General features: G+C 58.9%; 45 protein-coding genes and 4 pseudogenes (1 of these 49 only partly in view). 24 read left to right on the top strand and 25 right to left on the bottom strand.

Going from position 1 to position 57,671, the window contains the following annotated elements:
• Positions 1-3,508, bottom strand: the start of a protein-coding gene (locus ACIOMO_RS07950; protein ID WP_401239733.1) for an autotransporter-associated beta strand repeat-containing protein. Its footprint begins 7,016 nt before the window's first position; 3,508 of the gene's 10,524 nt are visible here — the first part of the coding sequence; the start codon lies at positions 3,506-3,508; the stop codon falls past the left edge of the window.
• Positions 3,509-4,057: 549 nt separating this feature from the next.
• On the opposite strand from ACIOMO_RS07950, the gene ACIOMO_RS07945 reads away from it, so the two are divergent.
• The 3 genes from ACIOMO_RS07945 (at position 4,058) to ACIOMO_RS07935 (ending at position 8,296) form a co-directional block, all read left to right on the top strand.
• Positions 4,058-5,026 carry a nucleoside-specific channel-forming protein Tsx gene (locus ACIOMO_RS07945; protein ID WP_159815628.1) on the top strand — a complete coding sequence of 323 codons (969 nt, stop codon included), beginning with the start codon at positions 4,058-4,060 and terminating at the stop codon, positions 5,024-5,026.
• 228 nt (positions 5,027-5,254) lie between these two features.
• A complete protein-coding gene (locus tag ACIOMO_RS07940) occupies positions 5,255-7,516 on the top strand; it encodes a hypothetical protein (protein ID WP_401239731.1) in 2,262 nt (753 codons plus the stop codon).
• 420 nt (positions 7,517-7,936) lie between these two features.
• Positions 7,937-8,296, top strand: a complete 360-nt coding sequence (locus tag ACIOMO_RS07935) for a DUF6124 family protein (RefSeq protein WP_053121904.1) — start codon at positions 7,937-7,939, stop codon at positions 8,294-8,296.
• A gap of 143 nt (positions 8,297-8,439) precedes the next feature.
• Here ACIOMO_RS07935 and ACIOMO_RS07930 read toward each other — a convergent pair whose 3' ends face one another.
• The 3 genes from ACIOMO_RS07930 to ACIOMO_RS07920 all read right to left on the bottom strand — a co-directional run bounded on the left by ACIOMO_RS07930 (position 8,440) and on the right by ACIOMO_RS07920 (position 10,604).
• Positions 8,440-9,396, bottom strand: a complete 957-nt coding sequence (locus ACIOMO_RS07930; RefSeq protein ID WP_401239729.1) for a zinc-binding alcohol dehydrogenase family protein — start codon at positions 9,394-9,396, stop codon at positions 8,440-8,442.
• A gap of 30 nt (positions 9,397-9,426) precedes the next feature.
• Entirely contained in the window at positions 9,427-9,600 is a 174-nt protein-coding gene (locus ACIOMO_RS07925) for a DUF1427 family protein (RefSeq protein ID WP_082341460.1), read from the bottom strand.
• A gap of 221 nt (positions 9,601-9,821) precedes the next feature.
• The gene (locus ACIOMO_RS07920) at positions 9,822-10,604 is read right to left on the bottom strand and encodes an AraC family transcriptional regulator (RefSeq protein WP_401239727.1); all 783 of its coding nucleotides are present in this window, start codon (positions 10,602-10,604) and stop codon (positions 9,822-9,824) included.
• Positions 10,605-10,740: 136 nt separating this feature from the next.
• Here ACIOMO_RS07920 and ACIOMO_RS07915 point away from each other — a divergent pair, with 136 nt between their 5' ends.
• A complete protein-coding gene (locus ACIOMO_RS07915; protein ID WP_053121910.1) occupies positions 10,741-10,968 on the top strand; it encodes a DUF6555 family protein in 228 nt (75 codons plus the stop codon).
• 37 nt (positions 10,969-11,005) lie between these two features.
• Positions 11,006-11,281: a hypothetical protein gene (locus ACIOMO_RS07910; RefSeq protein WP_053121912.1), complete on the top strand. Its 276-nt coding sequence runs from the start codon at positions 11,006-11,008 to the stop codon at positions 11,279-11,281.
• Between the two features lie 23 nt (positions 11,282-11,304).
• Here the strand turns inward: ACIOMO_RS07910 and ACIOMO_RS07905 are convergent, their stop codons facing one another.
• From ACIOMO_RS07905 to ACIOMO_RS07895, 3 genes are all read right to left on the bottom strand, one after another.
• On the bottom strand, positions 11,305-11,472 hold the full coding sequence (locus ACIOMO_RS07905) for a metallothionein (protein ID WP_081730276.1): 168 nt from the start codon (positions 11,470-11,472) through the stop codon (positions 11,305-11,307).
• 967 nt (positions 11,473-12,439) lie between these two features.
• Positions 12,440-12,898, bottom strand: a complete 459-nt coding sequence (locus ACIOMO_RS07900) for a DMT family transporter (RefSeq protein ID WP_159815784.1) — start codon at positions 12,896-12,898, stop codon at positions 12,440-12,442.
• Positions 12,898-13,383 (bottom strand): DMT family transporter, encoded by a 486-nt coding sequence (locus tag ACIOMO_RS07895; RefSeq protein WP_053121916.1) that lies wholly within the window; start codon positions 13,381-13,383, stop codon positions 12,898-12,900. The genes ACIOMO_RS07900 and ACIOMO_RS07895 overlap by 1 nt, the downstream gene beginning before the upstream one ends.
• Before the next feature lie 112 nt (positions 13,384-13,495).
• Here ACIOMO_RS07895 and ACIOMO_RS07890 point away from each other — a divergent pair, with 112 nt between their 5' ends.
• The gene (locus ACIOMO_RS07890; protein ID WP_401239722.1) at positions 13,496-14,431 is read left to right on the top strand and encodes a LysR family transcriptional regulator; all 936 of its coding nucleotides are present in this window, start codon (positions 13,496-13,498) and stop codon (positions 14,429-14,431) included.
• 106 nt (positions 14,432-14,537) lie between these two features.
• Here ACIOMO_RS07890 and ACIOMO_RS07885 read toward each other — a convergent pair.
• The 3 genes and pseudogenes from ACIOMO_RS07885 to ACIOMO_RS07875 all read right to left on the bottom strand — a co-directional run.
• Positions 14,538-15,131 (bottom strand): annotated as a pseudogene (locus tag ACIOMO_RS07885) (methyl-accepting chemotaxis protein); the annotation flags it as partial.
• 312 nt (positions 15,132-15,443) lie between these two features.
• Positions 15,444-16,220 (bottom strand): annotated as a pseudogene (locus ACIOMO_RS07880) (cache domain-containing protein); the annotation flags it as partial.
• 163 nt (positions 16,221-16,383) lie between these two features.
• The gene (locus ACIOMO_RS07875) at positions 16,384-17,703 is read right to left on the bottom strand and encodes a Na+/H+ antiporter family protein (protein ID WP_212545675.1); all 1,320 of its coding nucleotides are present in this window, start codon (positions 17,701-17,703) and stop codon (positions 16,384-16,386) included.
• Between the two features lie 341 nt (positions 17,704-18,044).
• Between ACIOMO_RS07875 and ACIOMO_RS07870 the strand changes: the two are divergent.
• Together ACIOMO_RS07870 and ACIOMO_RS07865 are read left to right on the top strand one after the other, a co-directional pair.
• Positions 18,045-19,571: pseudogene (locus tag ACIOMO_RS07870) on the top strand (HAMP domain-containing protein); the annotation flags it as partial.
• A 102-nt stretch (positions 19,572-19,673) separates the two neighbouring features.
• Positions 19,674-20,429, top strand: a complete 756-nt coding sequence (locus ACIOMO_RS07865; protein ID WP_371926052.1) for a methyl-accepting chemotaxis protein — start codon at positions 19,674-19,676, stop codon at positions 20,427-20,429.
• A 114-nt stretch (positions 20,430-20,543) separates the two neighbouring features.
• On the opposite strand, the gene ACIOMO_RS07860 is transcribed toward ACIOMO_RS07865, so the two are convergent.
• From ACIOMO_RS07860 to ACIOMO_RS07845, 4 genes are read right to left on the bottom strand one after another with little or no spacing between them, the layout of a single operon-like run.
• A complete protein-coding gene (locus ACIOMO_RS07860; RefSeq protein ID WP_401239718.1) occupies positions 20,544-21,857 on the bottom strand; it encodes a sensor histidine kinase in 1,314 nt (437 codons plus the stop codon).
• Positions 21,854-22,522, bottom strand: coding sequence for a response regulator transcription factor (locus ACIOMO_RS07855; protein ID WP_053121928.1), 669 nt, complete (start codon positions 22,520-22,522; stop codon positions 21,854-21,856). Before ACIOMO_RS07855 ends, ACIOMO_RS07860 begins: the two co-directional genes overlap by 4 nt.
• A 3-nt stretch (positions 22,523-22,525) precedes the next feature.
• Positions 22,526-22,837, bottom strand: coding sequence for a PepSY domain-containing protein (locus tag ACIOMO_RS07850; protein ID WP_053121930.1), 312 nt, complete (start codon positions 22,835-22,837; stop codon positions 22,526-22,528).
• Positions 22,837-23,145 (bottom strand): PepSY domain-containing protein, encoded by a 309-nt coding sequence (locus ACIOMO_RS07845; protein ID WP_401239713.1) that lies wholly within the window; start codon positions 23,143-23,145, stop codon positions 22,837-22,839. Before ACIOMO_RS07845 ends, ACIOMO_RS07850 begins: the two co-directional genes overlap by 1 nt.
• Positions 23,146-23,389: 244 nt before the next feature.
• Between ACIOMO_RS07845 and ACIOMO_RS07840 the strand changes: the two genes are divergently transcribed.
• Both ACIOMO_RS07840 and queD read left to right on the top strand, forming a co-directional pair.
• Entirely contained in the window at positions 23,390-24,469 is a 1,080-nt protein-coding gene (locus ACIOMO_RS07840) for a patatin-like phospholipase family protein (protein WP_401239710.1), read from the top strand.
• An 85-nt stretch (positions 24,470-24,554) separates the two neighbouring features.
• Positions 24,555-24,911 carry a 6-carboxytetrahydropterin synthase QueD gene (gene queD, locus ACIOMO_RS07835; protein ID WP_007915588.1) on the top strand — a complete coding sequence of 119 codons (357 nt, stop codon included), beginning with the start codon at positions 24,555-24,557 and terminating at the stop codon, positions 24,909-24,911.
• A 51-nt stretch (positions 24,912-24,962) separates the two neighbouring features.
• Here the strand turns inward: queD and ACIOMO_RS07830 are convergent, their stop codons facing one another.
• On the bottom strand, positions 24,963-32,006 hold the full coding sequence (locus ACIOMO_RS07830; protein ID WP_401239707.1) for a TcdA/TcdB pore-forming domain-containing protein: 7,044 nt from the start codon (positions 32,004-32,006) through the stop codon (positions 24,963-24,965).
• Between the two features lie 358 nt (positions 32,007-32,364).
• On the opposite strand from ACIOMO_RS07830, the gene ACIOMO_RS07825 reads away from it, so the two are divergent.
• The 4 genes from ACIOMO_RS07825 to ACIOMO_RS07810 all read left to right on the top strand — a co-directional run bounded on the left by ACIOMO_RS07825 (position 32,365) and on the right by ACIOMO_RS07810 (position 36,700).
• Positions 32,365-33,177 (top strand): alpha/beta fold hydrolase, encoded by an 813-nt coding sequence (locus tag ACIOMO_RS07825; RefSeq protein WP_401239704.1) that lies wholly within the window; start codon positions 32,365-32,367, stop codon positions 33,175-33,177.
• Positions 33,178-33,414: 237 nt separating this feature from the next.
• Positions 33,415-34,686, top strand: coding sequence for a cytosine permease (gene codB / locus ACIOMO_RS07820; protein ID WP_401239701.1), 1,272 nt, complete (start codon positions 33,415-33,417; stop codon positions 34,684-34,686).
• A gap of 15 nt (positions 34,687-34,701) precedes the next feature.
• The gene (codA, locus tag ACIOMO_RS07815; RefSeq protein ID WP_401239698.1) at positions 34,702-35,937 is read left to right on the top strand and encodes a cytosine deaminase; all 1,236 of its coding nucleotides are present in this window, start codon (positions 34,702-34,704) and stop codon (positions 35,935-35,937) included.
• 115 nt (positions 35,938-36,052) lie between these two features.
• Positions 36,053-36,700, top strand: coding sequence for a carboxymuconolactone decarboxylase family protein (locus ACIOMO_RS07810; protein WP_401239695.1), 648 nt, complete (start codon positions 36,053-36,055; stop codon positions 36,698-36,700).
• Positions 36,701-37,075: 375 nt separating this feature from the next.
• Here the strand turns inward: ACIOMO_RS07810 and ACIOMO_RS07805 are convergent.
• Positions 37,076-38,056: pseudogene (locus tag ACIOMO_RS07805) on the bottom strand (diaminopimelate epimerase).
• Between the two features lie 239 nt (positions 38,057-38,295).
• On the opposite strand from ACIOMO_RS07805, the gene ACIOMO_RS07800 reads away from it, so the two are divergent.
• Complete coding sequence (locus ACIOMO_RS07800; protein WP_053121948.1) at positions 38,296-39,447, top strand: MFS transporter; 1,152 nt, start codon at positions 38,296-38,298, stop codon at positions 39,445-39,447.
• A 156-nt stretch (positions 39,448-39,603) separates the two neighbouring features.
• On the opposite strand, the gene ACIOMO_RS07795 is transcribed toward ACIOMO_RS07800, so the two are convergent.
• The 4 genes from ACIOMO_RS07795 to ACIOMO_RS07780 form a co-directional block, all read right to left on the bottom strand.
• Positions 39,604-42,030: a TonB-dependent siderophore receptor gene (locus ACIOMO_RS07795; RefSeq protein ID WP_401239692.1), complete on the bottom strand. Its 2,427-nt coding sequence runs from the start codon at positions 42,028-42,030 to the stop codon at positions 39,604-39,606.
• 98 nt (positions 42,031-42,128) lie between these two features.
• Positions 42,129-43,112 (bottom strand): FecR family protein, encoded by a 984-nt coding sequence (locus ACIOMO_RS07790; RefSeq protein ID WP_401239689.1) that lies wholly within the window; start codon positions 43,110-43,112, stop codon positions 42,129-42,131.
• An 88-nt stretch (positions 43,113-43,200) separates the two neighbouring features.
• Positions 43,201-43,692, bottom strand: a complete 492-nt coding sequence (locus tag ACIOMO_RS07785; RefSeq protein ID WP_212545666.1) for a sigma-70 family RNA polymerase sigma factor — start codon at positions 43,690-43,692, stop codon at positions 43,201-43,203.
• A 186-nt stretch (positions 43,693-43,878) separates the two neighbouring features.
• Positions 43,879-45,006: an MFS transporter gene (locus ACIOMO_RS07780; protein ID WP_401239685.1), complete on the bottom strand. Its 1,128-nt coding sequence runs from the start codon at positions 45,004-45,006 to the stop codon at positions 43,879-43,881.
• Positions 45,007-45,104: 98 nt separating this feature from the next.
• Between ACIOMO_RS07780 and ACIOMO_RS07775 the strand changes: the two genes are divergently transcribed.
• From ACIOMO_RS07775 to ACIOMO_RS07765, 3 genes are all read left to right on the top strand, one after another.
• The gene (locus tag ACIOMO_RS07775) at positions 45,105-45,872 is read left to right on the top strand and encodes an AraC family transcriptional regulator (RefSeq protein ID WP_401239682.1); all 768 of its coding nucleotides are present in this window, start codon (positions 45,105-45,107) and stop codon (positions 45,870-45,872) included.
• 96 nt (positions 45,873-45,968) lie between these two features.
• Positions 45,969-47,078, top strand: a complete 1,110-nt coding sequence (locus ACIOMO_RS07770; RefSeq protein ID WP_053121960.1) for an HlyD family secretion protein — start codon at positions 45,969-45,971, stop codon at positions 47,076-47,078.
• Positions 47,075-48,670, top strand: coding sequence for a DHA2 family efflux MFS transporter permease subunit (locus tag ACIOMO_RS07765; protein WP_401239678.1), 1,596 nt, complete (start codon positions 47,075-47,077; stop codon positions 48,668-48,670). The genes ACIOMO_RS07770 and ACIOMO_RS07765 overlap by 4 nt, the downstream gene beginning before the upstream one ends.
• A 123-nt stretch (positions 48,671-48,793) precedes the next feature.
• Here ACIOMO_RS07765 and ACIOMO_RS07760 read toward each other — a convergent pair whose 3' ends face one another.
• The gene (locus ACIOMO_RS07760; protein WP_053121963.1) at positions 48,794-49,234 is read right to left on the bottom strand and encodes a carboxymuconolactone decarboxylase family protein; all 441 of its coding nucleotides are present in this window, start codon (positions 49,232-49,234) and stop codon (positions 48,794-48,796) included.
• Positions 49,235-49,420: 186 nt separating this feature from the next.
• On the opposite strand from ACIOMO_RS07760, the gene ACIOMO_RS07755 reads away from it, so the two are divergent.
• Positions 49,421-49,720, top strand: coding sequence for a hypothetical protein (locus ACIOMO_RS07755; protein WP_159815834.1), 300 nt, complete (start codon positions 49,421-49,423; stop codon positions 49,718-49,720).
• A 155-nt stretch (positions 49,721-49,875) separates the two neighbouring features.
• Here ACIOMO_RS07755 and ACIOMO_RS07750 read toward each other — a convergent pair whose 3' ends face one another.
• Positions 49,876-51,444 (bottom strand): diguanylate cyclase, encoded by a 1,569-nt coding sequence (locus tag ACIOMO_RS07750; RefSeq protein ID WP_401239674.1) that lies wholly within the window; start codon positions 51,442-51,444, stop codon positions 49,876-49,878.
• A gap of 312 nt (positions 51,445-51,756) precedes the next feature.
• Positions 51,757-52,422, bottom strand: a complete 666-nt coding sequence (locus ACIOMO_RS07745; protein ID WP_401239672.1) for a ribonuclease T2 — start codon at positions 52,420-52,422, stop codon at positions 51,757-51,759.
• Between the two features lie 165 nt (positions 52,423-52,587).
• Here ACIOMO_RS07745 and ACIOMO_RS07740 point away from each other — a divergent pair, with 165 nt between their 5' ends.
• Positions 52,588-53,058, top strand: a complete 471-nt coding sequence (locus tag ACIOMO_RS07740; RefSeq protein WP_159815491.1) for a hypothetical protein — start codon at positions 52,588-52,590, stop codon at positions 53,056-53,058.
• Between the two features lie 10 nt (positions 53,059-53,068).
• Positions 53,069-53,854 carry a transporter substrate-binding domain-containing protein gene (locus ACIOMO_RS07735; RefSeq protein WP_401239669.1) on the top strand — a complete coding sequence of 262 codons (786 nt, stop codon included), beginning with the start codon at positions 53,069-53,071 and terminating at the stop codon, positions 53,852-53,854.
• Positions 53,855-54,117: 263 nt separating this feature from the next.
• Here ACIOMO_RS07735 and ACIOMO_RS07730 read toward each other — a convergent pair whose 3' ends face one another.
• On the bottom strand, positions 54,118-54,333 hold the full coding sequence (locus ACIOMO_RS07730) for a hypothetical protein (protein WP_159815496.1): 216 nt from the start codon (positions 54,331-54,333) through the stop codon (positions 54,118-54,120).
• A gap of 136 nt (positions 54,334-54,469) precedes the next feature.
• Between ACIOMO_RS07730 and pseH the strand changes: the two genes are divergently transcribed.
• Together pseH and ACIOMO_RS07720 are read left to right on the top strand one after the other, a co-directional pair.
• Positions 54,470-55,021, top strand: a complete 552-nt coding sequence (gene pseH, locus ACIOMO_RS07725; protein WP_212545655.1) for a UDP-4-amino-4,6-dideoxy-N-acetyl-beta-L-altrosamine N-acetyltransferase — start codon at positions 54,470-54,472, stop codon at positions 55,019-55,021.
• Between the two features lie 16 nt (positions 55,022-55,037).
• Positions 55,038-55,406, top strand: a complete 369-nt coding sequence (locus ACIOMO_RS07720) for a hypothetical protein (RefSeq protein ID WP_401239665.1) — start codon at positions 55,038-55,040, stop codon at positions 55,404-55,406.
• A 45-nt stretch (positions 55,407-55,451) separates the two neighbouring features.
• Here the strand turns inward: ACIOMO_RS07720 and ACIOMO_RS07715 are convergent, their stop codons facing one another.
• Entirely contained in the window at positions 55,452-55,814 is a 363-nt protein-coding gene (locus tag ACIOMO_RS07715) for a DUF6124 family protein (protein ID WP_212551139.1), read from the bottom strand.
• Positions 55,815-56,666: 852 nt separating this feature from the next.
• On the opposite strand from ACIOMO_RS07715, the gene ACIOMO_RS07710 reads away from it, so the two are divergent.
• Positions 56,667-57,464, top strand: coding sequence for a hypothetical protein (locus tag ACIOMO_RS07710; protein WP_401239662.1), 798 nt, complete (start codon positions 56,667-56,669; stop codon positions 57,462-57,464).
• The last annotated feature ends 207 nt before the right edge of the window (positions 57,465-57,671 follow it).

Genomic DNA, 57,671 nt, shown 5'->3' with positions numbered 1-57,671 from the left:
GGTTCTGCGTGCCGCCAACCGTCAGCGCAGCATTCAAAGCAACCGCGTTGTTGAGGCTGACCAGCGGGGAGTTGCTGTCCAGCGTTGCCGCGCCAGCGACAGTCAATGCTCCGGAGCCGAGCGCCGAGCTGTTGCCGACGGTCAGGGTGCCGGCATTCAGCGTGGTGCCGCCGAGGTAGTTGTTGGCGGCGTTGAGAATCAGATTGGCCGCACCGTCTTTCACCAGACTGCCGGCACCGCTGACCAGGCCGGTCAGCGTCATATTCGCCGTGCCGCCGATGTTCAAGGCACCGGCGAGCGCCACGGCGTTGTTGAGGCTGACGGCGGTGTTGGCGTCCAGCGAAGTGTTGGCCGCCGCGTTTAATGTGCCGGAGCCCAGCGCGGTGTTACTGCCGACGGTCAGTTTGCCGGTGTTCAGCGCCGTGTTGCCAAAATAAGTGTTGGCGCCGTTGAGGGTCAGGTCGGCAGCGCCGTTCTTGGTCAATCCACCGATACCGGCGACGACACCGCCAAGAGTCAGCGCATTAGTGCCGCCTACAGTCAAAGTGCCGGAGAGGTTGACGTTGTTGGCAAGCGTCGCGGCGGTGCTTGCATCAAGGGTGGTGCCGTTCGAGGCGTTGAGTGTGCCCGTGCCGAGTGCGGTGCTGGAGCCGACGATCAGCGAGCCGGCGTTCAGTGCCGTGGTGCCGGTGTAGGTGTTGCTGCCGTTGAGGGTCAGGCTCGAAGCGCCGGTTTTGATCAGACCGTTGCTGCCACTGATCACCCCGCCGAGGGTCAGCGCATTAGCGCCACCAGCGGTGAGGTTGGCGTTGAGAATCACGTTGTTGTTCAGGGTCGCGGCCGAGCTGCTGTTGAGCGTGCCCGCACCTTCCACCGACAAGGCGCCCGTGCCCAGTGCTGCACCGTTGCCGACGGTCAGGCTGCCAGCATTCAGCGTGGTGCCGCCGCTGTAGGTGTTGCTGCCGTTAAGCGTGAGATTCGCGGCGCCGTTTTTCACCAGTTGGCTGGCGCCGCTGATCACGCCGCCGAGGGTCAACGCGTTGCTGCCACCGATCCCCAGGCTGTTGTTGAGAGTGATCGCATTGTTCAGCGTTACCGCTGCATTGCTGTCGAGCGTAGCCACACCGCCCACGGTGATATTGCCGCTGCCCAGCGCCGCGTTGGCGCCTGCGGTGATCGTGCCGGCGTTCAGCGCAATGGCACCGAGGAAGGTGTTGGCACCGTTGAGAATCAGGTTGGCCGCGCCGTTTTTGGTCAGCCCGCCACTGCCGCTGACGATGCCGCCGAGGGTCAGATTGGCGCTGCCGCCGACGTTCAAATTGCCGCCCAGCGAAACTGCGTTGGTCAGTGCGACCGCCGTGCTGGCATCGAGAGTGGTGCCCGCTGCGGTGGTCAACGCGCCGGTGCCCAGCGCGGTGTTGGAGCCGACAATCAATGTGCCGGCGTTGAGCGCGGTGCCGCCGGAGAAGGTGTTGTTGCCGCTGAGGCTCAGGTTGGCGGTGCCGTTCTTGATCAAGTTGCCGGCGCCGCTGACGATACCGCTCAGGCCCAGTGCCTGCGTGCCGCCAACGGTCAGCGCCCCGGTCACCGCGACGGCGTTGGCCAGGGTCACCGCCGCCGTCGCATCCAGCGTGGTCCCGGCGGCTGTATTCAGCGCACCCGTGCCCAGCGCGGTATTGCTGCCCACCAGCAGGCTGCCGGCATTGAGCAGCGTGTTGCCGCTGTTGGTGTTGTTGCCAGTCAGGGTCAGGCTGGCAGTCCCGGATTTGGTGATGCCGCCGGTTCCGCTCAACACGCCACCGAGGGTCAAGGCATTGCTGCCGAGCACGTTGAGCGCGCCGGTCATGCCGATGTTATTGGCCAGCGTGACGTTGGCGGTGCTGTCGAGACTGGTGCCGGCGGCAGTGTTCAGCGCGCCGCTGCCCAGCGAGTTGTTGTTGGTCACTAGCAGGCTGCCGGCGCTGAGGGTGGTGGCGCCGGTGAAACCGGTGTTGGCGCCGCTGAGGGTAAGGCTGCCGGTGCCGGTTTTGGTCAGGCCACTGCTGCCACTGATCAAGCCACCGAGGGTCAGCGCACCGGTGCCACCGGCGGTCAATGTGCCGCCGAGGCTGATGGCGTTTGCCAGATTGATGGTGCCCGGTGCGCTCAGGGTCGTCGCGCCGGTGACGTTAAGGCTGCCGGTGCTGAATGCCTGATTGTTGCTGACCTGTACCGTGCCGCCATTGAGCGTGGTGTTGCCCAGATAGGTGTTGGCGGCGCCGAGGTTAAGTTGGCCGGTACCGGCCTTGGTGAAACCGCCGCTGCCGGAAATCACCCCGCTCAGGGTGGTGGCATTGCCGCCTTGTACCGTGACGCCGCCAGCACCGAGGGAAATCAGATTGCTGATATTCAACCCGGCATTGCTCGCCTGCAGAATCCCGCCGTTGGAAGTGATCACGCCGCTGCCGAACGTGGCGTTGTTGTTGAAGTTGGCGATACCGCCATTGAGCGTGGTCGCGCCGCTGACCAATGGCCCCTGCAACGTCCAGGTGCCGCTGTTGATCGTCAGATTGTTGAAGTTGACGTAGGTGGCGCTCGATGCCGTGCCAGTCCCGGTGATACCGCCGCCGACGCCGGCCGGGTTTTGCAGGATCAGGCTGTTGGTGCCGCCCGCGCCGCCATCGACCGTGCCGGTTGGCGCGAAGGTAAGGTTGATGCCGATCAAACCGCCGAGGCCGACGCTGATCTGCACACCGTCACCCACCTGCACCGAAGATCCGGTCACTGCCGTGAAGGTGTTGGTGCTCGCCGCGCCCATCGACACACCACCGGTAATCGCGCCGGCGTTAGTGAAGGTGTTGCCCGCCGCCGACGTTTCGAACGCGATCCGGCCGTTGATGACGCCGGTGCTGCTGTTGGTCATGTTGACCTGCGAGCCACCATAGACGCCGATCACCGGGGTATCCGCCAACGTGATGCCGCCGATCGAGAGTCCGGTCGAGGTGATGGTGCCGTTGTTGGTGATGCTGGTGGTGCCGGTTGCCGCGTTGTTAACCGAAAGGGCCAGGCCGTCGATGCTGGTCAGGTTGAGCCCCAGTAACATCCCGGTGCCCCGCATGATCGCGCCAGCGTTGTTGAGCACGCTGACCGTGCTGGTAGCGCCACTGCCGATGAATGCCCCGCCACTCAAAACCGACATCAGCCCGAGGACTGCCGGGTCGATGGTGCCGGAGTTGTTCAGGGAGATGTTCACCCCGGTCAGGTCCATCACGTGGCCGCCGAGGGACGCGTTCATCTGCGCCCCGCTGTTGACGTTGACCGTCAAACCACTAGTGGCACTGGAAAAACTATTCAGAAACAGCGGCAGTGACGGCACACCGGTACAGGTTACGGTCGAACCGGATGTGGAGCACGTAGCCAACGCAGGTGTGCTCACCCCGCCGAACAACAGTCCGGCGACGCTCAAATGCACAGCAAGGGAAAGAGGGGAAAAACGCGAGACGAGGGCGACACCAAACCTTGCTTCCACGGGCTACTCCTTGTATGGCCAGATTCTTCCTTGACGGCGTGGACAAGCAGCGGCTTATTCGACACGCGAATCAAGACTGCGACGGTCATTACAAAACCGTTCTATTCCTGACACACGCTAGTTGATGCCCTGCGATGGGGCATTGGTTAAATGGCATTAATACTTTGGTGCTAGAGCGGTCTGGAATAAGCCTTTTGACCCGTAATCACGGCTCTTGAGGCTGATTTGAAACCTGTGGGATGGCCTCTGTGGTGAGGGGATTTATCCCCGATGGACTGCGCAGCAGGCCTTGGCTTTTTGGGGGCCGCTTCGCGCCCCGTCGGGGATAAATCCCCTCACCACAGGGTTCTTTCCAAGCATGAATTTGTGGCGCGCCCCTCAGTTGACCGATCCATCAAAAAAATCCGCAAAACCTCCAACATTTCAGCCCATTGAAATAATTGGTACGCCTTGTGCAAACGTTTGCGCAGCGTCAATCACGGCATTTTCGTAACAAAACCCTACAGACCCGCAGAACGCCGGGCCTTGATCTGCAAAAAAGGACTTTGAATGCACGCCGCACTCCCCCCTCGCGCTCCGATTGCGCGCACGCTGACTGTTTCCTTGCTACTGACCGGCGTTACCGGACTTCTCAGCCACAGCGCTTTCGCGCAACCCGCTCCGCCCGTTCTGCCAGAAGAATCCGCCCAAGGCGAAGCCCTCAGTCCCGAAGCCAGTCCACCAAAAAAAGGCGCGTACCTGTCGGACTGGTACAACCAGGACTTGATGCTGATCGGCAGCAAAGACATCAGCTTCGGCCCGCAACCCGCTGACGACATTTATCTGGAATACGAGTACTTCGGCCGCAAAGGCCCGTTTGAACTGTACGGCTACGTCGACGTCCCGAAGATCTTCAACATCGGCAACAGCCACGACAAAGGCGTGTGGGATCACGGCTCGCCGCTGTTCATGGAACACGAACCGCGCATCTCCATCGACTACCTCGCCGGCCGCAGCCTGGCCATCGGCCCGTTCAAGGAATGGTACGTCGCGTTCGACTGGATCTACGACCACGGCAGCCGCAAGGAAAACCGCGCCAACACCCTCTACAGCGGCTTCGGCACCGACATCGACACGCACTCGCGGGTCAACCTGTCAGCCAACCTCTACGGCCGTTATCAGTGGGAAAACTACGGCGCGAGCAACGAATATTCCTGGGACGGCTACCGCGCCCAACTCAAATACATCGTGCCCATCGACAAATTCAGCAACGGCGCCTCACTGACCTACATCGGCTTCACCAACTTCGACTTCGGCTCCGACATCCACAAAGACAACCCGGCGCGAACAGCCAATGCGACGGTAGCGACCAACGTGTTGCTGTACTCGTTCACGCATTTGCGCTTCACGCTGGTGGGCCGGTATTTCCACAATGGCGGCAATTGGGAAGACGGCAGCGAGCTGAATTTTGGCGACGGCAACTTCCGTGCGCGTTCGAATGGCTGGGGGTATTACGCGGGCGTGGGCTACCAGTTTTAAGGGACACAGATCAAAAGATCGCAGCCTTCGGCAGCTCCTACACAGAATTCGCGGCCCCCCTGTAGGAGCTGCCGAAGGCTGCGATCTTTTGATGTTAAAAACGCTTGCCAACAACTAGAACCGCCCATCCGAAACCCACCCTACCCTGTCAGATCTGACAGGTGACGCCATCACCCACATCGCATTAGATATCGCCAAGGCAATCCCCCCTGAAATCTGGAGATGGCGATGAATTTCCGCGCAGTCAAAGCTGTAGAACTGACCCTGCCCAAGGCACCAAAAATGGTCGACCTCGTGCCCGCCGATGTTCAAGCCCATGGCGGCGCAACCCTTGCGGACACTAACGTGGCTGACGGATTTCTGGTGATCATGCGGGCCTATCTGCTTCAGGCAGAAAACGACTTACTCAAGCTTTACCTGAACGATGATCTAGTGAGCAGTACAACAATCGCCAAAGGCGCGGAAAACGATGACACGCCATTGCGGATACCTACCGGTGTCTTTCAAAAAGGCTACAACCGAATGAAGTTCGGTATTAAACGCACATCCCAGGAAGAGGAATTCACCTCAGACCTGATATTGCTGCACCGTACCTCCCCGCCGGGCGACACGCCGCCAGTACTAACTATCAGCGTCAGTCACGACAGCATCGGCCCCGATGAGGCGGACGCCGTGAGCGTTAGCATCACCTATAAAAACACCCAGTGGTACGACCGCATTCTCGTCGACTGCAACGGTGTACGTGTTGAACATCGAGTGTTACCCGAGAGTGTCTCTCCCCTTCCTCCGATCCCACAACATTTTGTGATACTGATCCCGAGAGCTGTTCTGGAACAGGGCGGGGATGACTCGGACTTTGAGTTCAAATTCCGAGTACTCGATTACGTGACTAACCCATCAGGACCACCGACTTGGTCGGATGTGGTGACGGCGGATGTGCACTTGAACCGATTGACGCTGCCAATGGCAGTGCTCAGGGAGATACCGACCGAAAACAACGACGATCCTACGGTTGTCGATTTGGAAAAAATGAAAGGCGGGCCGCTCTGGGCCTTGGTGCATTTACCGGATTCGCTCTGGAAAGTGGGTGACTCAATTTACCTGTTATTCAGCGCCGAACTGAATGGTGTTGTGATTGCGCGGCATGAGGAAACACTGCCTATTACACAAGTACCGACTCATTTGGCGTGGGATATCCCTCATGCCAAAGTCGTGAGGGATAGCTCGGTAAACGTGCTTTATCAGTTGATTCGCCATGGCGCAATTATCGGATCGTCAACACCGGCCAATGCGCAAGTCATAGGACGAGACACAAGCAATTTGCAGCCACCGAAGTTGCTACAACCCGCAGTGAATCCTATTGACGCATTGGCGTACCCGCAGGGTGTGACCTTACAGGTTGAATATCCTGATGCTCAAGTAGGAGACCATGCGCGCTTGATTGAGATTGACGCACCCGCAGGCTCACCGCTGTTTCCACTGGTGGCGTTCGACAGTAATAAAAAGGCCAATGTGCAGCTGAAACCGGAGTTTTTAGCTGCACGTCATGGCAAGGATCTGAAATTCAAGTGGAGCTTGCATCAGGGTGACGAACCGATTGGAGAATCACCGGCACTTGAATTGAGGGTTATCAAAATGATTGACGGAGATCCGCGATTTCCGACACCTGAAATCAAGGAAGCGACGGGATCAGTTGGGCAGAAAGTACTCGACCTTCAAACATTTCCTGGAGATGCAACAGTGTTTGTCGCACCTTGGCCAATGATTGCTGAAGGGCAAAAAATCTACCTCTTTGTTCATGCAGTGCTCGAGAGCGGACAGCCCGATGTCATCATTTTGGAGGAAGGACGTGCGATTGATTCTCTCGAACCAACGAACGGTGTCTATATCAACTTCCCACGGAAAATTCTCCAGAGCCTGAAATCAAATACAGCAATAACATCAAATCTAAAAATCTCATTCAATGAAGAAACCGAGGAAGAAAATCTTGTAGGCCTCCCAACACTTACAACAACCCTACTTCGCCCCATCATCACTGAAAACTTCAACAACCATCCAACAATCGAAATTTCATCAGGAGAATCTCTCAAGATCCCAAGAATGACCATCAGCTGCATTAACGGTAGTGGAACGTGCGGAATTAGAGAGCAACATCAATTACCTGGAATGCTGGATGGCCCAGGAATCAATGTCTCAAGAGGAAAAAGTCATCCGTCTCATACCGAAATTGATACCGTGAATTTTTTGTTGGACATTCCATGCACAAAAATAAAATTCTCATGTACCTTTCAAAGCCACTTAGCGCTGATCACTTTTTATGACTCCAGAGACAAACCAATAGAAACACTTCGACTTCCAGGAAGTCCGGATTATTACACCCCACACAACAAATGGATCGAATTCTCAGCACCAGCCGGTGAGTCTATTTCGCGATTCCAAACTGAAACCTCCGATCATTTATATTTTGATTATTTTACATTCATGCTCTAACGCCATTTCCTTCACTATGAAAAGACGTACCTCAGGAGATGAGTCTCTTGCAGAGAACCGTTTTTTAAACACTGATGTTTAACAGACACCTGCAGAAACTCTCCCAGGCTACACAACCTTGCGCCATTGCCTACAGCTACGCCAGAATCCGCCGGCTTGTGCGCCTTGGGGACGGATCTTATCGTTTGTAGGTCGCTGACGAATCAGCGATCGGATTTGACCGTCCGCCCAAAATCAAGGCGCGCCAGCGTCCAGGACAGATTTCAGATTTTCTGAAACTTCATGTCGCGGTAGCTGTGCGTGGGACACCTTCGGGTGTGCCGGATTCCTTGATGTCCGGTCGGTCAACCCGCGTACAGCTGCCACCCTGTTTCGATTGACCGCGAACGGTGGCGGCTCCATGCATCAAGGAGCTTCACCATGTTCAAACCAACACCCAACCCACCCGACATCGACACCACTTCCCCCTACGAATCCCCCCATTCACGCAAACTCCACGACGCCGCTGAACGCGCGCTCGATCACTACCTTTGCCCCGGCGCGACTCACGATGATCCGCGTCTGCCGAGCCTGATGTTCGTCATCGCGCCGAACATCAAAACCGAAGATCTGCTGGCCCACGCTTGTGAGTCGATGGCTTCGGCGAGTGTGATGCTCAGTGATTTTGCCGGGACGCTCGACACGCCGTATCGCCACACGTTGCTGGGGATTCAGCAGGTGGTGATGCTCGGGGAACTGGCGGTGAATCGGGCGCTGGATAATCTGGAAGTGCCCGCGTAACCCCAGACGACACAGTCCCTTGTAGGAGTTGAGCTTGCTCGCGAAAGCGGTGGCTCAGTCGACTGAGAGGTTGGCTGATCCACCGTTTTCGCGAGCAAGCTCGGCTCCTACAGGTTTTGCGTTGTCAGGGGAATTTGGGTGGCTCAGGGAATCAGGATGATTTTGTCGCCGCCGCCCTCGTTGAGTTCGGTGTAGCGCGCCAGGCCTTCGGCCAGTCGTGATTCGACCAGGCCTTGCGGCAACGGCAGCGAGCCTTCGTCGAAGAGTTGGCCGAACTGGTTCAACATCGCTGCGCAGGCTTCGACGCCGTAGAGCAGTGTGTTGACGCCGACCACCGAACCGCCCTTGCGATACAACGCCAGTGCCGGCAATTGCACTTGGCCGTCCACCGGTGCGGCGATGATTGCGATTCGGCCGAAGATTGCCAGCGCCGCCACCGAAGCGGGCAGCCAGAAACCGGTGGTGTCGAAGATCACTTCGGCGCCGCCCTGATACACCGCGTTGACCTGCGCACCGAGGTCTTCGGGTTTATCCAGTTGAATCGTCTGGTAGCCCTGCGCTTGCAACTCCGCCACCTGCTCCGGACGCCGCGCCGCTGCCAGGATTTTTGCACCGCGCACTTTGGCCAAGGCCAGTGCCGCTGTGGCGACCGCACCGCCGCCAATCACCAGCAAACGCGTGTCGGCTTTGACGAGGCTGCGCTCCAACGCATCCCACGCCGTGGTGTACGGCACGCCGAGGCTGGCGGCTTGGGTGAAGCTCAGGCGCGACGGCTTGAGGGCGACACCGTTGGCCGGCAGTTTGACGAATTGCGCGTGGGAACCGTCGGCGAAAAAGCCCAGCTCACGACCCGTGCCCCAGACTTCCTGACCGATCAAGGCTTGCGGGCCTTCGACCACGACACCGGCGAAATCGCGCCCGGGAATCCGTGGCAACGTGGTGTAGGGGAAACGTCCGAGCACATTTTTCACGTCGCTGGGGTTAAGGCCGGCCGCTTTGATCTGCACCAGGACTTCATCGGCGCCGGCCACCGGGGTCGGCACGTCGACGAAGCGCAGGGAGGACAGGTCGCCGGTTTTATCGAATTGCAGTGCTTTCATGGAGTGATTCACCGAAGGAGAAAGGAAGATTCAGGACAACCAAGCGGCGACCCATTGCCGGCCCATTGGCCACAGCTGCTCACCGGCGAGCATGCCGAGCAGACCGACCAGCGCGATGGCCGGCGGCGCGGGAGAACGGAAGTCGAGCGCGCCGTACAACAGGCCAACGCCGAGACCGATGGCCAACGAAATCAGGTAGTTCATGGGGAGAACTCTGCCGTTTGAAAGGAATGGGCAGAGTGTAGGGAGGCTCGGCGAAGGGCACCGGCCAAGGACTTCTGAATTTCGGACAAACCTGCCGAAATCACCACGATCCCTTGTAGGAGTGAGCCTGCTCGCGATAGCGGTGTGTCAGTCACTCGTACGTAAACTGACACACCGCTATCGCGAGCAGGCTCACTCCTACAGGTTTTAGGCAAGGCTGCTCATCCGCATTGGGTGTTGAACTGAGACGGGGCGACGCCCAGTTCGCGGCGGAACATGTCGCTGAAGCTGCTCGGGGAATAGCCGAGTTCGCGGGCAATCACACTCACCGCTACGCCTTGAATCAACTCCGCCACCGCTGTCGCCAGTTGTACCTGTCGCCGCCACTCGGCGAAGCCCATGCCCAGACTGTCCTTGAACAGCCGCGCCAACGTGCGCACGCTGGCCCCGGCGTTTTCCGCGTGCTGCTCGAACGGGATCTCCAGCGACGGCGCGGCCATCACCGCCTGGCAAAGATTCATCAGGCGCCGATCGGAATCATCCGGCATCGGGATTTTCAGCTGCGAACGCCTTGCGCGCTGCAACTCCAGCAGCGCCAAGCCAACCAGCGCCTCGTAATACGCTGGCTCACCGCTGTCGCCCTGCTCCACCAGCCCGACGATCAACTCGCGCAGCAAACCACCGACCTCGATCACCTGCACCGTCTGATCCAGCGTCGCCGCCAGCGCCGGGCGCAGGTAGATATTGCGCATCTGCAAATCCGACACCACGCGAATCCCGTGCGGCACCCCGGGCGGCAACCACACCGCGCGCTGCGGCGGTACCACCAGCGCTTCATGCGGCGTCTCGACCCACATCACCCCGCTCATCGCGTACAGCAACTGCCCCCAGTCATGCTGATGCGGCTCGATAAACAACCCGCGCGGGTACGTGCGCGCCAGCGGTTGCACGGGCACATCGATGTCAGTGAAATCGGGGGGCGTGGCGAGGGCCATGGTGAGCATTCATTGGGGTTGACGGAGCCGCCATGGTAACCAGTCGCCCGAAACCCCGCCAACGATAGATACCGTCGGACAATCCGAATGAATTTTCCCGGTGCTCAACGATCCCTCTATTACCACAGGGAGGAATACCGGCTTTATGAACAACGCAAAACTCTACGTCATCGAGTACACCCTTCACGGCACAGCCAAGTCGTTCATTATCCGCTCGGACAAAATGGACAACACCGAGGCGTGGCATTGGGCGAGTTGCGATGCCGGCGTGGGTCGCATTCCGCGCTTTGGTCGTGAAAAAGTACAGAAGACCAGCAAACCGATGGCGGAAAAATTCGGCGTGGAAAACGTCGTCTGGCGACCGACCAGCTAAGCTCAGCCTGCACGCGAACATTCGGGGGAATGCAACCATGATCGATTTCAGCAGCAGCCCGGCGCATCTGGACTACGGCCTCGACACATTGTTTGGGCGTATCACCAAAAGCGTGGATTGCCGCGTGGGTCTGGAAGCGGTCGACGATGATCCGTATTGCTTCGCCCTGAGAGTGCCAGCGCCGTTACCGGAAGACCTCGACCAGGCGAAAACCGTGGTGGTTCGGGTTGAGGGGCGGCGATTGCAAGGCACGGTTCGGCATACCGAGCGGCTGGATGATGAAAGTCTGAAACTGGAAGTGGAGCCTGATTAGGCTCCACTTTTTTTTGCCTGTGTTTATTTGGGATGTGCGCAGTGGCAGCCTTTGCTTGAGCATTCTTCGCCACCTTTGTGGTGGTGGGCGCAGGCTTCGCAGCAGTAGTGTTTGCCGTGTACGGCGTAGGCGTGATCGCCTTCTTTGATGGTGCATTTGCAGTTTGGGCAATCGCATTTTCTATCGGGCATGGGGGCAGACTCCTTGGGGTGGTGGTTGTCTGGGGCTTTTAGGTAAGCCGTGATATCCAGTGTAGGAGCTGCCGAAGGCTGCGATCTTTTGATTTTGCTTGTTTGGGGTTTTGGGGTTTTGGGGTTTTGGGGGCATATCCGTTGCTGCGGTTGGGGCTTCTGGCGGTTTCGCTCTTACAGCGACTCACTTTTCCAGACGCCGAAAAGTAAGCAAAAGGCTTGGCCCCCGGCGTACGGCACTTCGCCTAGGCTCAGTGTTCCCTCGCTACGGTGCCCATCCGGGGGCATCGCCTACGGTTTGCTTCGCTGCACCTCCTCTCGATGTATGCGGCTACGCCGCACGGCGCTACGCGCCTACCCCGGATGAACACCTACGCTCGGCCTGCCGATGGGGGCCAAAATCAAGAGCCAGATCAAGAGCCAGATCAAGAGCCAGATCAAGAGCCCCTCACCCTAGCCCTCTCCCGGAGGGAGAGGGGACTGACCGAGTGGTTTTGGAGAGGTACGCCGACTTGAGATACCGAGTTGAACGCACATTTTGAAAGGCCCACCATCGGCCCCCTCTCCCTCGGGAGAGGGCTGGGGTGAGGGGCGAATCCAACGCAAATCAAAAAGCCGTGTGCGCCCCGCTCTTCACCACTCAATAGGCCGAGTCTCAGCTCGCCTGCTCTTGATCTTAGAGCCCGTCGGCAGGCTGAGTGGAGGGATCGATCCGGGGGTGGGAGCGCAGCGACCGTTTGGCGCAGCCAAACACAGCGAGAGGAGGTGCAGCGAAGCAAACCGTAGGCGCTGCCCCCCGGATCGATCCCGCAGCGAAGGAACCCCGAGCCCCAGCGAGCGGGCCGAACGTCAGGGCACAGACCTTTTGGTTACTTTTGGGGCGTTTGCCAAAAGTGACCCGCCGTAAGGGCGGAACCATAATCAGCCATCACCGCAGCAACGGATATGCCCACACCCCAAAACAAAATCAATCAGAGCTACGCACACTACTCCGATACATAAACACCAAAGCCCCCGCCAAAAGCACCATCGCCAACACCCGACTCCCCGACAACTCAATCGCCGGATTCCCGAACCAGCCAAAATTATCAATCAACATCCCCATCCCCAACTGCCCGACAATCACCGCCACCGTCGCCACCGCCGTCCCCACCCGAGGCACCGCGCCCACCATGACAATCATATAAACCACCCCAAACAGCGCCCCGCTCAACTGCCACTTCGGCACATCCAACAACCCCACCGCATGCGCCGGTTCAAAAAACAAAATCAACAACCCGGTCACCAACGCACCCACAGCAAACGTCAACAAACTACTGCGCAATACACCAACGGTTTCCCCCAAGCGCCCATTGATCGCCGCCTGAACACTCAACACCGCCCCCGCCGCTACAACCACGGCCAACAAAATAATCAGATTCATCATCAACCCCGCGCAATCAAAACAAGTGCCGCGACAATCAACAGCAGCGCCAACCAACGCTCACCGTTGACCTTCTTGCGCGTTGCCCCGAACCAGCCGAAATGATCGATCAACACACTTTTGCCGACCTGCCCGGAAAGAATCGCGATCATCGTCATGGCGATACCAATGTGCGGCGTGGCCAGGGTCAGCACCACCACATAAATCGGCCCGAGCAAACCACCGATCAACTGCCAGCGCGGCAGCGTGTTCAGCGCCGGCCCTTTCTGTGGCCCCGCAAACAACAGCAGCAAAAACAGAATCGCCGAGCCCACCCCGAAGATGCTCAACGTCGCCCACAAATGCCCGACCTGCGCACCCAACGGCCCGAGCAAACCCGCCTCCACCGACAAACCCATCCCCGCCAGAATCACCAGCGGCAGCAACAACAAGCGCAACCCCGGTTTGGCCACCGGCGGCGCAACACTCACTTCATCCAACGTTTGCATAAACACAATCCAGCCCAGTCAACAATGGCGCGGATTATCGGCTGGCATCGCTGTGCGATAAATGGGAGCATCCGGACAACACTTTTGCGCAACACGCACAGCAGGACAGACCATGCACGGCCTCAACGAACTCGGATTCAAAGCGCTGCGACTGTTTGTGGCCGTGCTCGATCACGGCAGTTTTTCCGAAGTTGCCCGTCGCGAAGGCGTGGCGCCCTCCTCGATCTCGCGGCAGATCCAGTTGATGGAGCAAGCGCTGAATCAGCAATTGCTCTACCGCCACACCCGCGCCGTCACGCCGACCGAAGCCGGGCGCATGCTCGGCCATCACGCACGGCTGGTGTTGGTGCAATTGGAAGAAGCCGAACAGGCGCTGCAGGAACAGCAAAGCGAACCCACCGGCCTGGTGCGCATCAACGCCCCGGTGGTGTTCGGCCAGCGCCATCTGACGCCGTGGCTGGGCAAGTTGTGCGCACGCTATCCGAAGCTGCAACTGGATATTCAGCAGACCGACCATTACGTCAATCCGCTGCAAGAAGGCGCGGATCTGCTGTTCCGCATCGGCCCGCTGCATGACTCCAGCATGCAGGCACGGATTCTGGCGCCGCACCGCTTTCAGGTCGCGGCCAGCCCGGCGTATCTGCAAAAACATGGTATCCCGCGACACCCAGACGATCTCGCCCAACACCAGTGCCTCGCGTACAAAGGCGCGGCCGGGTTGCAGCGCTGGTTTTTCCGTCGCGACGGGCAGGACTGGACGCCGTACTCGGTCAAAGGCCCGATCACCGGCAACCACGCCGACACCCTCACCCAAGCCGCTGAACAGGGCTTGGGGCTGGTGATGTTTCCGTCGTGGCTGATTGGTGAGGCGGTGCGCGAAGGCACGTTGGTGCCGGTGTTGGGCGAGTATCAGGTGTCGAACAGTCTGGAGCCGCAGCAGATTGCGGTGCTGTGGCCGGGGAGTCGGCGCTTGTCGGTGAAGGTGCGCACCGTCATCGACTTCTTCATCGAATGCTTCGGCGAAGTGCCTTATTGGGACAGACCGTAACCCCTGTAGGAGCTGCCAAAGGCTGCGATCTTTTGATCTTGTCTTTTAAAAACACAATCAAAAGATCGCAGCCTTCGGCAGCTCCTACAGTGGGCTGCGTAAAACGTCAGATACGGAACTGGCCTACCAGCTTGCCCAGGCGCTGACCAAGATCCGCCAAACTACGCGAAGTCTGCGCCCCCAACTGCGTCTCATCCGCCACGCTGTCCACCGCCACCGCAATCTGGTGCACGCTGCGATTGATCTCTTCCGCCACCGCCGTCTGCTCTTCTGCCGCGCTGGCAATCTGCGCGTTCATCGAGTTGATCGTCGCAATCAACGACGCCATCGTGTCCAGCGAAGCCCCGGCCTGATTGGCCTGCGCCGACGTGCCGTCGCCCGCTTCACTGGATCGGCGCATCGCTTCCACCGCTGACTGCGTCCCGGCCTGCAAACGATCGATCATCCCCTGAATTTCCTGGGTACTGATTTGCGTGCGACTGGCCAGCGCGCGCACTTCATCCGCCACCACCGCAAACCCACGCCCGGCCTCACCGGCCCGCGCCGCTTCGATTGCCGCGTTCAGTGCGAGCAGGTTGGTCTGCTCGGCAATCGAACGAATCACCCCGAGCACGCCAACAATCGAGCTCACGTCCTGCTGCAAGCTGTCCAGCGACACGCCACTGCTGCGGATGTCATCAACCAACGCATGAATCTGTTTGATGCTGCCGGCCACCACGCGTTTGGCGCTCTGGCCTTCTTCGTCAGTCTGTTGCGCAGCGACAGCGGCATTCTGCGCGCTCTTCGCCACTTCCTGCGCGGCGGCGGACATTTCGTTGATCGCCGTCGCCACCTGATCAGTCTCGTGACGCTGGCGCTCCATCGCCTGATCCGAGCGCTGCGCCTGATCCGAGACTTGCGTCACCAGCCCGGTGAGTTGCGTGGTCATCTCGGTGATCTGCCGCACCAGTCCGTGAATCTTGTCGACGAAGCGGTTAAACGAGCCGGCCAGTTCGCCGAGTTCGTCCTGACTGGTGATGTTCAGACGACGGGTCAGATCGCCCTCGCCCGCCGCGATGTCATCGAGATTCGCCTTCATCAGCGTCAGCGGACGCAAAATGGTATTGGCCAGCAGCATGCCCGCCGCCGCGATCACCAACAGCACCACCACCGCGACGCCAACGATGCTCAGCACCACGCCTTGCATGCGTTCCTGCACTTGCGTTTGAACCAGCGCCACTTGCGCTTCGATGCCGTCAAGATTGACCGAGGTACCGACCGCCATGTCCCACTTCGCCAGGTATTCGGTGTAACCGAGTTTCGGCACCAGCACCTGCGCATTGCCCGGCAGCGGCGAGCTGTATTGCAGATAGTGCGTGCCGTCCTTCGCCACTTTCACCAGGCCCTGGTTGACGTAAACGCCGTTCGGGTCGCGGTTGTCCTTGAAGCTTTTGCCCACGCCCTCCGGATCGTTGGCCTTGAACAGGCGCACGGTCTCGGAGTCGTAGCCGAAGAAGTAGCCGTCCTTGCCGTAGCGAATGCCCGAGAGCAATTTAATCGCCTGCGCGCGCGCCGCGTCATCGCCGGGGGCGGCAGCGTCGTACAGCGGTTTGATCGTGGTCATGGCCACGGCGACGTAACTTTGCAGGGTGGCTTTCGCGTCGCCGAGCAAGCGCTCGCGGGTCTGCTCGACCTCGTTGTGCGCCTGTTGCTGAAGGATGAACAGCGTGGTCAGGCTGATGACCAGCGCAAAGAGCAGCACCGGGAGGACGGCGAGGGACAGGACTTTAGCCTTGAGGCTCAGGCGCATTGGGGGCTCACTCTTTTGGTTTTATTGGCGTGGTTAAAGGCTTTAACGGCACGCACCACCAAAAGTTGAACCCGCAAAAAAAGATCGCAGCCTTCGGCAGCTCCTACATTGATCTCTGTAGGAGCTGCCGAAGGCTGCGATCTTTTGATCTTCAGAGGCTAAATCACAACACCATCGCGGCCACCCAGCCGAACGCCAGCAGCGGCAGGTTGTAGTGCAGGAACGTCGGCACCACGGTGTCCCAGATATGGTGATGCTGGCCGTCAACGTTCAAACCGGAGGTCGGCCCCAGTGTCGAGTCCGACGCTGGCGAGCCGGTATCGCCCAGTGCCCCGGCGGTGCCGACGATGCACACGATCGCCATCGGGCTGAAGCCGAGCTGCACGCACAACGGCACGAAAATCGCCGCCAGAATCGGCACCGTCGAGAACGACGAACCGATCCCGATGGTTACCATCAGGCCCACCAGCAACATCAACAACGCGCCAATCGCCCGACTGTGATTGATCCACGCCGCTGCGCTTTCGACCAGCGTGCGCACTTCGCCGGTGGCTTTGAGCACTTCGGCAAATCCCGAGGCCGAGATCATGATGAAGCCGATCATCGCCATCATCTTCATGCCTTCGGTGAACAGGTCGTCGGTTTCACGCCACTTCACAATGCCCGACGCCGAGAAGATCAGAAAACCGGCGAGCGCGCCGATAATCATCGAGTCGAGCAGCAACTGAATGATGAACGCAGCAGCAATCGCCAGACCGGCAATGCCGATGGTTTTCGGGTTGTAGGCAACGCTGACCTGTTCGACCTGCTCGATTTTTTCCAGATCGTAAACGCGCTTTTTGCGGTAGCTGAAGAACACCGCCACCAACAGACCGAAGACCATGCCCAGCGCCGGAATGGCCATGGCGTGCATGACATTGATCTGGCTGATGTCGACGCCGGCCTTGCTGACGTTGGCCAGCAGGATCTGGTTGAGGAAGATGTTGCCGAAGCCGACCGGGAACACCATGTACGGCGTGATCAGACCGAAGGTCATGACGCAGGCGATCAAGCGGCGGTCGAGTTGCAGCTTGGTCAGTACATATAGAAGTGGCGGCACCAGCAGTGGAATGAACGCGATGTGGATCGGCAGGATGTTCTGCGAGGCAATCGCGACCACCCACAACAGACCGATCAACAGCCATTTGACACTGCCGCCACCGCTCGAATGTTGACGATCGACCATCGCCAGCGCCTTGTCGGCCAATGCGTGGGCCAGGCCCGATTTGGCAATCGCCACGGCGAAAGCACCGAGCAACGCGTAGGACAACGCCACGGTCGCGCCGCCGCCCAGGCCGCTGTTGAACGCCTTGAGCGTGGCGTCGATACCCAAACCACCGGTCAGGCCGCCGACCAGCGCGCCGACGATCAAAGCGATCACCACGTGCACGCGCGACAGGCTGAGAATCAGCATGACGCCGACCGCCGCTATGACTGCATTCATTTCACTACCTCAAAAAACACTGCGGTGGACAACCGACCGCCAGACAGAATGAGTCCGCCAACGCTAAACCGGCGGATTTGCAAAGAGGGTCTTATTAGAAGGGCGCGCACTGTGCCGCAGCGAACTCCCCTTGTCAAAGCCATGCCCTGTAGGAGCTGCCGAAGGCTGCGATCTTTTGATGTTGTTTTTGATCGTCCCCAAGCTCTGCGTGGGAACGCCTCAATGGACGCTCTGCGTCCGCTTTGGGACGCGGAGCGTCCCGGGCTGCATTCCCACGCGGAGCGTGGGAACGATCAATCCGGGGCCAGGCACAAACTTTGTGGTGAGGGGATTTATCCCCGATGGGTGGCGAAGCCGCCCCCTGCATTCTTACAGACACAGCGCATTTGCAGGTTTTGCGACTGCTGCGCAGCCGGTCGGGGATAAATCCCCTCACCACAGGTTTTGTGTTTGCCCCAAAAAGGTGTTTCAGCCATGGCCTGTGGCAATTAGTCATATTGTGTTTCAGGGATAAAGAAAGCCGATTCGCGGCCGTTACAGTGCAAAGTCGCAGATATTTATCGAATAAGGACGTCTCCATGTCGCTCAGACAACTTTCCATCCAATGGAAAATCACCCTGCTCGCCGGCCTTTGCCTGGCCGGTATCGTGACCCTGTTGGTGGGTCTTTCGCTGTATCGCATGGAGCACAGTTCCGCACTGGTGAAAGCTTCGAGCATGGAGATGCTCACCGAGTCGGCGCAGGCGCGCATCGAGTCCCAGGGCGAAGTGCAATCGGCGGGCATTCGCCAACAATTCATGGACGCCTATCAATACGGCCACGGGTTCTCGCGCCAGGTGTTGTTCCTCCGTGAACAGGCCGAGAAGCGTTTCCTCGACGCCTTCGACTTGCGCGAAGACATGACCCGTCAGGTCAAATCCGCGCTGCAAGCCAACCCGGATCTGCTCGGTCTGTCGCTGGTGTTCGAAGCCAATGCGCTGGATGGCAAGGACGAATTGTTCGCCAACCAGGCCGAACTGGGCAGCAACGACAAGGGCCGCTTCGCCCTGTACTGGTCGCAACCGACGCCTGGCAAGGTGACCTCGATGGCGCTGCCGGAAAGCGACATGGCCGACACCAGCACCGGCCCCTCCGGCCAAGCGGCGAACGCCTGGTTTACCTGCCCACGCACCACACTCAAACCCTGCGTGATCGAACCGTACTTCTACGTGATCGACGGCCACAACGTGCTGATGACCAGCATCGTGTTTCCGCTGACAGTCGACGGCAAAGTCATCGCCTCGCTGTCGGTCGACATCAACCTCAACAGCCTGCAAGCCACCAGCCAGAGCGCGAGCAAGAAGCTCTATGACGGCCAGACCGCCGTAAGCATCATCAGCCCCGCCGGCTTGCTCGCCGGTTACAGCCCGGACGCCGGCAAACTCAGCCAGCGTCTGGATGCGGTCGACAAAACCAGCGGCGCTGAGCTGCTGCGGCTTTTGGCCTCGAACAGCAACGTCACCAGCCTGCACAGCAACGGCCAGTTGAAAGTGCTGTCGCCATTCCAACCGATTCCCGGTGGCCCGTCGTGGGGCGTGCTGCTCGATGTGCCGGAAAAAGTCCTCGTCAGCCGCGCCGAAGCGCTCAAGCAACAACTGGACGCGAGCAACACCTCAGGCACGTTGATTGAGCTGAGCCTCGGCGTGCTCGCCGCGCTGATCGGCCTGCTGTTGGTGTGGCTGATGGCGCGCAGCGTGACCAAGCCGATCCTCGGCGTGGCGCACATGCTCGAAGACATCGCCAGCGGTGAAGGCGATCTGACCCGCCGTCTGGCCTACGACAAGAAGGACGAACTCGGTCAATTGGCCGGTTGGTTCAACCGCTTCCTCGACAAGCTGCAGCCGATCATTGCCGACGTCAAACGCTCGGTGCAGGACGCTCGCGACACGGCCGATCAGTCCTCGGCCATCGCCACGCAGACCAGCGCCGGCATGGAGCAGCAATACCGTCAGGTCGATCAGGTCGCCACCGCGTCCCACGAAATGAGCGCCACCGCACAAGACGTCGCGCGCAGTGCTGCGCAAGCCGCCGAAGCCGCCAAGGACGCTGACCGCGCCACCCGTCAGGGCCTCACCGTGATCGACCGCACCACCGCGAGCATCGACACGCTCGCCGCCGACATGAGCGCGGCGATGGTGCAGGTCGAAGGCCTGGCCGCGAACAGCGAGAAGATCGGCGCCGTGCTGGAAACCATCCGCGCCATTGCCGAGCAGACCAACCTGCTGGCCCTCAACGCCGCGATTGAAGCGGCGCGTGCCGGTGAAGCCGGACGTGGTTTTGCCGTGGTCGCCGATGAAGTGCGTAACCTCGCGCGCCGCACACAGGAATCGGTGGAAGAAACCCGTCAGGTGATTGAACAACTGCAGACCGGGACGCAGGAAGTGGTCGGTTCGATGGGCAACAGCCATCGTCAGGCGCAGGGCAGTGTCGAACAGGTTGGCCAAGCGGTGACTGCGCTGCGCCAGATCGGCGACGCGGTGACGGTGATCAGCGACATGAATCTGCAGATCGCCAGTGCGGCGGAAGAACAGAGCGCTGTGGCCGAAGAGATCAACAACAACGTGGCGACGATTCGCGATGTGACGGAATCGTTGTCGGGGCAGGCGAATGAGTCGGCGCGGGTGAGTCAGTCGCTGAACAGCCTGGCGAATCAGCAGCAGAGTTTGATGGATCAGTTTCGCGTCTGAGACCACCACAATCGGTAGGAGCTGCCGCAGGCTGCGATCTTTTGATCTGGCTGTTTAAAGATCAAAAGATCGCAGCCTGCGGCAGCTCCTACCGGTTTTAGGCTCGGATCGGAATCAGCGTTTGGGCAGGTTGATGAGGACTTTCAGCCCGCCCCACTCGCTTTCCATCAACATCAGCGTCCCGCCCCACGTATCAACAATATCGCGCACAATCCCCAGTCCCAAGCCATGCCCGTGCGTCTGCTCATCCAGCCGCGCTCCCCGACTGAATACCTGCGCGCGCTGCTCCTCAGGAATCCCAGGCCCGTCATCTTCCACGCTCAGGGCAAATCCCTCAGCCGTTTCGACCACGCTCAAACGCACCTCGGCATCCGCCCACTTGCAGGCGTTGTCGAGCAGATTGCCCAGCAGCTCCAGCAAATCCTCACGATCCCACGGCAACTGCAATCCCGCCGGCGCGACATAACTTAACGCCAGATGCTCGCCATGAATCATGTTCAGCGTCGCCAGCAACCCCGGCAGTTCGGCATCGCAATCAAACAACGCCCCCGGTAACGCATCGCCAGATAATCGTGCGCGGTTCAGCTCGCGATTGAGCCGTTGCTGCACCTGTTCCAGTTGCTCCTGAAGAATCTTGCGCAGCTCGGGATGGGCATCGAGTTTCTCGCTCGACGCCAGGCTCAGCAGCACCGCCAACGGCGTTTTCAACGCATGCCCGAGGTTGCCCAAGGCATTACGCGAACGCTTGAGACTGTCCTCGGTGTGCGCAAGCAAATGGTTGATCTGCGCCACCAACGGTTCCAGTTCCACCGGCACTTGATCGTCGAGTTGCGAACGCTGGCCCTGCTGCAATTGCGCGATCTGCTCGCGAGCCTTTTCCAACGGATTCAGTGCGCGGCGCACGGTCAGCCGTTGCAAAAACAGAATCAGCAGCAACGCCGCCAACCCCAGACCGAGGCCGATCTGGCGCATGCGCTGAAAGCTGTCGCTGACCGGCGTGTAGTCCTGCGCAACGCTGATCGAAATCGACTGACCCAGACGCCGATAGTCCGAACGCAGCACCAGCAACCGCTGCCCGTCCGGGCCCAGTTGCAAGTTGCTGTGCAGACCGGGCTGATCCAGCAGCGGCAGATCCTGATCCCACAGCGAGCGCGAACGCCAGTGGCTGTCGGCAAAATCGATGCGGAAGTAATGCCCGGAAAACGGTCGCTGATACGCCGGCGACAAGTGCCGCTCATCCAGCTGCAACCCCATGGGGCCGCGCACCAGCGCCACCAACAGGGTTTCGCTGTCGTCGCGCAGGCCGGCTTCGAGGTAGCGCTGCAAACCCACTTCGAACAACCACAAACTGGTTTGCGCCAGCACCAGACCGACGATCACCATCACGCTGATCAAACCCAGGCTCAAGCGGCGCTGGATTGACCTCATGAAGCCTGCCCGCCGAACAGGTAACCCTGGCCGCGACGGGTTTCGATCACGCTTTTGCCGAGCTTGCGGCGCAGGTGATTGACGTGGACTTCGAGGACGTTGGAATCGCGCTCGGTTTCACCGTCGTAGAGGTGTTCGGCGAGGTGGCTTTTCGAGAGGATTTGCTCGGGGTGCAGCATGAAATAGCGCAGCAGACGAAACTCGGCGGCGGTCAGTTGAATGTCGGTGCCGTCGCGCACCACGCACTGACGGCCCTCGTCCAGATGCAGGCCGGCGGCTTGCAACGTCGCCTGATTGGACTGGCCCTTGGAGCGGCGCAGCAGCGACTGTATGCGCAGAAACAGCTCTTCGGGGTGAAACGGTTTGGTCAGGTAATCGTCGGCGCCGGCTTTCAGGCCTTCGATACGCTCGGCCCAGGAATCACGCGCGGTGAGGATCAGCACCGGAATCGCCAGACCGCCCGCGCGCCACTGCGCCAGCACCTCAAGCCCCGGCACACCGGGCAGACCGAGGTCGAGGATGATCAGGTCGTACGGCTCGCTGCTGCCCTGATACAGCGCATCACGGCCGTCCGCCAGCCAATCGACTGCGTAGCCTTGGCGTTGCAGACCGGCGAGCAATTCGTCGGCCAGCGGTACGTGGTCTTCCACCAAAAGCAAACGCATCGATCAATCTTCCTTGTCTTTCACTAATTCACCGGTTTCGGCCTTAAGGTGCAGCTCACGAGCGACACCCTCGACGGTAAGCAACTCGACCTCATAAATGTAGACGTCGTGTTTCTCTTCCAGCTCGACTTCCAGCAGTTTGGCGCCCGGATAACGATCCATTGCCTGCTGCAGCACTTGCTCCAGCGGCAGGATGACGCCCTGGCGACGCAGGTTCAGCGCTTCGTCCTGATCGAGGTCGCGGGCCATCGCCGCCGAGCAAAAAACTACCAGCGCCAGCGCCGTGCGGCTGGTGGCGCGAACATTAAGCTTCATTACGTATCCTGATGATCCTTGAGAACCTGCCCGGTCACCGCGTCTAATTCCAGATCCCAATTGAGACCCTGCGGATCACGCATTTCGACCTGGTAGATGTACTTGCCGTACTCTTCTTCCAGCTCGGTTTCGGTGATCGTCGAGCCCGGATGTTTGGCCAGCGCGGTTGCGTTGAGCTTCTCGAAGGAAACGATAGTACCAGCGTCGCGCAGGCGCAGGGCTTCATCCGGGCCCAGATCGCGGGCGTAGGCGATGCTGGCAGTGAAGCCGATGATCGCGCAAATGGACAGGGCAGTCAGGGTTTTCAAAAGGGTGTCTCCGTATTTTTTATGTATTGCTCACGGTCGGCACCTTAACCAGATGAACTTAACTGAAACTGAATTGCCATCATTCTCCCTCCCTGAAATATCTCCTGTAGGAGCTGCCGAAGGCTGCGATCTCTTGATCTTGTTTTTAAAAAGCCAGGATCAAAAGATCGCAGCCTTCGGCAGCTCCTACAGGATTGTGTAACATGTGCTTATAATTGTTCGCTTGCTAACGATCGAGACCGGTATGACCGCCATCCACATCAAGTTCCCCGCCCTCACCCTCAAGGCCGGCCCACGGGCCATGGCGCGGATTCGCGCGCAGGGCCTGAACGCCGCTGACGTCGGCACCCTGCCCGGTGCGGCCGGTGGGCCGAAGGCGTTGGGGATTCAGGGGCTGGATCTGGCGCTGTTCGGTGAATGGCTGCCGAGTGCGCCGCGTGAGCGTTCACTGATTGGCGCCTCGGTCGGTTCCTGGCGCTTCGCCAGCGCTTGCCTGCCGGACGCCGCCGCAGGCATCCGCCGCCTCGGCGAGCTCTACGCCGAGCAGAATTTCAACAAAGGCGTGACCATGGCCGAGATCAGTCAGAGCTCGCAGCGCATGCTCAATGACCTGCTTGATGGCCGCGACGCGAGCATCCTCGACAACGCGCATTACCGCTTGAACATCATGGTGGTGAAAAGTCAGGGGCGTCTGGCTGATGACCATCGCGGTCGCCTCGGTCTGGCGCTGGGTTCGGTGATCGCCGATAACCTGCGTGGTCGTGCGCGACTGTCGCGGCACTTCGAACGGCTGATCATCCACGATCCGCGCCTCGCCCCACCGGTGAATGCGCTCGACGATTTCCCGTCGCGCTTCGTCGCCCTGAATGCCGGTAACTTGCGTCAGGCCTTGTTGGCCTCGGGTTCGATCCCGATGGTCATGGAAGGCGTGCGCGACCTGCCGGGCGCTGGGGCTGGCACCTTCCGCGACGGCGGTCTGCTCGACTATCACCTCGACCTGCCCTACAGCGGTGACGGCATCGTGCTTTATCCGCACTTCACCGACCGGGTGATTCCGGGCTGGTTCGACAAGACCCTGCCGTGGCGCAAAGCCTCGGTGCAGCGCTTGCAGGACGTGCTGTTGCTCGCGCCGTCGAAGGAATACCTGGCGCGTCTGCCCTACGGCAAACTTCCTGATCGTAACGACTTCAAACGCTTCATGGGTGACGCACCGAGCCGGCAGAAATACTGGCACGCGGCGATGGACGAGAGCCGCCGTCTGGGCGACGAGTTCCTCGAACTGACTGCCAACGGTCGCCTCGCCGAGCGCTTGCTGACCCTTTAGTCAGCACGGCCAAACACAAGCTGGTAAACTCGCCGCCTGCCCGAATCGCTGCGGCGAACACCATCTGAACAGAGCCGAAAATACCGTGGAAATCTTCAAGGAATTTACTTTCGAATCCGCCCACCGCCTGCCGCACGTCCCGGACGGCCACAAGTGCGGACGTCTGCACGGTCACTCGTTCAAAGTGGCGCTTCACCTGAGCGGCGACCTCGATCCGCACACTGGCTGGATCCGTGATTTCTCGGAAATCAAAGCGATCTTCAAGCCGTTGTACGAGCGTCTGGATCACAACTACCTGAATGACATTCCTGGCCTGGAAAACCCGACCAGCGAAGTACTGGCCAAATTCATCTGGAATGAAATGAAGCCGTTGCTGCCAGAACTCAGCGCGATCCGTATTCACGAGACGTGCACCAGCGGCTGCATCTATCGCGGCGAATAAACGCAAAAAAGGGTCGTGAGCATTACTGCTCACGACCCTTTTTTTATTCGCTCAGCGGACTTGGTCGCTGAGTGAGTCGATCAACGTCTTCAACTCGATCACCTCCCCCGCTCTCTGCACTTGCTGCAAAGTGCTCAGCAGTTGCTCGACATTCAGCCGGTGATCGCGCCCCTCAATGGCGACGCTCAAGTAGATCGGCACCCGCAATTGTCCATCCTGTGGCTCGACGTCGCGGATAATCAACGTTTGCGCAGTGTCCGGATCGACCAGCAACAGGCTGCCCCGCGCCTCCGACACCAGCCAGTGCGCACTGCCGAACCGTTCCAGTAGCAGCGTATGCTCGCCCGGCGCAGCGTCTTCGGAGACATGCCGGCGATCGACAACAATACAGTCCAGCCGTCGCCAGGCCTCGTCAGATACCCGGAACGTCTGCGCATTCAAACCGAATGCCAGAACCAACGTCTCGACCCCATCAAGCAACAACGGTTGCAAGTCGTCGACATCGATTGTGCTTTCCAGCGTGAGCACCTCACCGTCACGCGCCGCGTGACTGGCCGCAAGGTTGAATCGGTTATCCGAATCGCGGCGGTAAAACACTTTGTCCAGCGCATCGAACAACAGCGTCTGCCACACGTTTTTCACCCCCAGGAACTGCGCCCACTGACCGTCGGGACGCCCCTTGAGGACAAACAGTTGCTCTTGCTCCACCAGGTAGTAAGCATACTGATCGCCACTGTGCTCAACCGCGAGCACCGGTGCGTGGGCGTGTCCCGCCAGCAGATTGTGCAGACGTGCCTGAAGTGACAAGCCGCTCTGATCGGCATGAGCCCATGCATTTTCCACGCTGACTATCCGCGCTGGCTGCTCATCCACCAGTTCAAGATTGACGCCTTCGCGAGTGCGGCCGCGCAACCGCTGTCCTTCGCTGACGACGTCGGCAAAACACCACTCGGCCCAGACTTTTTGCGCCGCCGGTAACCGCTCCGGATGCAGCAGCCGCGAACCCCCGGCAAATGCCTGGCGAAGTGTTTCGGCGCTGCTGAATTCCTGACGATAGAGCTGACCGGCCTCGGTATCGAAAAACCATACGGCCTGGCCATCCGGGGTCAGACTGAGCAACGCCAGCTCTTTGCCAGGATTGACCTGACTCACACACAGCTTGCCGTCGACACACCACGCGGCCAGCAAGGTATGTTCGCTGAACTGCGACAGGCCAATCACCGGGAAAGGTCGTTTGCCGTGCTCGATGACCAGCGCAGGCAGCGCGGAAATCCAGTCGGGGTGATGGTCGAGCCAACGCTTGCCGACACCGATGAACGTCGGCGCAGCGTCCTTATCGATCTCGAACATCTGCCCATCGCCCCTGGTCAAGATGTAGCGACCATGCGATTGCGTCACTTCAGCCACATCGCTTATCAAGGTTTGATCAAGCGCGCTATCCGGACCTGCGGGATTGGAAAAACCACGTATCAGCGCGCTTTTCGCCACGTCGTAAAAGAGCATTGACTCATTGTCCGACTGATCCCACATCAGCATGATTTTTTGCACCGGCGCCTTATCATCCGCACCGTCATTGGCGTAAAAGCGGTCATCACTCAGACGTATCCAGCCCGACATCACGGGATCGCCCAACAAGGATCCACGCACGCCCACGAATGGAGCGGATGTCCAAGTGCTCAGCGGCACCTCGACCCCGGCCAGCGCTGCGGACTGCTGGTCAGACGCCCTCAACCGACTGAGCCGCCCCGCCCACGTACTCCCTAACCACGCAGTATCGCTCCTGAATGCGTAGTCAGCGTTGATGTGGACGAAGGTGACAGTGTTGTCGGCGATCAGGTACTCCAGCGTGCAGCGCGCGTCTTCATCGTGGATCATTTCCTGAAGAACACGCAGCTTGCCGTCAACGGTTTGCTCACAGCCAATGATCTTCGAGCCCTCGCGCGGACTCAGCAGGCGATAAGCATGATTGACGCGGCCCATGGCGGCATCGACGTGCCATACCGTCGCGTAATCCGGGTGGTAGAACCACGCCTGTTGACCGGAAACGCCGCCCAATGCCATGCCTTCGCGCAATGCGGCCGGCACGTCGCGCACATACAGCACTCGATCCAGTGCCACGTCGTAGTAAGCGGTGGTGTATTGCACATCGGCGTCGTGATTAAACGGCACGACGAAGTGATACAGGGGCACATAGCGGCCAGCCAGTCGATTGGCTTTGGCCAGCGTGCGCAGGCGCGCCAACACCGTGGGCATGTCAGCAGGCTTGGCATCTGGCAACTCGGGGGTACTTTTGCTCAGCGTGATCGACACCAACATCCACGTGTCTTTCTCGCGATCAAACTGAAACAGCTCGCCATCTTTGAGCAGCAGAAAACCGTTGAAGCCGGCGACCCGTACGCCGCCGACGATCAGATCCCCACCGCCAAAACCGACCTGTTTCTCGCTCGCCCAGGGGGCTCTGATCAACCAATTGACTTCATGCAAGCCGCCGGGTTTGCTTAATCGAACCGTGATGACACCAGGCGTCAGTGTCAGTTGATAAAGCCCGGATTGACCGGTGATCTCGTAACTCAGCAGGTTGTGCCATTCCTTCGGCAATTCAGGGATGACCAGGTAACGCGCCTGATCATCCAGAGTCACTGTGATGGTCGTTGGTTTGTTGACGGGCAGGAGCTTGTAAAGAATGTGTGCAAACGGTGCGGTGGAGAAAAACTGGAAGCGCTGCTCGTCATTGTCACTGGCAAATTCCAGGCGTTGTTTCCAACTGTCCAGAATGTTCGGATACAGGGTCATTGAAGAGCTTTCGAAATAGCCTTCGAGGTCGCCATCGTAAGCCTCATGCAAAGCCTTTACGCGCGGGTAAAGATCATCGTCCGGCTTGAATCCCGAAGAACCCAGCTGGTACTCATACCCGTAGTAACACTGGGGCGTACAGGGCAGAACGACGATTTCTATACCCCGATCATCCGTCTTGCCGAATTTGAGCGTGCCTGCGCGAGACATCGCCTCGCGAATATTGATGGCCCGATGCAGATGCTCAGGGGACGAGTTGTAGCCAGGCAAACCCAAGGTGTGCGGCTCCAACGGGAAAAACCGCTGGCTATCGAACCTGACCAGACGTGCCTGCAGATCAAGTTCGGTGATCACCGCTTCCACGGCAAACTTCAGCACACCGTCCTTACGCTCGACCCCTTCAAGCCCGTAGGCGTCGTGAATCATCAACAGATGTCTGCCGACGTTTCGTGCCTTGTCACTGATTTGTCCAAGGTTGCTGGCGATGGCCGTGAAACCGATGCCCAGCCCCAACAGCGGCACCGCCAAAAACGAAGCTGCCGCACCCACGGTTCCGCCCACGGCCAACGCGGTCACATCAAGGCCCAGCGCTGCCAGATTGAACGCCAGTTGCGTGGTCAGCCGCGAACGTTCTTCATCATTGCTTGCCACCGTCAGGCCATGGATGTCGAAGCCGATATTGATCAGTGAAAAACCAATACCGATACCCGCCGAAACACGCCCCAACAGCCGACCCGACACCGAGGTTTGCTGCTTGATAAACGCCTGTTCGCTGAGTGCCACCTGACGCACCAGATTGATCATCTGCACCGTGTCTGTCACCACGCCGTAGGCCAGTTGCGCATAGCTCACATAGACCTGAACCTGCAGGGCGATGGACAGCGTTGGCAGCGAACCGGCATCGAGCTGACGTTCGCGGTCGCGCATTTCCGTCACCAGGGTCTGGATGGCAAAAGCGAAACTCAGCCGACTGCCACCCTCCTCCGCGCCAGGGCCGCCGGTATTGCCGGAGACCGCATCGACCAACTGCTGAACGCCTTTTTGTACTTTCAAGAAGCGCGCATCGGCGGTGTTGATGTGGACGCTGTCGGCCGGATGTCGCGCGTCGATCATGGTGAGCGAAAAGCGCCCGTCGGCGGTGCTTTTGACGCTTTCCAGTAGCGGCATGTATTCGCTGCGCAGCCCATGTTCGTTGCGCAATTGGCGCGTCGCCAGATCGAACTCTTGCGTCAGATAGCGTGCATCCACTTGCGCGAGGCTTTCGCCCAGTCGGGCATTTTCCGACAGCGAGCGTGCCCTCAGCGCTGATTGCTTCTCCCACACACTGATCGACTCAACCCCCGGGAGCGCAGTGTTCTCCAGCAAGCTGCCAACCTGCAGACTCGAGGTCAACACGGTCTCGGCAATGGCGGCAGTGTTCAGCTCAACCACGTTGAAGCGCAGATCGCCGGCATCCGCCAAACCATACAACCTTGCCAACTCACCACCATCGCGAAGCAGGTGTTCTTTGATGCCTTGTTGCATCGCCGATCCATGCTCGAAACCATACACCGCGAAATTCGGCTCAAAGAAGCGATAGGCCGTGCTGTCAGCGGTCACCACTCGGGCCGCCAGCAACACATGATTGCCGGTGTCGAGCAGCAGCACACTGGACGCCGCTTTCGCTTCCAGCGCCGCAATCACTCCCTGCAAATCGTGACTACCCAGTGACGTGCCGACGAGGTTCATGCGCACCTCACGCAGCTCATCGAGCGACAACAGTAACGCCCGGGAGTCAGCGTCCGCTGGTGCCAGACTGGCGTTGGCGACCCTGCCGATCAGCGCGCGTTCGGCGCTCTCACCACGGCTGAATGCCGCCGCCATCAGCAACGCCAGCGGATAACAACGGCGGCCGGGATCACCCGCCGCGTGCACCAGAAAGGCCTGGGGCATTTGCCGCGCAGAGACCGCGCCCGCCTTGAAAAACTGCTCGCGCACGGGCGCTGCCTGCTTGAGGATCCGGGTGCGATATTCCCACTGCGCGGTGGCATTGATTTGCGCAATGGATTGGCCCCAATGACTTAGCGTCAACGACCGCGACAGCGCCAGTACCTTGAGTTCACGGGCCGACTGCTCGCCCCGTTTGACGTTACGCGCCAGCGCCGCTACGAAGGCCGGGGCCTGACGTTCAGACAAGGTTGTCTCGATGGCGGCAAAACGCGCGAATAACCCGCTATCAGCGCTGTCTCTGGCGAGTGCTTGCGCGGCTTGCCACGCGGGTTCAAATCCTGCGCTATCAAGACTTTCAGCAGCAAACAGCCCGCCAAGTACCACGCGATGCACCGGGCTCAGTTGCTCAAGGGGTAGCGAACCACGCCCGAGATGCACCAACAGTTCATTGAGATTTTCCGGGTGCTGTGCGCCGACGGACGCCGGGATGTCGTCGATCCGTTGGCTTCGTATTTGACGACGCTCATCGAAACTCAGGCTGGCGTTGCCCGCAAACACCACATCGCCACTGAGCTTGTCGGTCATGGCCCGAATAAAGGGTTCGCCCAGCTCATCGATCAGCCGTTGCACGATAGCGGTGATCAGTACCGGTTTGCCCTCAACCACTGGCCAGCCACGCTTGAAGGTCAGGGTATTCGCCGGTTTGAGCAGCTCCTGCAGATTGGCGGTGTAACGTGCCTTGAATTTGCCGTCGCGCCAGGCTTGTTGTTCGTTCGCCACCCAGGAAGATTCGCTGTCGTCGCGCTCCTTCCAGCCGCTGATCAACTCCTCTTCAGTGGCCGTGTTGTAGCCGTATTTTACGTGCTGTAACGCTTTGACCTGCAATGCCCCGCGCGACGTGTATCGATGCTCGGCAAAGAGCTCCGTCCCCGCCAGTAACGCACCGGGGCCCGTGAGATCGATCGTTGCACCGGCTCCCGGTACGACACCGTCACGGTGATACGTGACAATCGCGCTGATAATCCGAAACTCATACGCTTTCCAGAGACGTAGCAGCGTTTCATTTCCGGCGAATGGCGAATCAATTTCACCCAACCTGGTTTGCGTCTCGCTCAGTACCTGCGCTTCCTCCCAGGCAAGGCCCTTTTTATCCAGTTCGCGTTCAACCGCTTCGATGACGTCGTAGTAATACCGAACCAGTTTCATCGTAAAAAGCGTCATGTCCGCTTGCGAATGCGCAACGATGTAAGCATTCATCAACTTTGGATTGGGCGAACCGGGATCGGTCGGTGATCCCATGCCAAACATATCAGCGGCGGTGGACTGCGAATTCACCGGTGCAAAAATCTGATCAAGTGTTGGTAAACTTTTCGCCAACGCCTCAAGTTCAGCAAACTGTGCTTGAGGAATATTAACCAACACGTCCTGATATCGACTGCCATCGCGCCCAGGCATTAATTGCGGGTTGTGATTGAGCAGTAACTGCAAGACACCGGCTCGCGCCGACGAGTCCATCTTCGCGATATTGATACCACCGATCTCATCAGCGAGCGGCGGCAAGTAATCAAGGTCACTGTAAACACCCCCCTCCCCATGCACAGCTTGCAGTCGCACCACATCGGAAGCCGCCGCAAAGTTGCCACGCAAGGATATTTCACGGTCATAGGCAGACCACAGAAAGTGTTCCCTGAACGCCTGCCGGGCATTGCGTACCTGCACACGTTCGTCGGCCATGTCCAAGTGACTTTGCAAGTAGCGCTCTCGCGCCGCCTGCAGTTGCGACTTGTCCTGAGCAAATGCTTCGACCAGAAATTCGATGCGCGCTTCATCGGGGCTCAGCCCGCGTACTTGTGCTTGCTGGATGAAATCGAAGGCCTGTCGCCGCAAGACCGCCAACCGCGCTTCGTACAACTGACTCAAGGCAAAACTGGAAATCGGCTGATCGCCCCCTGAAAGCATGGCGTCTGCCTTGGCGGCTTGCACCAGGGTGCGATTGACATCAAACGCCATCAACGCCTCGGGGTCGTACCAGAGACTGAAAGTAAAGTCTGCCGGGGCCCGGGCTTTCCAGATGTTGAAGTAGTCGCGCTGATTGACGCCAAACATTGCGCCGCCCACCCAGACAAAATGCAGGTGTTTCGGCACTTCATGGGCCGTAAGCATGACGGTGTTCTGCAGACGTTGACGATAACTTTCCACTGTACGCACAAGATCAGAAAGGCCCGCAACTTCCTCCTGACTCTGCAACGCCAGCAACGTTTCCCGGAACAGGCTGATGGTCTGGAGCATGCCCTCCGATGTCTCTTGCAACAGCGCCGCCGCCTGATACCTGAGCGCGGCTTCGTAGTGTTCGGCGCCTTTGAAGGCGTTCAAGATGCTCTCAACCTCCGAAGGGGCAGCGATCTTTTGCCATTCTTGATATTCACTGATTACAAAACTTTCTGAAGCCATTCTTAAACATCCTTTTTAGCGATAACTTCGAAAATAAAAGCGACACGCAGCCGTTCACCCAACTTCACAAACACTGAAGTTAAATTTCGATCTGAAATTAAATACGAGAACAAAACTACGCCATGCCCACAAAAAAACCAAAAACAACGCACTACAAGCCATTACGGAAACATGCAACAAACAATCGAAACTTTGAGAAAGACACTTAATAGATGCGGCACAACCTATTGGCCGATTATTGATTATGCTATTGGCTTGAACACGCGAAGAGGACAGCCCCATGACAGACTGGCTGCTGGATCAGGTCTTTGACTTCAACGGTCACTCAGTGCGCCATGCCGTACGTGGCGATGGCCCGCCGCTGGTGTTCGTGCATGGCACACCTTTCTCGTCTTACGTGTGGCATCGGATCGCGCCGCACTTCTTTGCCACGCACCGCGTGTATTACTTCGATTTGCTCGGTTATGGACGCTCCGCGAAACCTGCCGCCGATGTCTCCCTCGGTGTGCAAAACCAGTTGTTGGCGCAGTTGCTCGATCACTGGAACATCCAAAATCCCGACGTGGTCGCCCATGACTTTGGCGGTGCCACGGCGCTGCGCACTCACCTGCTCAATGGCAAGGATTACCGCAGCCTGACGCTGATCGATCCGGTGGCCCTGACGCCATGGGGCTCGCCGTTCGTACAACACGTGCGCCAGCATGAGGCAGCGTTCAGCGGTCTGCCCGATTACATCCAGCGCGCCGTCGTGCCGACCTACATTCGCGGGGCGATTCACCGGGCGATTCCCGACGACGAACTCGCGCCTTACGTAGAGCCGTGGCTCGGCGATCCCGGGCAAGCGGCGTTCTATCGGCAGATTGCGCAGATGGATGAGCGCTATACCCGTGAGGCAGAACCGTTGTATCCGAGCATCCGCTGCCCGGTACAGATTCTCTGGGGAGAAGACGATCAGTGGATTCCCATCGAGCGTGGCCGAGCGTTACATCAAATGATCCCGGGATCACAATTCCACCCTATTCCCAACGCCGGCCACCTCGTCCAGGAAGACGCCCCCGAAGCCATCGTCGCTGCGCTGATGCGCTTCCTCTAACCCACCACAAATCCCCTGTAGGAGCTGCCGAAGGCTGCGATCTTTTGATCTTGCTTCTAAAAAAAAATCAAAAGATCGCAGCCTTCGGCAGCTCCTACATTGGGCTTGGGGTGTTCAGGTGCACTGTTTTCGCGCCGACTGGGGTGTCTCGTCTATACATAACCCGCGCCAACCGGAACATGGCACGACCACTGCAACCTTTTTCCGCGTCTTCTCTTTCTCAGCAAGGACCGCCCCATGACGCAGAACGATCCCGGCAACGATTACCCCCTCAGCGAAGTCCCGATGCACGCGCGCAAAGGCCTGGCCTCTACGGCGATGGTGTTACTGGGCTTCACGTTTTTCACCGCGACCATGTTTGCCGGCGGCAAACTCGGCGTGGCGTTCAGCTTTGGCGAGATGATGGCGGTGATCATCGTCGGCAACTTGCTGCTCGGTTTGTACGCGGCAGGCCTCGGTTACATCGCCTTCAAGAGCGGCCTTAATTCGGTGTTGATGGGGCGCTTCTGCTTCGGCGAAGTCGGCAGCAAACTCAGCGACCTGATCCTCGGTTTCACTCAAATCGGCTGGTACGCCTGGGGCACTGCCACGGCTGCGGTGGTGCTCGGCAAATACTTCGAGCTCGATGAGGGCACGGTGCTCGGGCTGATGGTGCTGTTCGGTCTGGTGTTCTGTGCCACGGCTTACGTCGGTTATCGCGGGCTGGAGATTCTGTCGTACATCGCAGTGCCGGCGATGATGTTGCTGCTGATCTTGTCGATGTGGGTCGCGACGGTAAAAGTTGGCGGTTTCGAAGGATTGCTCAGCGTCGTGCCAAGTGGTTCGCTGGACTGGTCGACGGCGATTACTTTGGTGTTCGGCACCTTCGTCAGCGGCGCGACGCAAGCGACCAACTGGACGCGTTTCTCGCGCTCGGCGCGTGTCGCGGTGCTGGCCAGCCTGATCGGTTTCTTCATCGGCAACGGCTTGATGGTGTTGATCGGCGCGTATGGCGCCATCGTCTATCAACAGCCGGACGTGGTTGAAGTGCTGCTGTTGCAAGGCTTCGCCATGGCCGCGATGGCCATGCTGTTGCTGAACATCTGGAGCACGCAGGACAACACCATCTACAACTTCGCCGTCGCCGGTTGCAACCTGCTGCGCACCGGACGGCGCAAGACCGTGACCCTGGCCGGCGCGGTGATTGGCACCCTGCTCGCCCTGCTCGGTATGTACGACATGCTCGTGCCCTACCTGATTCTGCTCGGCACGGTGATTCCGCCGATTGGCGGGGTGATCATGGCCGACTTTTTCTACCGCTGGCGAGGGCACTATCCACGCCTGGCCGACGCACGGTTGCCGGCGTTCAACTGGCCGGGCCTCGGGGCTTACGCGGTCGGCACCGTCGCCGCGTTCAGCTCGCCATGGGTTGCGCCGCTGGTAGGCATCGCCGCTGCCGCGTTAACGTATGTCATCGTCACCGGCGCGCTCGGCGCTCGCAGCGCAGCCGCGCCACTACAAGACTTATAAAAAAGGATTCGCCTGATGCACATCATCAACGCCCGTTTGCGCAACCAGGAAGGTTTGCACGAATTGCACCTCGAAGACGGCCTGATCAGCAGCATCGCTCGGCAGACCGAAGCGCCGACGCTGGGCCCCGACGACCTCGACGCCGGCGGCAATCTGGTGGTGCCGCCCTTCGTCGAGCCGCACATTCACCTCGACGCTACGCTCACCGCCGGCGAACCGCGCTGGAACATGAGCGGCACGCTGTTCGAAGGCATCGAATGCTGGGGCGAGCGCAAGGTCACCATCACCGAAGAAGACACCAAGACCCGCGCCAAGAAAACCATCCAAACCCTTGCCGCGCACGGTATCCAGCATGTGCGCACCCACGTCGACGTCACCGATCCGCAACTCACCGCACTGAAAGCCATGCTCGAAGTGCGCGAAGAAAGCCGTCACCTGATCGACCTGCAAATCGTCGCGTTCCCGCAGGAGGGCATCGAGTCGTTCCGCAATGGCCGCGAGTTGATGGAAGAGTCGATTCGCATGGGCGCCGACGTGGTTGGCGGCATTCCGCATTTCGAGTACACCCGCGATCAAGGCGTCAGTTCAGTGAAGTTTCTGATGGATCTGGCCGAGCGCACCGGTTGCCTGGTCGACGTGCATTGCGACGAAACCGACGACCCACACTCACGCTTCCTCGAAGTACTCGCCGAAGAAGCACGCAGCCGCGACATGGGCGCCCTCGTCACCGCCAGCCACACCACGGCGATGGGCTCTTACGACAACGCTTACTGCGCGAAACTGTTCCGTCTGCTCGGGCATTCCGGGATCAGTTTTGTCTCCTGCCCAACCGAAAGCATCCACCTGCAAGGGCGCTTCGACAACTTCCCGAAACGCCGTGGCGTGACCCGGGTGAACGAGTTGCTCGAAGCCGGGATGAACGTGTGTTTCGGTCAGGATTCCATCGTCGATCCGTGGTATCCGCTGGGCAACGGCAACATCCTCCGTGTACTTGAGGCCGGTCTGCATATCTGCCACATGCTCGGTTATCGCAATCTGCAAAGTGCGCTGGACTTGGTCACCGACAACAGCGCCAAAGCGATGCATCTGGGCGAGCGTTATGGGCTGGAACAGGGGCGTCCGGCGAACCTGCTGATTCTGTCGGCGGACAGTGATTATGAGGTGATCCGCAGTCAGGGTTTGCCGCTGTATTCGATTCGCGCCGGCAAAGTGCTGATGAAACGGCAGATGCCGGTGGTGGAGTTCGTCTAAGGTGAAGAAACCGGCGTCGCAATGACGCCGGCAACCCCTGCGATGGATGCTCCTTCATGCTGAAGTTCGTGCGTAGTTGATCAGCCGCCATCCTCATTTTCTTGAGGATTTTCCAATGGACCACACACCCTCGCCCATGGCCTCGCTGTACCACGAAGGCCGACAGACGTTTACCGAACTTGTACTCGACGGCGGCGCTCGGCTCGATGCGCTGTTTCACACCGTGCCCGCGCTGGGTGAATTGGCGGTTGGCGTGGTCTATGGGCATTTGCACGCCCGCCCTGGCCTCGATCCGCGCCTGCGGGAAGCGGTGTCGTTTGCCGCCATCGTGGCGTCGGGCATGGTCGGCCCGCCATTGAGTGTGCACCTCAAAACAGGACTGGCCTCGGGGTTGGCCCCCGGTGAAATGACTGAGGTGCTGTTGCAGGCCTCGGCATTCGCAGGGTTTCCGCGGGCGGTGAGTGCGGCGGAACAACTCAATCGGCTGTTCGACGAGTCTGGGTTGGCATCACCGCCGGCACCGACACCCCGTGAAATCGCGTTGGAATTCTGTGAGCAAGTGCGCGGCGGGCACGCGCCGATGCCGGTCAGTGCAGCGGTGAAACGCCTGTTGAAACATGCGCGGCAGCTGGCATTGCAGGCCAGTTCGGCGCACGCGGTGATTGTTGAATGTTTCGAGGATGAGCCGTCGCCCCGCGCATTGCTGCGGTTGGAGGTGCAGGGTGAGCAGGTGGTGTCGGTGACGTTGTTCAAGGCCCACTGACAGGGTGACCAAACCAAACTCCCACAGGGTTTTGGGGTGAACACATTATTTGTATGCACCTAAATCCAATGTGGGAGCGAGCTTGCTCGCGAAGAGGCCCGCACATTCAACATCAACGTGACTGACATACCGCTTTCGCGAGCAAGCTCGCTCCCACAGGGTTATGTATTTGGACTGGTGTTTGTGTTCACATCTGAGCCACTGTAGGAGTGAGCCTGCTCGCGATTGCGGTGTGTCAGGCAACATATGATTTGAAGGGTAGTCCGCTATCGCGAGCAGGCTCACTCCTACAGGGGTTATGTGGGTGGACATGATGTTTGTGTTCAGCACAAAACCCTGTGGGAGCTTGGCTTGCCAGCGATGGCGGTTTCGAGTTCAGCCGATCAACCGCGCCGTACCAAACAATCTGGCGCGCACCTGCTCGCCGTCGATTGCTTCCAGCAAAATGGGTGCCGTGCCGCCGGGCATGACCACCTGCACTTATCCTGCTTCAACCCAACCCACCCGCCATGCCGCACACGCGACCGCACTGGCGCTGGTGCCTGATGACGCCGTCGGCCCTTCGCCACGTTCGAAGACGCGCGCGACGATGCGTTGCTCGGAATCACGTGCCGCCCATTGCAGATTGACGCCCGCCGTACACGGGTCGCCAGCGCCGGTCGGCATGGCATAAGCGATCTGGGTCAGGCCTTCATTCAGTGGCGACTCACGCATCTGTTCGTTACTCGGCAACGCCGACTTGTCGCCAAGCAGCGTCACGCAATGTGGATTGCCGATGCGCACAAATTGGCTGTGCTCCCAGGTCGGATCAAGTGCCGCCAATGGCTGAATTCTGCTGACCTCCCGGCTATTGAAATCAACACTTTCAACGCCCTGCGCACCCACCGCGCACGGCCCGAAATCCGCTTGACCGAGATCGAGCCAGAAGCCTTGCACACCTGCGACGTCGGCAGGCTTCACCGACGTTTCCACCGCGTCACCTTTGTCGTGATGAACGCGCAACAACGCGCCCTCCTCCCGCAGCAATCCTTGCTCGGTCACTGCCTGGGAGAAAATCGTCAGACCGTTGCCACTGCGCTCGGCGAGGGTGCCGTCGGTGTTGACGATCAGCACATCGAACGGCGGCGAGGTCTGGAACGGGCCGATCAGCAGGCCGTCGCTGCGGTGGGATTTGCTGTTGGCTGGGCGCTGGCCATCGGGCCAGTCGCAGCAGCGTTTGATAGCGGCCTCAGTCCAGGACTGGCGCAAGGATGCGCATTCGGCAGCGCTGGCAGGCAGATCAATGCCCGCCTCGCGCAAGGCTTGCGGCGAAACCACACCGTAGATATTGCCCCGCGCATCATAAAACTGCGTCATCACTCGTAATCCCCGCAACCGAAAAAACCAACTGTAAACCGCATTCCCCTGTAGGAGCTGCGGCACGCTGCGATCTTTTGATTCTGATCCTGAAAACACAGATCAAAAGATCGCAGCGTGCCGCAGCTCCTACAGGAGAAGGTAGGATGTTGTCTGTATTTCCTCGAATGACGGGCGATCGAACCTCGACGCCGTATCACTGTCCTTCGGGGACGCGAAGTTTTTTGCCAAGGATCGATATGACCAGCCTCAACGCCCAAGCCACCTTCGTCCCCGGACGCCTGCAACAGATGTCCACGCGCATCGCCTTTTTCATCGCCGGGCTCGGCATCGCGGCGTGGGCGCCGTTGGTGCCGTACGCCAAGGCGCGCGCCGGACTGGATGAGGGCACGTTGGGTTTGCTGTTGTTGTGTCTGGGCGTCGGCTCGATTCTGGCAATGCCGCTGGCGGGGATTCTCGCCACACGCTTCGGCTGTCGGCGCGTGGCCACGGGCGGCACGTTGTTGATTTGCGCGGCGTTGCCGTTACTGGCGACGGTGTCATCGATCCCTGCGCTGGTCGCCACGTTGTTCATGTTCGGCGCCGGGCTCGGCACGGTGGATTCGACGGTCAATCTGCAAGCGGTGATCGTCGAACGTGCCAGCGGCAAGAACATGATGTCGGGCTTTCACGGCTTGTTCAGCCTCGGCGGGATCGTCGGTGCGGCGGGCGTCAGCGCCCTGCTCGGCCTCGGCCTGACGCCGCTCGCCGCGATGCTGGTGGTGGTCGTGGTGCTGATCGCGGCGCTGTGCAAATGCGTGCCGCACATGCTGCCTTACGGCAGCGAAAGCTCGGGCCCGGCATTCGCCATCCCCCACGGCATCGTGCTGTTTATCGGCGGGATGTGCTTCATCGTCTTCCTCACCGAAGGCGCGGCGCTGGACTGGAGCGCGGTGTTTCTGGCGCAGGAACGCGGGATCGACACGGCCTATGCGGGATTGGGTTACGCGGCATTCGCGTTGACCATGACGGCGGGACGCTTGATGGGTGACCGGATTGTGCGGATCGTCGGCGCCACGCGGATCATTCTGTTTGGCGGGCTGCTGGCGGCGGGCGGTTTGTTTCTGGCGACGTTCGCACCGAGCTGGGAAGCGGCATTGGTCGGGTATGCGCTGGTCGGCGCCGGTTGCTCGAACATCGTGCCGGTGCTGTACACGGCGGTGGGCAAACAGACGGTGATGCCGGAAAGCATCGCGGTGCCGGCGATTACCACGTTGGGCTATGCGGGGATTTTGGCGGGGCCGGCGGTGATTGGCTTTGTCGCGCACGCCAGCAGTTTGAGCTTTGCCTTTGGGCTGATGGCGGTGCTGTTGGTGGCCGTCGCGATTGGCGGGAAAGTCTTGAAAGTCTGAAGCAAAAGATCGCAGCCTGCGGCAGCTCCTACATGAGATCGTTCCCACGCTCTGCGTGGGAATGCCTCAATGGACGCTCCGCGTCCGCTTTTGGACGCAGAGCGTCCCGGGCTGCATTCCCACGCGGAGCGTGGGAACGATCAGTTATCTTATGCTTTAAAAACCAACGCTGGCCTGCACAAAGAACGTCCTTGGCGCGCCCACATACATCCCCGAATTGTTATCGCTGGAGCGGGTGAAATACTGCTTGTCGAAGATATTCTTCACCCCCGCGCCCAACTTCAAATTCGACACCTGCGGCCCGAAGTCATAGCCGCCACGCACGTTCCAGGTCACGTAACCCGGAATGTCGCCGTACTGCCCGTCCGCCGTGCCCTCGGTGATGTAGTTGCCGTTGAAGCTGCCATCGGCGTTGACACCGGTACCCGGCGAACGCTGTTTCGACTGGGCAAAGCCGTCGATGTTGTACGTCCAGCGGTTGATGTCGTAACGCAAACCCACCGTCGCCACCTGACGCGAATAGAACGGCAGATCACGGCCCTTGAAGCCCGGAATTTCACCTTCATAAGTCGCGCGGGTGTAAGTAAAACCAGCGTTGGCAGTCAGGCCATCAAGACGCGGATCCAGCGCCGCCATGTCGTAATGCACCGACGCTTCAAGTCCTTGGTGCTTGGTCGCGCCAAGATTCGTCCAGCCGACGTCGTTGCTGATGTATTGCAGTTCGTCATCGAAGTCGATGTAGAACAGCGTCACTTCACCGCCCCACACATCGTCGTTGTAGCGTGTGCCTATTTCGTAGGTCTTGGCCTTTTCCGGCTCCAGACCGTTGGCGGTCTGATCACCCGAACCGCCCTGCCCCAGCTGAAAATACTGCAGGCTGCCGAACGACGTTTCGTAATTGGCGAACAGTTTCCACGCGTCCGACAGGTGATACATCACGCTCAGCGCCGGCAGCGGTTCGTTGCTTTCGATGCTGCGGTTTTTCTCCGGCACGCGTTTGCCAGCGGTGTCGAGCACGGCGCGATCATGCCAGTCAGTGCTGATGTGTTCGAAGCGAATACCCGGCGTGATCGTCCAGTTGCCGACGTCGATTTTGTTATCGACGTAGACCGAGTTGGCCTCGGTGCCGCCGGTGCGATCCTGGAAGACGTGGCCGTCAGACGTCGGCGTTACGACAGGCTGATTGTTGACCAGCGCCAGACGACTCGATTGCTCGTGCATCGCCTCTTTCAAATAGCGATAACCGACGCTGACTTCCTGGCTGGTCGGGCCGACATCGAAGACCCGCGATACCCGTGGTTCGATGCCCAGCGTGTAGTAGGAACGCGGGTACGAGCTGAGGGTTTTCTGATCGCGGGCGGCGATGGTGCTGCCGCGAAAACTGTCGGTGTAATAGGTGAGCACTTCGGCTTGGGTGCGTTCGTCGATCTGGCGAATCCACTTGAACGACACGTCTTTGCGGCGACCACTGAATTGGTCGTAATCGCGCACCGAGTCGTACGGTTTGTCGTCGTACTGTTTCTGCGTCAGACCGCCGGGCATGTCGGCGCTGGCGTCGTAGTAGTGAAAGTTGAGGCTGAAGTCGTCCTGATCGGTCGGCGCCCAGTGAGTCTTGAGCAGCACGTCGTCGATGTCGTTGCCGTTATTGCGCTCGCGGTAACCGTTGCCATTGACGCCGGAATACAACAACGCCACGCCCATGCCGTTGTCGGCGGTGCCGCCGAGGAACGCGGTGTCGATGTGTTTCCAGCCGCCGTACTGCGTGGTTTCCAGGGTGGTGCCGATTTCACCGGTGGCTTTTTCCGGGATCGCGCGGGTAACGAAGTTGATCACGCCGCCGACGTTTTGCGGCCCATAACGCACGGAACCGGCACCACGAACCACGTCGATGCTGTCGAGGTTACCGGATGAAATCGGTGCCATCGACAGTTGTGGTTGACCGTACGGCGCGAACGCTGCCGGCACGCCGTCGATCAACACCGTGGAGCGCGGCGACAGGCGCGACGTCAGACCACGCACGCCAACGTTCAACGAAATATCGCTGCCGCCGGTGCCGTTGGAATCCTGCACCTGCACGCCCGGCACACGCTTAAGCACGTCGCTGACGTTCATCGCCCCTTGCTCGACCATGGCTTCGCGGCGAATCACCGTGCGTGCGCCGGGGTGGTTTTGCACCACGGCGGCGTCGGCATCACCGAGCCAGTCGCCGACCACTTTGATGTCGGTCACGCCCAGTTCCAGCGGGCCGTTGGTCGCAGCGGAAGTCGCAGCGGGCGACAGCGTTACCGAGCCTTCGTTGATCTGATAATCCAGACCGCTGCCTTGCAGCAACTGACGCAGCGCCTGCTCCGGGGAGATGTCGCCATCGACGGCCGGGGCTTGTTTGCCGGCGACCAGATCAGGGCTGAAAAACACTTGCAGCGAGGTTTGCTGGCCCAGTTCGCTCAGCGCCTGACCCAATGGCTGGGCGCGGATATGAATCGCTTCACCGGCAAACGCCAGCGGCATCGCAGCGTTGACCGCGAGCGCGAGGGCCAGCGGCAACCAAGGGGATTTTTTATTGTGGGCAGTGGTGGTTTTCACGTCGAACGTAGTCCTGTGGATCGCAAGAGTGTGCGGCTGTTAATGCAAACCAGTTGCAGTTGAACAGGAAGACGATGAACTCGAAAAAAACCTGAATTTTATTTTGAAATTATTTCCTGACTACCATCCGCATGGGTGCGAACGGCCACTGGCAAGATGCTCGGCAAGGCTTTGAGCAAGGCTTCGGTGTTGTCGGATTTGAACACGCTGGTCAGGCGCAGACTGGCCACCGCAGGGTTGCTGACGGTCAGCGGCTTCTCGCGATAACGCGACACTTCCGCGGCCACTTCGCTGAGGCTGGCGTTGTTGAACACCAGTTTGCCGCTGCGCCACGCCGTCAGCTCTGCCGGGTTGACCGCGTAGGCGGCAGCGACTTTGCCTTGGGCATCGACGTAGGTGCCGAGGCCTGCGGTGAGGCTGATGAATTGGTTATCCGGCGCATTGTGGCCCTGCACTTTCACCGTGCCCTGCTCCACCGCCACGCGGGTTTGCGTGACGTCGCGGCGCACATCGAAACGGGTGCCGGTGACCGTGACCTTGCCGTTGCCGGCCTCGACCACGAACGGTCGCAAGGTGTCGTGCTCAACACTGAACATCGCCTCGCCTTCGCTCAATTCGATCAACCGCCGATCTTTTTCGAAGCGCACCTGCAAGCGGCTACGGCTGTTCAGATCGATCACCGAACCGTCCGGCAGCGCTACGTGTTTGCGCTCGCCCAACACGGTGCTGAATTCGGCGCTGTAACCGCCCGGATGATTCAAACCGCTGAACAGACCGAGACCGAGTGCCACTGCCACCACACTCGCGGCCACGGCATAACGCAACAACGGACGTCGTTCGCGGCGCGTCGGTGGAGTTTCAACCAAAGCTTTGAGGCGTGGCGCCGGCAGTAGATCAGCGGCCGTCCACAGGCCTTGAAGCAACTGGAATTCGTCACGGTGCTGCGGATGCTCATTCAGCCAGGCGTCGAAGCGTTGCTGCTCGTCGGCACTGACCACCGGCTCCTGCAAACGCACAAACCAGCGCGCCGCATCATCGCGCACCGTTGTTTGCCCGCACGCGCAATCACGAGTATCCATCATGGAATGTCCTGTCCGGCCGGGAATATAAACACACACAGCCCCCTGTAGGAGCTGCCGAAGGCTGCGATCTTTTCGCCATAACGCCCATTCACGACTGCAACCCGTCCAGGCGATCACGCAAATGCCGCAGGGTGCGGATCATATACTTTTCGACCATGTTCTTGGACAGGCCCAGGCGTTCGGCGATTTCCGCCTGGGTCAGGCCTTCGATCTTCTGCCAGACAAAAATCTTCCGGCAATTGACCGGCAACTCGCTGAGCGCGCGCTCGATGGAGTCGGCCAGCTGGATCGCATGCATGTAATGCTCCGGGTCGCCGGACGACGACGCACTGTGATCGATCGCCTCCGACTCCATGGCACCCCGCCGATCCTCACGCCGATAACCGTCGACCGCGATATTGCGCGCGGTCTGATGCAAATACGCCCGAGGTTGCTGCACCGCCGCTGAATCCGATTCGAGCACCCGCACAAAGGTATCGTGCGCCAGATCCTCGGCCTGCGCGCGATTGCGCAGGCGACGAGTCCAGGTGCCGATCAACTCTTCGTAATGCTCGAAAAAGCCGGGTCTGCGGGGACGCATGGGGGTATGGGCGGCGTGCTGAGGAAAGGGGCGTGAATAGTAATGCTTCCTATTAACCCCGGCAATTCATTCCGTTGCCTGCGTACTTTCCCCCTGTAGGAGCTGCCGAAGGCTGCGATCTTTTGACTTTGTATTTAAAAAGACAAAATCAAAAGATTGCAGCCTTCGGCAGCTCCTACAAAGTGATCATTTAGCGGCTGACTTTATCGTCAGGAGCAACGCCAGGGCGCTGCACGCAATCAAGGTTTCACCAAGCGCCTGAGACCAACCGGCAAGCATCAACCCCGCGCCAATCAACAGGTAATAGAACAACCCCAACAACGCCCCGGCGGTACCCAATCGATCCGAATAATCAACCAGCGCCATCCCCAGAATATTCGGGATCGCCATACCGAACGCCAGCACGATCAGCAACATCGGCAGCACAAACGCCGCACTGTCCTGCAACCACCAAACGCCCAGACCACCGAGCAAACCGCTGACAGCCGCGAGGCGAATCAACTGCATCGCCGCGACCCCGGCCTTTAACAAACGCTTGTTGAACCACGCGCCGAACCCCGAGCCCAGCGCGAGGATCACGCCGCTGTAGCCGAACAACGTGTCGCTCAAGCCCAGCCGCTGAAACTGGAACGGCGCGAGGCTGTAATAACTGAACAGCGCCACATTGAACGAGGCAATCCACAACGCCGAACGCCAGATACCCAGGTCACGCAACATGCGCCCAAGGGTTTCAAACAGACTCACCGGCGGCAGTTGCTCCGGCCGGGTTTCCGGCAGGGTGTACATACTCCACAGCAAGAGCAGCACGGCAAGCACTAGCAAAGCGCCGAGGACACCGCGATAACCAAAGGCTTGCACCAGACTGGCACCGCTGAACAAACCGATCGCCGGACTGGCCGCCAGCGCGATGCCCATTATTGAAAAAACCTGCGCGAGTTCTGCGCCCTTGAAGCGGTCGCGCAATACGGTTTGCGTCACCACCGAGCCGACCGCCGCACCAAACGCCGCCACCGCTTGAACCGCTAACAACCCGGTAAAACTGCCAACCCGCAAGCCGATCACCGTCGCCGATGCATAGATCGCCAGCCCTGCAAGCATCGTTGGACGCCGGCCGATGCGATCGCACAACCGCCCCCACACCACCACGCCTACGGCAAACGCGAGGAAATACACCGATAAAGTTTGCGCCGCCGCTTCGGGGCCGACGTCAAACACCCGTCCGATATCGCCCAGCGCCGGGCTGTACAGGGTTTGCGCAATCTGCGGAAACATCAGCAGCGCGATTGCCAGCAGCAACAGATTTCTGTTGTTCATACTTCGTGACTCCTCAAGTAAACCGCAGAGGAGTTTAAGAAGCGGCGACTGGCGTATTATCCGAATCCTGCCAACTTATCGCTGAAATCGGACAACCCATGGCCTGGCTCGATGCCCACGCAACGTTTGACGCTGACAGTTACCGCGCGCCGGTGATCGGCATCGCCGCGACCCTGGGTGATGATCACGATTCCGGCCTGCATCAACATCAACGCGGGCAACTGCTATTCACCCGCCAGGGCTGCACGCGCATCACCCTCGCCCAGCAATTGTGCCTGTTGCCACCGTCGCGGGCGGCGTGGATTCCGCCGGGCGTGAGTCATCGCGCGGTGATGCAGCACAGTGTCGATTACCGTTCGATCTACCTGACTGCCGAACTGTGCGCCGAGCTGCCGCAGCAAGTCTGCGTGATCGAAGTCAGCCCACTGCTGCGCTCCGTGCTGGAGCCGATCGCAACAGCGGATTTCGACACCGATTGGCAACAGGGCAAATTCGCCCATTTACTCGGTTTGTGCCTGAGCGAAATCGCCGAAGCGGCGCAGCAACCGATGTTGTTGCCGCTGCCTCGGGACAAGCGTCTGGCGCCGCTGCTGACTACGCCGGAACGATTACCCCCGGAGATGCAAACGCTGGAACAACAGATCGGCGCCAGCAGCCGCACGATCGGGCGGATCTTCCAGCGCGAAACCGGCATGAGCTATCAACAATGGCGCCAGCAATGGCGGTTGATGCGTGCCATGGAATTGCTCGCCACCGGGCGCAGCCTCAGCTATTGCGGGTTTGAACTGGGTTTCGCCAGCGACAGCGCGTTTATCGCTTTCTTCAAATCAATGACCGGCAGCACGCCCGGACACTGGCTCAAATAAACAACTGACGATCGGCATTAGAAATAAATTGCCAGCAAATATTACCTGCGTCATATTACGCCCGTAATAACGAACCATTTGCGCAGGTAACCCGCCATGACCAGCATGCCCACCCTTGAACCTGTTGCGGTGAAGGCCAAGCCTCCCCTGCTTAAACGCGTGCTGCTTGCGGGCGTCGGTTTACTCGCGCTGATTTTCGCCGGCGTGTACGCCGTGCATTGGTGGGGCGCCGGGCGATTTCTTGAAGAAACCGACGATGCCTACATCGGTGGCGACGTCACGGTGATCGGGCCGAAAGTCGCCGGTTACATCGACGAAGTGCTGGTCAGCGACAACCAGCACGTCAAGGCCGGCGATGTGCTGATCCGTCTCGACGCGCGCGACTACCGCGCCAATCTGGCGAAAAGCGAAGGCGCCGTCGCCGCCGAAGAAGCGCTGCTGGCCAACCTCGACGCCACTGAACAACTGCAACAAGCGGTGATCGGCCAGGCCCGCGCCGGCATCGATGCGGCGGGTGCGGAAACCGCGCGCTCGCGTGACGACAACGCCCGCTACAAACGCCTGGTGACGACCAATGCCGTGTCGGTCGAAAGTGCGCAACGCGCCGACGCAACCTTCAAAACCGCGCAAGCCTTGAGCGCCCGCGCCCAAGCCGAACTGCTCGCCGCACAACGCCAACTCGCGGTGATCGACACGCAAAAACAACAGGCCCGCGCCGCCCTTCAGCAGGCTCGCGCCGAACGTGATCTGGCGCAGTTGAATCTCGGCTACACCGAATTACGTGCGCCGGTGGATGGCGTGATCGGCAACCGCCGCGCACGGGTTGGCGCTTATGCGCAGGCCGGTTCGCAACAACTGTCGGTGGTGCCGGCCAGCGGCTTGTGGGTCGATGCCAATTTCAAGGAAGACCAATTGGCGCGGATGAAACCCGGCCAACGCGTGAGCATCCGCGCCGATGTGCTCTCCGGACAGGAATTTCACGGTCGTCTCGACAGCCTCGCCCCCGCCACCGGATCGCAATTCAGCGTGCTGCCACCGGAAAACGCCACCGGCAACTTCACCAAAATCGTTCAGCGGGTGCCGGTGCGCATCCTCCTCGACCCGGCTGACGGCGTGCTCGGCCACCTGCGTCCGGGCTTGTCAGTGACAGCAGAAGTCGACACCCGCGCCCAGCCTGAAACCAGCGCCGTGGCCGTCGCGCCATGAGCGCCGCCACCCTCGCCGCCCCTGCGCAACCGTTCAACGCGGCGGACATGGCCACCGCGACCAAGGTATTCGCCTTCGCGACGATGTGCATCGGCATGTTTATCGCGTTGCTCGACATCCAGATCGTCTCCGCGTCGTTGCGCGATATCGGCGGTGGATTGTCCGCCGGCACCGATGAAACCGCGTGGGTGCAGACCAGTTATTTGATCGCCGAAATCATCGTGATTCCCTTATCTGGCTGGCTGTCGCGCGTGTTCTCGACGCGGTGGTTGTTCTGCGCGTCGGCAGTCGGTTTCACCCTCGCCAGTCTGCTCTGCGGCATCGCCTGGAACATCCAGAGCATGATCGCTTTTCGCGCCCTGCAAGGGTTTCTTGGCGGCTCGATGATTCCGCTGGTGTTCACCACCGCGTTCTTTTTCTTCACCGGCAAACAGCGAGTAATCGCAGCGGCAACTATTGGCGCGGTCGCCTCATTGGCGCCGACCATGGGCCCGGTGATTGGCGGCTGGATCACCAATATTTCGTCGTGGCACTGGCTGTTCTACATCAACCTGGTGCCGGGGATTTTCGTCGCCGTGGCGGTGCCGATGCTGGTGAAAATCGATCAGCCGGAATTGTCGCTGCTCAAGGGCGCGGACTATCTGAGCATGGTCTTTCTCGCGCTGTTTCTCGGCTGCCTCGAATACACCCTCGAAGAAGGCCCGCGCTGGAACTGGTTCAGCGACCAGACGATTCTGACCACGGCGTGGATCAGCGGGCTCGCCGGATTGGCCTTCATTGGCCGCACGTTGCACGTGGCCAATCCGATCGTTGATCTGCGCGCCTTGAAGGATCGCAATTTCGCCCTCGGCTGCTTCTTTTCCTTTGTCACCGGCATCGGCCTGTTCGCGACGATTTACCTGACGCCATTGTTTCTCGGCCGGGTGCGCGGCTACAGCGCGCTGGACATTGGTCTGGCGGTTTTCTCCACCGGCGTGTTCCAGATCATGGCGATTCCGCTCTACGCCTTTCTCGCCAATCGCGTCGATCTGCGCTGGATCATGATGGTCGGCCTGGGGTTGTTCGCGGTGTCGATGTGGGAATTCAGCCCGATCACCCACGACTGGGGCGCGGGGCAATTGATGCTGCCGCAAGCACTGCGCGGAATTGCTCAGCAACTGGCGGTGCCGCCGGCGGTGACATTGACCTTGGGAGGGTTGGCGCCAGCACGCTTGAAGCATGCCTCGGGCCTGTTCAACCTGATGCGCAATCTCGGTGGGGCGATTGGGATTGCGGCGTGTGCGACCATTCTCAATGACCGGACCAACCTGCATTTCACGCGGTTGGCCGAGCATCTGAACAGCAGCAATGAGGCGATGAATCAGTGGCTGTCGCAGGTCGGCGGCAACTTCGCCACGCTGGGCCAGAGCGGTGACGTCGGCGTCACCGCCAGCCTGCGCCAGTTGTGGTTGCTGACGTACCGCGAGGCGCAAACGCAAACCTACGGCGACACCTTCCTGATGATCATGGTCTGCTTCGTCATCGCCACGGCGATGGTGCCCTTGATGCGCAAGGTACAACCACCGGCCGCGCCGAGTGCGGATGGGCATTGACCCCGATATCACCACACCCCCGTGTAGGAGCTGCCGAAGGCTGCGATCTTTTGATCTTGTCTTTTAAAAGCAAAGTCAAAAGATCGCAGCCTTCGGCAGCTCCTACAGGGGATTGTGGGCAGCTTAGGCTTGCGGGGTTTTGCGGAAGCCGACGGCCAGGCGATTCCAGCTGTTGATGGTGCTGATTGCCACGGTCAGGTCGACCAGTTCTTTCGGGGTGAACTGCGCCGCGACCACTTCGTAATCTTCATCCGGTGCGTGGGTCAGGCTCAGTTGGGTCAGCGATTCAGTCCACAGCAGCGCGGCGCGTTCGCGGTCGCTGAAGAACGGCGCTTCACGCCAAGCAGTCACGGCGAACAGACGACGCGGGGTTTCGCCGCCCTTGATGGCATCGGCGGTGTGCATGTCGATGCAGAAGGCGCAGCCGTTGATTTGCGAAGCGCGCAGCTTGACCAGTTCAACCAGGGTCTTTTCCAGCGGCAGTTTGGAAACGGCGGTTTCCAGGGCGATCATCGCTTTCAGGGCGTCCGGGGAAGCGGTGTAGAAATCGGTACGAGCTTTCATGGTGAGTATCCGGGGGCAAGTGAATGTGTGACTACGTTAGTCCCGGCGCGTGGTTCGGCAAATAGCCAATATTCCAGAAGAACAGTAGGCCACTTGGCCACGCATCGACCGCTGGTCAGCCGACCGGCACCAACGCTTCAGCGCGTCAGACCAATATCAGGTAAATCCCCTTTTTGGAGACGTACCATGAAGACGCGCACTTTCACTTCGTTAATGCTCGCCGGCCTGCTCGCCACGGCCTCGGCCGCCAGCTTCGCGGCCAACGATGGCGCTGACGCCACTGGCACCAAATCCGGCGCCACCAGCGGCTCGACCATGCCACCGGATAACACACCGGGCGCGCCTTCTGGCGGCAACGGTTCCGACGGCGCAGGTTCGGGCACTGGCACCAATGGCGGTTCCAGCGGTTCGGGCTCAGGCGCGGGCGGTGGCACCGGTTCGGCCGGAGGCGGGACTGGCGGCGCGGGCGGTGGCACAGGCGGCTGAACGAACAAGAGCCATCCGTGGTGATCCATTGACGCAGATTCCATGTGGGAGCGGGCTTGCTCGCGAAGGCGGTGTGTCAGGTAGAAATTGTTTATCTGACACAGCGCCTTCGCGAGCAAGCTCGCTCCCACAGGGGTTTTGTATTGGATTCTGGATTAGCGATCGGAGCGCATGAGTTCGGTGATTCCGCCGTCCAGCGATAACACCGCCGCGCGATTGCGCCCGGCATTTTTCGCTTGATACAACGCCGCATCAGCGCGGTGGATGAACGTTTCCAGACTGTCATTGCCGCTAGGAATAAACGCATAGCAACCCAGGCTCACCGTCAGATACCCGGTGGGCGAGCCGCTGTGGATGATGTGTTTATCGATCACGCTGCGGCGAATCTGCCCGGCAATCGCCAACGCGCCGTTGATGTCGGTGTCCGGCAGCAACACCGCAAACTCTTCCCCGCCATAACGCACCGCCAGATCCGCCTTACGCTGACAGCAGGTCTTGACCACTTGCGCCACCTGCATCAGGCAATGATCACCGGCGACATGGCCGTAGGCATCGTTGTAACGCTTGAAGAAATCGATATCGAGCATGATCAGGCTCACCGGACTCACCTGCCGCGCGCCACGGGCAAATTCAATTTCCAGCGAACGTTCGAACAAGCGCCGATTGGCCAGTCCGGTCAGGCTGTCGTGGGTCGCAATCTGCTCCAGCGCTAGCTGAGCCCGGCGCAGATTTTTCTCGATGCGCTCGCCGTTGCGCACCTGATGGATGAACACCCAGCCGAACAGCCCGACGCCCAAAATCACCAGAGCAATGATCACGCTGGACTGAAACGCGCGCTCATACCAACCCTTGAGAATCGTGTCGCGCGACGACGCCGCCGCGACCACCAATGGATACGACCCCAGTTGCCGATAGCCATACAAACGCACGACGTCATCGACCACCGACCTGATCATCGCCGTGCCGGACTGGGCTTCCGGCAGCAACTTCTGATAAATCCGCCCTTGCGCCAGCGACGTACCAATGAGGTTTTCTTCAAACGGTCGGCGCGCCAACAGCGTGCCGTCCGTCAGGCCCAGAAACATGATGCCGTTGTCGTCGAGGCTGAAGCTTTTGAAGAACTGATCGAAGTACGCCATCTTGATCCCGGCCATCAGCACACCCTGAAAATTGCCGGCGTGGTCATTGACGCGTTTCGAGATCGGGATGATCCATTCGCCATTCTCACGGCTGCGAATCGCCTGGCCGATGTGCGCCAGCGTCGACTCATTCTGCTGATGAAACTTGAAGTAATCGCGATCGGCCACGCCGTTGCCCCGGGGCAAATCGGCGAACGAAGTGATGATCCACTGGCCCTGTTTGTCGAAGAAAAAGATGCCGTGCAACTGCTCCATCTGCTGCACGCGCCGGGCGAAGGTTTTCTGCAAACGCGGCTTCTGCGTCGCGCCGTAACCGTCGTCCTCAATCCAGTCGACCAGACTGGTCATCACCAGATCGGCGGAGTGAAACGTGTCCTCGGCCTGTTGCGCCATCGCCCGGGTCAGGTTGCTCGATGCCACTTTCGCCACGGCCAGATCCTGACGCCGCGACTGCTCCAGTTGCAGGTAGAGCAAGCCGAACAGACACAGGCACACCGCAACGATAAACAGCACAGCCGCTTTACGCAGTGGCAGGCGCTTCAGCGCGCCGGGAGCCTGTTGCGGATCGTGAATGGGAATAGGCAAAAGCGTGTCCTGGGCAGGTACGACAAGGGCGTAGGCCCGAAACCCTTACGGTCTGAGCGTAGTCCACCGGGGTGCTCGGGGCAAACGCCACGATCCCGCCCCGTTGTATCGGCGCGCCGCGAATTAGGATGATCGCTGTTGGCAGATTTATTTTCGATTGCTTCTTTACGGTTAATCCATTCTGAAGTGCCAAACATCACACCCCCCCCTGTGGCGAGGGGATTCATCCCCGCTGGGCTGCGAAGCGGCCCCAAAAAATCTCATGAGCGCTGAGCACTCAAGCAGGAGCAAGCGCCCTCACCACAGATGGCCTCAACGCTTCGGCGGCACCCGAATATCCCCCTTCCGACACTGCGTCCTCACCCCCTTGCCACACGCTGCAAAGCGCAAATCCTTGTCCAGACAAACACGCACCTCCGACAACTCCGGCCCGCTGCAAATCACCGCAATGCCATTAGCCGGAATCTTCGGATTACTTTTACGGAACAGATCAGCAATTTCCTGCGCCTTAAAGTAATAGGAATCACCAAACGGCTGAAGCTGCTCAGGAATGTTCACCGTCGCCAGCGCTTTGTCCGCCGCATCAAGATAGCCAGTCGCACCGAGCCCGCTGCACGTGCCGTGCTTGCGCCATTCGTGATAAAGCAATTTCTGCGTCGGGAACAACGTCAGGCCTTTGCTACGTTGTTCAGCCGAAAGCTTGCTCAGCGGCGGACACGATTGCGGCCAGCCGCCCTGCGCATACTGTGGCCACAATCCATGCAAAACAAAGCCGTAACCCTTGCCCGAACACTGCGCGTCATCCTTGTGCGTCAGGCAAAACGTCGGCGACCACGACAGCGTCAGCAAGTAATAATCGAACGCCCCCGCCGCTGCTTCCGGCCGCTCCTTGTGGCTCGGCGACTGACGTGACGAGATCAGCCCGATGCTACCGGCCGTCAGCACGATCAGCGCGAAAATTGTAAACAGCTTTTTCATGTACCCGCTCCCTGAGACGCCTGCACCCGTGGTTTTCGATGCTGACCTGACGTGATTTGTAATGAATGAGGCACGCTGACAGCGCCGGCGCATGACGCAAGGCAAGGCCGTACGCCGCTGCAAGGTCTACGATTAACAGGCAGACATCAAACCAAGGGAACCGAAATGAGTAAAGCAGACGAACTCGCCGCGAAGCTCAAGCAAACCCGGCACACCCAAGCGGATGCGACGCTGGAGATCGATTGCTGGGCCAAACAAGTGGACAGCCTGTACCACCGCATCGAGGCGTGGTTGCAGCCCGTGGCGGAAGTCGGATTGAAGATCCGGCGCAACCCGACCCACGTGTGTGAAACCTCCCCGGATGGCGAAAGCCATGATTACGCGGTGGATCAACTGGTGATCGAAGGCAATGAGCACAGCCTTACGTTTGATCCGATTGCGCGGTTTACCGAGGACGGTGCCGGCCGGGTTCAGATCCTCGTGCCGGGCAGAGACACTTTTCTGCTGCGCACTGTTGACGAACATGGCGAAAGCCATTGGTGGATGCAGTCGATCGAAACCGGGCAACAGCTGGACGCAATTGCGTTGACCGAGAACAATTTGTTGTTGGTGGTGCAGGAAGGTCTGGGGCTCTGAAGTGATCGCAATGAAAAATCTGAAAAGCACGACGATTCTCTGCGGTGTGCTGACATTGGCCACTGGCGTCCAGGCACAGGAATTCCCTTCGCACCTCGACACCGTCCAGCAACAAGGCCAGTTACGCGTCTGCACCACCGGCGACTACAAGCCCTACACGTTCAAACGCCCTGACGGCGACTTCGAAGGCATAGACATCGCCATGGCCCGCTCGCTGGCCGACAGCCTCGGCGTCAAAGTCGAATGGGTGCAGACCACCTGGAAAACCCTGATGCCCGACATGCAGGCCGGCAAATGCGACATCGGCATGGGCGGCATTTCGGTAACGCTCGAGCGGCAGAAAAAAGCCTACTTCAGCAACACCCTCGACACCGACGGCAAGATCCCGTTGGTGCGCTGCTCAGAGGTGAGCAAGTACCAAACGGTCGAACAGATCAACCAGCCCAACGTGCGCCTCGTCGAACCCGCCGGCGGCACCAACGAAGCCTTCGTCCACGCCTTCCTGCCCAAGGCGCAACTGGCGTTGCACGACAACGTGACGATCTTCCAGCAACTGCTCGACAACAAGGCCGACGTGATGATCACCGACGCCTCGGAAGCGCTGTATCAGCAGAAACTCAAACCGGGATTGTGCGCGGTGAACCCGCATCAATATATGCAGTACGGCGAGAAGGCTTATTTACTGCCGCGCGATGACATCAGCTGGAAACAGTATGTCGATCAATGGCTGCACCTGAGCAAAGCCACCGGCAAATACCAGCAAACGCTGAGCGAATGGATTGCCGTACCGCAATGATTATGGATGCCTGGCACTAACCCTGTGCCTCACACATGATCTTGTGTCTTACACATAAATTCTGTGCCTCAGACAAAATCCTGTGTCTCACACAAAACCCTGTGCCCCACACAAAAACCTGTGTCTTACACAAAACCCTGTGGCGAGGGGATTTATCCCCGGTGGGTCGCGAAGCGGCCCCTGCTTCTTATGTCAAAGAAGTCTGGGACTGCTTTGCAGTCCATCGGGTATAAATTCTTCACCACAAGTTATGTGTTCCCCCATCAATCCTCATGCAACATCCCGGAACTGTACTGATTCAAACTACTGCCAATACTGTTCCCGCCAAACTTCAACGTCGTCGCATTATTGCGCCCATCCGGCGACTGACAATCAGTAGAAAAACAACTGGTCGTGGTCAACCCACCCGCCCCCGAACAAGCACTCAGAACCGAAACAACAGCGGTAACCAACAGCACTTTGGCAACATTCAGGCGCATGGCACGATTCCCCTCGGGATGAAAAACGACGATCTTGTGCCAACATCCTAGGCCCGCCCCGCACGCGTTTACATGAAACTTTGCCGATCGACAGCAGCGGTTCAGAATCGACCCTCCGCCCGACAAGGACATCCCCATGCAATTCCTCCCCCTCACCGAAGCCAGCCCCGCCATTCAGGCCCACGTTCGCACCCTGCGCAACCAGCCGGACGTGCGCAAATACATGTACACCTCGCACGAAATCAGCGAACAGGAACATGCTAACTGGCTCGCCTCCTTAAATGGAAACGCGCGCCAGCAAGTGTTTGTGGTGATCAAGGATGAGCAAGCGGTTGGGGTTGTTTCGTTGAACGCTATCAACGTCCTGCAGAAAACGGCGGATTGGGCGTTTTATCTGGATGTCGGATTGCAGGGTAAAGGGCTGGGCAGTGTGGTGGAGTTCTGGATGCTCGATTACGCATTTGGTGTCGCAGGTCTGGAGAAGCTGAATTGCGAAGTGCTGGCGATGAACTCGGCGGTGGTGAAGATGCACCAGAAGTTTGGCTTTGAGGTGGAAGGTGTTCGGCGACAGAACATCCTGCGCGATGGCGCTCGGATCGACGTTGTCCTGCTGGGAATCACCAAAGAGGAATGGCAAAACAAGCGTCCAGCGCTGGCGCCGGTGATCGACCGAATCAGCGCCGTTTAACGCCGGGAGCCGGATTTTGAAACGTGAACTGAGCCCGGACGATCTATACAAAATCAGAGAGGCGTTGTCGTGGATCTTTGTCGACACCGCAGTTGAATTTGCCTACATCGCCAGACAAGTCGAAGGCCACGATCCGGAACAGATCAAAGAGATTTTATATTCGGAAGTTGCCGTCGTCTGCGCCGGGAACCTGGAATGCGTACTTCCGCCAATCTGGACAGGTTTCGAACCCGACTCGTTAAACCGGGACATCGAACAGATGCTGCTCGCAAACAAGAACAGCTGGATTCGGCGACAACTGCATAAACTGCACACCGCCCGGTTGCGATATAGCTATAGAGAAGCCTGGGAAGAGCTTTCCGCTCTCCTCAAACAATCGAACTGACTCCCTCTGTGGCACCGGAGCCCCATCGCTACAGAGGGATGTGCTTTACACCTTCACTTCAACGTTATCCAACGCCTGATTCACCGCCAACTCCCCCAACATCACCACCTGCGCAATACCCAACGCGGTTTTGCGATGCGAGGAACCTAGCGCAGCGGCAAAGTTGATGAGCATTTCAGAGGCTGAGCCCAACGTTTCACTGGCGTTCGCCAACAGGGACTCGGTGTCGTACTTCGGATTGGCGAGGTACATACGTTCAGGCTGGTTGGCACTGGCCATGATGCGGTCGGCGGGCAACAGATAATGATCGAGCGCGCGTTCGGCGGCTTCGTGTAGTTTTTTTGAATCGAGAGATTCGTAGGGTGATGCGGGATCGGTTTGGGGCGGATTTGGTGTTGGTTTGAACATGGATGGAACCTCTAGCGCGATTACTAAAAGAAACCATCACCCTCGCTACCAAACGAAGGGTGGCGGCCATACGCGGGTTGGTAGACCGGTCGCACTAGAACCCGGCGCCCACGAATGGGCCCCACGCATGACCACCATGAAATCTGAGTCCTGAGAAAGCGACTGAATCAGGTGATGCAATGCATCTAGACACGAAGCGGGCTACCAAACCCGATCACTGGTTTTCAGTGACCTAAGGACGATAGAACCTGCGGTCTAGACGCACAAGCCGGCGGATTCTGTCTTACGTGTAGGGGGTGGCGCAAGCGCTTGTAGGCAACAGCTTGCAACGGGAGACATAAATTAAACGAAATAAAAATCGCCGTTTAAATCGTCGACAGCTCATCACATAATCAGTAGACAAGTAGTCAGATCGTTTTCCAAAAATCGCCGCGCGCGTCCGGTCAAATACCTCGAACAACCGCTCGTAAGAGTCGACTCAGCCCCAATAGCCCAATCCTGATAAACTCCCCACCTCCCAGCCCCACCCAATCCAGAATCGCCAATGTCCCCTATCACCGCAGCACCTGCCCCACTCTCCCGCCGCTTCTCCGTCGCCCCGATGATGGATTGGATCTACTAAATCTTAGCCCCCCCTAGAAACAGGCAATCTGGCCTTGCACCAGAATTCATGTACCAGTTTTGTACCACCCTGATGACCTTACGCAAGCTTTCTTTATGGGCTGTCTACTTGATCTGGTATAGACTTTATGGACATCGATTTATTCGATCACCAAAAGGATGCTTTGGTCTTGGCAAAACTCTATTCCATAGCCATAAATAAAATATATTGAATCTCAATGGAGCAACTTGATGTCGGCGAAAGTCTCTAAAAAATTTGATAAAAAATTTGAGCTAAATGAAGAAAGCATAAGAAGAATTCATTCCGACATAAGAAAGCGCGTCCCCGAAGACAAACACAAAGAAATCATATTTGAAATCTTCCGAGAGGACTCACTTGTTTACCGGACAAGTGAAATAGATCGCGTTCTTTCTGAAAGCAATGACTCAACTCAAAAAATAAAATCCGTCAAAATTGAATATCTGGACGAAAGCCTAAACATCGAACTTATATTCGACAGCGTAGACGGCGCAAAACTAACCGTCGTCGGGGAAGATCGCGATACGGTTTACTTAATATCTTCAGAACTAAAGGAATACATTCAAAAAGAAGTAGCTTTTTTGTTCGGCGGAAACTTGCAAAGCAGAAACGTTTTAGTTGGAGCAATGTTTATTTCCATGCTCGCAATTCTGTTGGTATTAACAAACAGTTACTCCCCCGTAAGCATAACGATACCAATGTCAGCCGCACTGGAAAGTACGGACTTGAACGTAAAAATGAATTATATAATAAGCAATATGGCTAACAAACCTAGAGACACACGCGCTGGATTCATCATGATCATCCCCGTACTACTGTCCTTCGGCGTATTGTTGCCACTTGGGAAAATTATGCAATATTTTTTCCCGGGCAATATTTTTCTTATAGGCAAACAAATCAGCATAATCAGTAACAGGAGAGGTTTTGTTAGAAACATATTCTGGTGCGTAATTGTTGGTTCAATCATAGCAATGGTGACTGGTTATTATTTCTTTTGGCTCTCAAAGTAAAAGAACATTCACAATCTAAAAGCCCTTATTTTTTGTTGTGCATGTAACAACCTACGCAGCAATTTTTTGCACCTGCTATGCTCCCAGATTCTGGATTATTGTGTATGGAGGGGGGGGGGGGGGGGGAACGAAACAGGTTTTATAAAAAAAAAAGCTTATGGTTTAATTAAATAATATAATGGAAAGATAAGAATTTTTAATTTAAGG

The sequence above is a fragment of the Pseudomonas sp. NPDC087804 genome (assembly GCF_044742965.1).
GTDB classification, from domain to species: Bacteria; Pseudomonadota; Gammaproteobacteria; order Pseudomonadales; family Pseudomonadaceae; genus Aquipseudomonas; species Aquipseudomonas rustica.
The sequence above is the reverse complement of the archived record's forward strand: the minus strand, read 5'-3'. Positions and strand labels throughout refer to the sequence as shown.

What these genes read in the sequence shown, in the direction of transcription:
- ACIOMO_RS07860 (WP_401239718.1), bottom strand. Translation starts at nt 21,857, where the DNA reads ATGAGGTCAATCCAGCGCCGCTTGAGCCTGGGTTTGATCAGCGTGATG.
- ACIOMO_RS07865 (WP_371926052.1), top strand. Translation starts at nt 19,674, where the DNA reads ATGGAGCAGCAATACCGTCAGGTCGATCAGGTCGCCACCGCGTCCCAC.
- ACIOMO_RS07890 (WP_401239722.1), top strand. Translation starts at nt 13,496, where the DNA reads ATGCACGGCCTCAACGAACTCGGATTCAAAGCGCTGCGACTGTTTGTG.
- ACIOMO_RS07935 (WP_053121904.1), top strand. Translation starts at nt 7,937, where the DNA reads ATGTTCAAACCAACACCCAACCCACCCGACATCGACACCACTTCCCCC.
- ACIOMO_RS07785 (WP_212545666.1), bottom strand. Translation starts at nt 43,692, where the DNA reads ATGCGTCCCCGCAGACCCGGCTTTTTCGAGCATTACGAAGAGTTGATC.
- ACIOMO_RS07875 (WP_212545675.1), bottom strand. Translation starts at nt 17,703, where the DNA reads ATGAATGCAGTCATAGCGGCGGTCGGCGTCATGCTGATTCTCAGCCTG.
- ACIOMO_RS07855 (WP_053121928.1), bottom strand. Translation starts at nt 22,522, where the DNA reads ATGCGTTTGCTTTTGGTGGAAGACCACGTACCGCTGGCCGACGAATTG.
- ACIOMO_RS07920 (WP_401239727.1), bottom strand. Translation starts at nt 10,604, where the DNA reads ATGCTCACCATGGCCCTCGCCACGCCCCCCGATTTCACTGACATCGAT.
- ACIOMO_RS07775 (WP_401239682.1), top strand. Translation starts at nt 45,105, where the DNA reads ATGGCCTGGCTCGATGCCCACGCAACGTTTGACGCTGACAGTTACCGC.
- ACIOMO_RS07765 (WP_401239678.1), top strand. Translation starts at nt 47,075, where the DNA reads ATGAGCGCCGCCACCCTCGCCGCCCCTGCGCAACCGTTCAACGCGGCG.
- ACIOMO_RS07735 (WP_401239669.1), top strand. Translation starts at nt 53,069, where the DNA reads ATGAAAAATCTGAAAAGCACGACGATTCTCTGCGGTGTGCTGACATTG.
- ACIOMO_RS07755 (WP_159815834.1), top strand. Translation starts at nt 49,421, where the DNA reads ATGAAGACGCGCACTTTCACTTCGTTAATGCTCGCCGGCCTGCTCGCC.
- ACIOMO_RS07840 (WP_401239710.1), top strand. Translation starts at nt 23,390, where the DNA reads ATGACCGCCATCCACATCAAGTTCCCCGCCCTCACCCTCAAGGCCGGC.
- ACIOMO_RS07895 (WP_053121916.1), bottom strand. Translation starts at nt 13,383, where the DNA reads ATGCAAACGTTGGATGAAGTGAGTGTTGCGCCGCCGGTGGCCAAACCG.
- ACIOMO_RS07780 (WP_401239685.1), bottom strand. Translation starts at nt 45,006, where the DNA reads ATGAACAACAGAAATCTGTTGCTGCTGGCAATCGCGCTGCTGATGTTT.
- ACIOMO_RS07740 (WP_159815491.1), top strand. Translation starts at nt 52,588, where the DNA reads ATGAGTAAAGCAGACGAACTCGCCGCGAAGCTCAAGCAAACCCGGCAC.
- ACIOMO_RS07930 (WP_401239729.1), bottom strand. Translation starts at nt 9,396, where the DNA reads ATGAAAGCACTGCAATTCGATAAAACCGGCGACCTGTCCTCCCTGCGC.
- ACIOMO_RS07730 (WP_159815496.1), bottom strand. Translation starts at nt 54,333, where the DNA reads ATGCGCCTGAATGTTGCCAAAGTGCTGTTGGTTACCGCTGTTGTTTCG.
- ACIOMO_RS07810 (WP_401239695.1), top strand. Translation starts at nt 36,053, where the DNA reads ATGGACCACACACCCTCGCCCATGGCCTCGCTGTACCACGAAGGCCGA.
- ACIOMO_RS07710 (WP_401239662.1), top strand. Translation starts at nt 56,667, where the DNA reads ATGTCGGCGAAAGTCTCTAAAAAATTTGATAAAAAATTTGAGCTAAAT.
- codB (WP_401239701.1), top strand. Translation starts at nt 33,415, where the DNA reads ATGACGCAGAACGATCCCGGCAACGATTACCCCCTCAGCGAAGTCCCG.
- ACIOMO_RS07745 (WP_401239672.1), bottom strand. Translation starts at nt 52,422, where the DNA reads ATGAAAAAGCTGTTTACAATTTTCGCGCTGATCGTGCTGACGGCCGGT.
- ACIOMO_RS07900 (WP_159815784.1), bottom strand. Translation starts at nt 12,898, where the DNA reads ATGATGAATCTGATTATTTTGTTGGCCGTGGTTGTAGCGGCGGGGGCG.
- ACIOMO_RS07825 (WP_401239704.1), top strand. Translation starts at nt 32,365, where the DNA reads ATGACAGACTGGCTGCTGGATCAGGTCTTTGACTTCAACGGTCACTCA.
- ACIOMO_RS07715 (WP_212551139.1), bottom strand. Translation starts at nt 55,814, where the DNA reads ATGTTCAAACCAACACCAAATCCGCCCCAAACCGATCCCGCATCACCC.
- ACIOMO_RS07945 (WP_159815628.1), top strand. Translation starts at nt 4,058, where the DNA reads ATGCACGCCGCACTCCCCCCTCGCGCTCCGATTGCGCGCACGCTGACT.
- ACIOMO_RS07800 (WP_053121948.1), top strand. Translation starts at nt 38,296, where the DNA reads ATGACCAGCCTCAACGCCCAAGCCACCTTCGTCCCCGGACGCCTGCAA.
- ACIOMO_RS07915 (WP_053121910.1), top strand. Translation starts at nt 10,741, where the DNA reads ATGAACAACGCAAAACTCTACGTCATCGAGTACACCCTTCACGGCACA.
- ACIOMO_RS07790 (WP_401239689.1), bottom strand. Translation starts at nt 43,112, where the DNA reads ATGATGGATACTCGTGATTGCGCGTGCGGGCAAACAACGGTGCGCGAT.
- pseH (WP_212545655.1), top strand. Translation starts at nt 54,470, where the DNA reads ATGCAATTCCTCCCCCTCACCGAAGCCAGCCCCGCCATTCAGGCCCAC.
- ACIOMO_RS07910 (WP_053121912.1), top strand. Translation starts at nt 11,006, where the DNA reads ATGATCGATTTCAGCAGCAGCCCGGCGCATCTGGACTACGGCCTCGAC.
- ACIOMO_RS07925 (WP_082341460.1), bottom strand. Translation starts at nt 9,600, where the DNA reads ATGAACTACCTGATTTCGTTGGCCATCGGTCTCGGCGTTGGCCTGTTG.
- ACIOMO_RS07760 (WP_053121963.1), bottom strand. Translation starts at nt 49,234, where the DNA reads ATGAAAGCTCGTACCGATTTCTACACCGCTTCCCCGGACGCCCTGAAA.
- ACIOMO_RS07905 (WP_081730276.1), bottom strand. Translation starts at nt 11,472, where the DNA reads ATGCCCGATAGAAAATGCGATTGCCCAAACTGCAAATGCACCATCAAA.
- ACIOMO_RS07940 (WP_401239731.1), top strand. Translation starts at nt 5,255, where the DNA reads ATGAATTTCCGCGCAGTCAAAGCTGTAGAACTGACCCTGCCCAAGGCA.
- ACIOMO_RS07850 (WP_053121930.1), bottom strand. Translation starts at nt 22,837, where the DNA reads ATGAAGCTTAATGTTCGCGCCACCAGCCGCACGGCGCTGGCGCTGGTA.
- ACIOMO_RS07770 (WP_053121960.1), top strand. Translation starts at nt 45,969, where the DNA reads ATGACCAGCATGCCCACCCTTGAACCTGTTGCGGTGAAGGCCAAGCCT.
- codA (WP_401239698.1), top strand. Translation starts at nt 34,702, where the DNA reads ATGCACATCATCAACGCCCGTTTGCGCAACCAGGAAGGTTTGCACGAA.